56 protein-coding genes and 1 pseudogene (2 of these 57 only partly in view) are annotated in these 56135 nt (G+C 59.8%); 35 read left to right on the top strand and 22 right to left on the bottom strand.

Features of this window, described 5'->3' with window-relative positions:
• Both V0R60_RS16100 and V0R60_RS16095 read left to right on the top strand, forming a co-directional pair.
• On the top strand, positions 1 to 1286 hold the final stretch of the coding sequence (locus V0R60_RS16100; RefSeq protein ID WP_136478339.1) for a hybrid sensor histidine kinase/response regulator. 1486 nt of this gene lie to the left of the window's left edge; only the last 1286 of its 2772 coding nucleotides appear in the window; its start codon lies beyond the left edge, outside the window; its stop codon occupies positions 1284 to 1286.
• A gap of 56 nt (positions 1287 to 1342) precedes the next feature.
• A complete protein-coding gene (locus V0R60_RS16095; protein WP_136478340.1) occupies positions 1343 to 1939 on the top strand; it encodes a MarC family protein in 597 nt (198 codons plus the stop codon).
• Here the strand turns inward: V0R60_RS16095 and V0R60_RS16090 are convergent.
• The 7 genes from V0R60_RS16090 to cobG all read right to left on the bottom strand — a co-directional run bounded on the left by V0R60_RS16090 (position 1936) and on the right by cobG (position 8474).
• Complete coding sequence (locus V0R60_RS16090) at positions 1936 to 2559, bottom strand: hypothetical protein (protein WP_330080741.1); 624 nt, start codon at positions 2557 to 2559, stop codon at positions 1936 to 1938. The genes V0R60_RS16095 and V0R60_RS16090 overlap by 4 nt on opposite strands.
• Positions 2552 to 3244 (bottom strand): hypothetical protein, encoded by a 693-nt coding sequence (locus V0R60_RS16085; protein WP_330080742.1) that lies wholly within the window; start codon positions 3242 to 3244, stop codon positions 2552 to 2554. The genes V0R60_RS16090 and V0R60_RS16085 overlap by 8 nt, the downstream gene beginning before the upstream one ends.
• Positions 3245 to 3295: 51 nt before the next feature.
• Positions 3296 to 3985, bottom strand: a complete 690-nt coding sequence (locus V0R60_RS16080; RefSeq protein ID WP_136478343.1) for a hypothetical protein — start codon at positions 3983 to 3985, stop codon at positions 3296 to 3298.
• Between the two features lie 101 nt (positions 3986 to 4086).
• Positions 4087 to 5787, bottom strand: a complete 1701-nt coding sequence (gene cobJ / locus V0R60_RS16075; protein ID WP_330080743.1) for a precorrin-3B C(17)-methyltransferase — start codon at positions 5785 to 5787, stop codon at positions 4087 to 4089.
• On the bottom strand, positions 5787 to 6521 hold the full coding sequence (locus V0R60_RS16070) for a precorrin-2 C(20)-methyltransferase (protein WP_371922235.1): 735 nt from the start codon (positions 6519 to 6521) through the stop codon (positions 5787 to 5789). The genes cobJ and V0R60_RS16070 overlap by 1 nt, the downstream gene beginning before the upstream one ends.
• On the bottom strand, positions 6518 to 7144 hold the full coding sequence (locus V0R60_RS16065; RefSeq protein WP_330080744.1) for a precorrin-8X methylmutase: 627 nt from the start codon (positions 7142 to 7144) through the stop codon (positions 6518 to 6520). The genes V0R60_RS16070 and V0R60_RS16065 overlap by 4 nt, the downstream gene beginning before the upstream one ends.
• Positions 7137 to 8474, bottom strand: a complete 1338-nt coding sequence (cobG, locus tag V0R60_RS16060) for a precorrin-3B synthase (RefSeq protein WP_136478346.1) — start codon at positions 8472 to 8474, stop codon at positions 7137 to 7139. The genes V0R60_RS16065 and cobG overlap by 8 nt, the downstream gene beginning before the upstream one ends.
• A 117-nt stretch (positions 8475 to 8591) precedes the next feature.
• Between cobG and cbiE the strand changes: the two genes are divergently transcribed.
• The 23 genes from cbiE to V0R60_RS15945 all read left to right on the top strand — a co-directional run bounded on the left by cbiE (position 8592) and on the right by V0R60_RS15945 (position 29976).
• Positions 8592 to 9803 (top strand): precorrin-6y C5,15-methyltransferase (decarboxylating) subunit CbiE, encoded by a 1212-nt coding sequence (gene cbiE, locus V0R60_RS16055; RefSeq protein WP_136478347.1) that lies wholly within the window; start codon positions 8592 to 8594, stop codon positions 9801 to 9803.
• Complete coding sequence (locus tag V0R60_RS16050; protein ID WP_330080745.1) at positions 9796 to 10893, top strand: cobalt-precorrin-5B (C(1))-methyltransferase; 1098 nt, start codon at positions 9796 to 9798, stop codon at positions 10891 to 10893. Before cbiE ends, V0R60_RS16050 begins: the two co-directional genes overlap by 8 nt.
• A complete protein-coding gene (locus tag V0R60_RS16045; protein ID WP_136478349.1) occupies positions 10890 to 11621 on the top strand; it encodes a cobalt-precorrin-6A reductase in 732 nt (243 codons plus the stop codon). The genes V0R60_RS16050 and V0R60_RS16045 overlap by 4 nt, the downstream gene beginning before the upstream one ends.
• A gap of 59 nt (positions 11622 to 11680) precedes the next feature.
• Positions 11681 to 11911: a type II toxin-antitoxin system VapB family antitoxin gene (gene vapB / locus V0R60_RS16040; protein WP_136478350.1), complete on the top strand. Its 231-nt coding sequence runs from the start codon at positions 11681 to 11683 to the stop codon at positions 11909 to 11911.
• Positions 11911 to 12321 carry a type II toxin-antitoxin system tRNA(fMet)-specific endonuclease VapC gene (gene vapC, locus V0R60_RS16035; RefSeq protein ID WP_136478351.1) on the top strand — a complete coding sequence of 137 codons (411 nt, stop codon included), beginning with the start codon at positions 11911 to 11913 and terminating at the stop codon, positions 12319 to 12321. Before vapB ends, vapC begins: the two co-directional genes overlap by 1 nt.
• 102 nt (positions 12322 to 12423) lie before the next feature.
• The gene (locus tag V0R60_RS16030; protein WP_330080746.1) at positions 12424 to 12861 is read left to right on the top strand and encodes an NfeD family protein; all 438 of its coding nucleotides are present in this window, start codon (positions 12424 to 12426) and stop codon (positions 12859 to 12861) included.
• A 23-nt stretch (positions 12862 to 12884) separates the two neighbouring features.
• Complete coding sequence (locus V0R60_RS16025) at positions 12885 to 13742, top strand: SPFH domain-containing protein (protein ID WP_136478353.1); 858 nt, start codon at positions 12885 to 12887, stop codon at positions 13740 to 13742.
• 119 nt (positions 13743 to 13861) lie between these two features.
• Positions 13862 to 14248, top strand: coding sequence for a DUF2946 domain-containing protein (locus tag V0R60_RS16020; RefSeq protein WP_330080747.1), 387 nt, complete (start codon positions 13862 to 13864; stop codon positions 14246 to 14248).
• A 46-nt stretch (positions 14249 to 14294) separates the two neighbouring features.
• Complete coding sequence (locus V0R60_RS16015; protein ID WP_330080748.1) at positions 14295 to 14765, top strand: copper chaperone PCu(A)C; 471 nt, start codon at positions 14295 to 14297, stop codon at positions 14763 to 14765.
• Positions 14766 to 14784: 19 nt separating this feature from the next.
• A complete protein-coding gene (locus V0R60_RS16010; protein ID WP_136478356.1) occupies positions 14785 to 15189 on the top strand; it encodes a DUF2946 domain-containing protein in 405 nt (134 codons plus the stop codon).
• An 80-nt stretch (positions 15190 to 15269) separates the two neighbouring features.
• Positions 15270 to 17336, top strand: a complete 2067-nt coding sequence (locus tag V0R60_RS16005; protein ID WP_330080749.1) for a TonB-dependent copper receptor — start codon at positions 15270 to 15272, stop codon at positions 17334 to 17336.
• Between the two features lie 57 nt (positions 17337 to 17393).
• Positions 17394 to 18761, top strand: coding sequence for a PepSY-associated TM helix domain-containing protein (locus V0R60_RS16000; RefSeq protein ID WP_330080750.1), 1368 nt, complete (start codon positions 17394 to 17396; stop codon positions 18759 to 18761).
• Between the two features lie 126 nt (positions 18762 to 18887).
• On the top strand, positions 18888 to 19676 hold the full coding sequence (locus tag V0R60_RS15995; RefSeq protein WP_136478359.1) for an ABC transporter ATP-binding protein: 789 nt from the start codon (positions 18888 to 18890) through the stop codon (positions 19674 to 19676).
• Entirely contained in the window at positions 19673 to 20620 is a 948-nt protein-coding gene (locus V0R60_RS15990; RefSeq protein ID WP_136478360.1) for an ABC transporter substrate-binding protein, read from the top strand. The genes V0R60_RS15995 and V0R60_RS15990 overlap by 4 nt, the downstream gene beginning before the upstream one ends.
• Positions 20617 to 21627, top strand: a complete 1011-nt coding sequence (locus V0R60_RS15985; RefSeq protein ID WP_136478361.1) for a FecCD family ABC transporter permease — start codon at positions 20617 to 20619, stop codon at positions 21625 to 21627. The genes V0R60_RS15990 and V0R60_RS15985 overlap by 4 nt, the downstream gene beginning before the upstream one ends.
• A 109-nt stretch (positions 21628 to 21736) precedes the next feature.
• On the top strand, positions 21737 to 23152 hold the full coding sequence (gene cycA / locus V0R60_RS15980) for a D-serine/D-alanine/glycine transporter (protein WP_330080751.1): 1416 nt from the start codon (positions 21737 to 21739) through the stop codon (positions 23150 to 23152).
• Positions 23153 to 23356: 204 nt separating this feature from the next.
• The gene (gene urtA / locus V0R60_RS15975) at positions 23357 to 24622 is read left to right on the top strand and encodes an urea ABC transporter substrate-binding protein (protein ID WP_330080752.1); all 1266 of its coding nucleotides are present in this window, start codon (positions 23357 to 23359) and stop codon (positions 24620 to 24622) included.
• Positions 24623 to 24718: 96 nt separating this feature from the next.
• Complete coding sequence (gene urtB / locus V0R60_RS15970; protein ID WP_136478364.1) at positions 24719 to 26215, top strand: urea ABC transporter permease subunit UrtB; 1497 nt, start codon at positions 24719 to 24721, stop codon at positions 26213 to 26215.
• On the top strand, positions 26215 to 27294 hold the full coding sequence (gene urtC, locus V0R60_RS15965) for an urea ABC transporter permease subunit UrtC (protein ID WP_136478365.1): 1080 nt from the start codon (positions 26215 to 26217) through the stop codon (positions 27292 to 27294). Before urtB ends, urtC begins: the two co-directional genes overlap by 1 nt.
• Positions 27291 to 28151, top strand: a complete 861-nt coding sequence (urtD, locus tag V0R60_RS15960) for an urea ABC transporter ATP-binding protein UrtD (protein ID WP_375547297.1) — start codon at positions 27291 to 27293, stop codon at positions 28149 to 28151. Before urtC ends, urtD begins: the two co-directional genes overlap by 4 nt.
• 31 nt (positions 28152 to 28182) lie before the next feature.
• Positions 28183 to 28881 (top strand): urea ABC transporter ATP-binding subunit UrtE, encoded by a 699-nt coding sequence (gene urtE / locus V0R60_RS15955; protein WP_136478366.1) that lies wholly within the window; start codon positions 28183 to 28185, stop codon positions 28879 to 28881.
• A gap of 36 nt (positions 28882 to 28917) precedes the next feature.
• The gene (locus V0R60_RS15950) at positions 28918 to 29448 is read left to right on the top strand and encodes a GNAT family N-acetyltransferase (RefSeq protein ID WP_330080753.1); all 531 of its coding nucleotides are present in this window, start codon (positions 28918 to 28920) and stop codon (positions 29446 to 29448) included.
• A 6-nt stretch (positions 29449 to 29454) separates the two neighbouring features.
• Complete coding sequence (locus tag V0R60_RS15945) at positions 29455 to 29976, top strand: GNAT family N-acetyltransferase (RefSeq protein ID WP_330080754.1); 522 nt, start codon at positions 29455 to 29457, stop codon at positions 29974 to 29976.
• 46 nt (positions 29977 to 30022) lie between these two features.
• Here the strand turns inward: V0R60_RS15945 and V0R60_RS15940 are convergent, their stop codons facing one another.
• Positions 30023 to 30328, bottom strand: a complete 306-nt coding sequence (locus V0R60_RS15940) for a chaperone modulator CbpM (RefSeq protein ID WP_136478369.1) — start codon at positions 30326 to 30328, stop codon at positions 30023 to 30025.
• Between the two features lie 2 nt (positions 30329 to 30330).
• Entirely contained in the window at positions 30331 to 31278 is a 948-nt protein-coding gene (gene cbpA / locus V0R60_RS15935) for a curved DNA-binding protein (protein WP_330080755.1), read from the bottom strand.
• 159 nt (positions 31279 to 31437) lie between these two features.
• Here cbpA and V0R60_RS15930 point away from each other — a divergent pair, with 159 nt between their 5' ends.
• Positions 31438 to 32703 (top strand): Hsp70 family protein, encoded by a 1266-nt coding sequence (locus tag V0R60_RS15930; protein ID WP_136478371.1) that lies wholly within the window; start codon positions 31438 to 31440, stop codon positions 32701 to 32703.
• Between the two features lie 69 nt (positions 32704 to 32772).
• On the opposite strand, the gene V0R60_RS15925 is transcribed toward V0R60_RS15930, so the two are convergent.
• Positions 32773 to 33780 carry an AI-2E family transporter gene (locus V0R60_RS15925; protein WP_330080756.1) on the bottom strand — a complete coding sequence of 336 codons (1008 nt, stop codon included), beginning with the start codon at positions 33778 to 33780 and terminating at the stop codon, positions 32773 to 32775.
• Positions 33781 to 33826: 46 nt separating this feature from the next.
• Positions 33827 to 34627 (bottom strand): AraC family transcriptional regulator, encoded by an 801-nt coding sequence (locus tag V0R60_RS15920; RefSeq protein WP_330080757.1) that lies wholly within the window; start codon positions 34625 to 34627, stop codon positions 33827 to 33829.
• Positions 34628 to 34725: 98 nt separating this feature from the next.
• On the opposite strand from V0R60_RS15920, the gene V0R60_RS15915 reads away from it, so the two are divergent.
• Positions 34726 to 35622 (top strand): DMT family transporter, encoded by an 897-nt coding sequence (locus tag V0R60_RS15915; RefSeq protein WP_330080758.1) that lies wholly within the window; start codon positions 34726 to 34728, stop codon positions 35620 to 35622.
• Here the strand turns inward: V0R60_RS15915 and V0R60_RS15910 are convergent.
• Positions 35603 to 36493, bottom strand: a complete 891-nt coding sequence (locus V0R60_RS15910; RefSeq protein ID WP_136478375.1) for a lipase family alpha/beta hydrolase — start codon at positions 36491 to 36493, stop codon at positions 35603 to 35605. The genes V0R60_RS15915 and V0R60_RS15910 overlap by 20 nt on opposite strands.
• A gap of 123 nt (positions 36494 to 36616) precedes the next feature.
• Between V0R60_RS15910 and osmE the strand changes: the two genes are divergently transcribed.
• Positions 36617 to 36970, top strand: coding sequence for an osmotically-inducible lipoprotein OsmE (gene osmE / locus V0R60_RS15905; protein ID WP_136478376.1), 354 nt, complete (start codon positions 36617 to 36619; stop codon positions 36968 to 36970).
• A gap of 87 nt (positions 36971 to 37057) precedes the next feature.
• Positions 37058 to 37588 carry a ferritin-like domain-containing protein gene (locus V0R60_RS15900; RefSeq protein WP_136478377.1) on the top strand — a complete coding sequence of 177 codons (531 nt, stop codon included), beginning with the start codon at positions 37058 to 37060 and terminating at the stop codon, positions 37586 to 37588.
• A gap of 79 nt (positions 37589 to 37667) precedes the next feature.
• Here V0R60_RS15900 and V0R60_RS15895 read toward each other — a convergent pair whose 3' ends face one another.
• Positions 37668 to 39728, bottom strand: coding sequence for an AsmA family protein (locus V0R60_RS15895; protein WP_136478378.1), 2061 nt, complete (start codon positions 39726 to 39728; stop codon positions 37668 to 37670).
• 328 nt (positions 39729 to 40056) lie between these two features.
• Between V0R60_RS15895 and V0R60_RS15890 the strand changes: the two are divergent.
• From V0R60_RS15890 to V0R60_RS15880, 3 genes and pseudogenes are all read left to right on the top strand, one after another.
• Positions 40057 to 40377: pseudogene (locus V0R60_RS15890) on the top strand (hypothetical protein); the annotation flags it as partial.
• Positions 40378 to 40513: 136 nt separating this feature from the next.
• Positions 40514 to 41146 (top strand): TetR family transcriptional regulator, encoded by a 633-nt coding sequence (locus V0R60_RS15885; protein ID WP_136478380.1) that lies wholly within the window; start codon positions 40514 to 40516, stop codon positions 41144 to 41146.
• 55 nt (positions 41147 to 41201) lie between these two features.
• Positions 41202 to 42311, top strand: a complete 1110-nt coding sequence (locus V0R60_RS15880; RefSeq protein ID WP_330080760.1) for an AGE family epimerase/isomerase — start codon at positions 41202 to 41204, stop codon at positions 42309 to 42311.
• Between the two features lie 33 nt (positions 42312 to 42344).
• On the opposite strand, the gene V0R60_RS15875 is transcribed toward V0R60_RS15880, so the two are convergent.
• The 6 genes from V0R60_RS15875 to V0R60_RS15850 all read right to left on the bottom strand — a co-directional run bounded on the left by V0R60_RS15875 (position 42345) and on the right by V0R60_RS15850 (position 48862).
• The gene (locus V0R60_RS15875; RefSeq protein WP_136478382.1) at positions 42345 to 43112 is read right to left on the bottom strand and encodes an SDR family oxidoreductase; all 768 of its coding nucleotides are present in this window, start codon (positions 43110 to 43112) and stop codon (positions 42345 to 42347) included.
• 669 nt (positions 43113 to 43781) lie between these two features.
• Positions 43782 to 44498, bottom strand: a complete 717-nt coding sequence (locus V0R60_RS15870; RefSeq protein ID WP_136478383.1) for an ABC transporter ATP-binding protein — start codon at positions 44496 to 44498, stop codon at positions 43782 to 43784.
• Complete coding sequence (locus V0R60_RS15865; RefSeq protein ID WP_330080761.1) at positions 44495 to 45370, bottom strand: ABC transporter ATP-binding protein; 876 nt, start codon at positions 45368 to 45370, stop codon at positions 44495 to 44497. The genes V0R60_RS15870 and V0R60_RS15865 overlap by 4 nt, the downstream gene beginning before the upstream one ends.
• Positions 45367 to 46650 carry a high-affinity branched-chain amino acid ABC transporter permease LivM gene (livM, locus tag V0R60_RS15860; RefSeq protein WP_330080762.1) on the bottom strand — a complete coding sequence of 428 codons (1284 nt, stop codon included), beginning with the start codon at positions 46648 to 46650 and terminating at the stop codon, positions 45367 to 45369. The genes V0R60_RS15865 and livM overlap by 4 nt, the downstream gene beginning before the upstream one ends.
• 2 nt (positions 46651 to 46652) lie before the next feature.
• Positions 46653 to 47567 carry an ABC transporter permease subunit gene (locus V0R60_RS15855; protein ID WP_203478814.1) on the bottom strand — a complete coding sequence of 305 codons (915 nt, stop codon included), beginning with the start codon at positions 47565 to 47567 and terminating at the stop codon, positions 46653 to 46655.
• A gap of 158 nt (positions 47568 to 47725) precedes the next feature.
• Positions 47726 to 48862, bottom strand: coding sequence for a branched-chain amino acid ABC transporter substrate-binding protein (locus tag V0R60_RS15850; RefSeq protein WP_136478387.1), 1137 nt, complete (start codon positions 48860 to 48862; stop codon positions 47726 to 47728).
• Between the two features lie 469 nt (positions 48863 to 49331).
• Here V0R60_RS15850 and pncB point away from each other — a divergent pair, with 469 nt between their 5' ends.
• Together pncB and nadE are read left to right on the top strand one after the other, a co-directional pair.
• Entirely contained in the window at positions 49332 to 50534 is a 1203-nt protein-coding gene (gene pncB / locus V0R60_RS15845) for a nicotinate phosphoribosyltransferase (protein WP_136478388.1), read from the top strand.
• A gap of 3 nt (positions 50535 to 50537) precedes the next feature.
• Complete coding sequence (nadE, locus tag V0R60_RS15840; protein WP_136478389.1) at positions 50538 to 51365, top strand: ammonia-dependent NAD(+) synthetase; 828 nt, start codon at positions 50538 to 50540, stop codon at positions 51363 to 51365.
• A 79-nt stretch (positions 51366 to 51444) separates the two neighbouring features.
• Here nadE and azu read toward each other — a convergent pair whose 3' ends face one another.
• Positions 51445 to 51891, bottom strand: coding sequence for an azurin (azu, locus tag V0R60_RS15835; RefSeq protein ID WP_136478390.1), 447 nt, complete (start codon positions 51889 to 51891; stop codon positions 51445 to 51447).
• Between the two features lie 350 nt (positions 51892 to 52241).
• Between azu and V0R60_RS15830 the strand changes: the two genes are divergently transcribed.
• Positions 52242 to 52829, top strand: a complete 588-nt coding sequence (locus V0R60_RS15830) for an LOG family protein (RefSeq protein WP_136478391.1) — start codon at positions 52242 to 52244, stop codon at positions 52827 to 52829.
• Here the strand turns inward: V0R60_RS15830 and V0R60_RS15825 are convergent.
• Positions 52826 to 53728 (bottom strand): transglutaminase family protein, encoded by a 903-nt coding sequence (locus V0R60_RS15825; RefSeq protein WP_330080763.1) that lies wholly within the window; start codon positions 53726 to 53728, stop codon positions 52826 to 52828. The two genes, V0R60_RS15830 and V0R60_RS15825, sit on opposite strands and share 4 nt — an antisense overlap.
• Positions 53728 to 56135, bottom strand: partial view of a circularly permuted type 2 ATP-grasp protein gene (locus V0R60_RS15820; RefSeq protein ID WP_330080764.1) — the 3' portion only. Its footprint extends 79 nt past the window's final position; only the last 2408 of its 2487 coding nucleotides appear in the window; the start codon falls outside the window, past its right edge; its stop codon occupies positions 53728 to 53730. Before V0R60_RS15820 ends, V0R60_RS15825 begins: the two co-directional genes overlap by 1 nt.

The following is a 56135-nucleotide window of genomic DNA, read 5'->3' as shown; positions in this document are numbered from 1 at the left end:
TCAGTTTCACCCAGCCACAAGTGCCAAGGGTCATCAGTGGCGACCCGACACGCCTGCGCCAGGCGCTGCTGAGCCTTTTGGAAAACGCCCTGAAAAAGACCGAGCAGGGCGAAATCCTCCTGGTTGTGGCACTCGATCAACGCGGCAGCTCACCGCGCCTGCGCATCGCTGTGCAGGACAGCGGCGAGGCCATGGCACCCGGCGAGCGTGAGGCACTGCTGCAGGCCGAACTGCACAGCAAGAATTTCCTTTCCAGCAATAAACTGGGCGGGCATCTGGGCCTGGTCATTGCCAAGCAACTGATAGCCCTGATGCAGGGCGAATTCGGTATCAAGGCCAACCATGGCCTGGGCAACACCTTGTGGCTGACCTTGCCGCTGGACCCGCAACGTCTCGAACAGCCTGCCGCCGACCTCGATGGCCCGCTGCGCGGCGCCCGGGTACTGGTGGTGGATGACAACGACACCTGTCGCAAGGTCCTGGTGCAGCAGTGCAGTGCCTGGGGCATGAACGTCAGCGCCGTGCCTTCCGGCAAGGAAGCCCTGGCCATGTTGCGCACCAAGGCACACCTGCGCGACTACTTCGATGCCGTGCTGCTTGACCAGAACATGCCAGGCATGACCGGCATGCAATTGGCCGCCAAGATCAAAGAAGACCCGAGCCTGAACCACGACATTCTGCTGATCATGCTCACTGGCATCAGCAATGCACCAAGCAAGGTGATTGCACGCAATGCGGGGGTCAAACGAATCCTGGCCAAACCGGTCGCGGGCTACACCCTCAAGACCACCCTGGCGGAGGAGCTGTCGCAGCGCAGCAAAGACCAGCCGATCATCCCGGCTCCGGTAAACCTCGGCACGCCGCTGCATCTGCCCAGTGATTTCCGCATTCTGGTGGCTGAAGACAACAGTATTTCCACCAAGGTCATCCGCGGCATGCTTGGCAAACTCAGCCTGGAGCCCGATACCGCCAGCAACGGTGAAGAAGCGCTGCAATTGATGAAGGCCCACCGCTATGACCTGGTGTTGATGGATTGCGAAATGCCCGTGCTCGACGGCTTCTCCGCTACGCAGCAATTACGCATCTGGGAAATCAGCACTCAGCGCAAGCGCACGCCCGTGGTGGCCCTGACTGCGCACATCCTGGCCGAGCACAAGGAGCGCGCACGACTGGCCGGCATGGATGGCCACATGGCCAAGCCGGTAGAACTGTCACAGTTGCGTGCATTGATCGAGCATTGGGTTGCACACCGAGAAGCGGAAACCAATGAGATACCAACCTCTTGAGCGCGACAGGCGCTGATACACTTGCTTGACTGTCCCTTCTGCCGCGAGCCACCACTATGCTCCATGAGTTGTTCAGCGTTTACATGAAAATGCTTGTGCTCTACAGCCCATTCTTCGTGCTCTCGTGCTTCATCAGCCTGACCCGCGGCCACTCCACCAAAGAGCGTAAGCAATTGGCCTGGCGCGTGGCATTTGCGGCGCTGATCGCAAGCGTGGTGCTGTATTTGTTTGGCAGGGCCATCTTTGGCGTATTCGGCATTACCGCCGACGCCTTTCGCATTGGTGCTGGCAGTGTGCTGTTCATTTCCGCATTGGGAATGGCACAAGGTAAATCCACGGTGCAAACCGACAATGTGCAGCAGGACGTTACCATTGTCCCGCTGACCATTCCCTTGACCGTTGGTCCGGGTACGATCGGCGCCTTGCTGGTGATGGGCGTCGGCCATCCGGAATGGGAAGACAAGCTGCTCGCCATCATCAGCATCGCCCTGGCCAGCTTCACCGTCGGCCTGGTGCTGTACCTTTCGCACCGCATCGAACGGATCCTGGGTGACCAGGGCCTGCAGATTGTCAGCCGCTTGATGGGGCTGTTTGTTTGCGCGCTGGCCGCGCAGATTATCTTTACCGGGATCAAGGGCTATCTGGTGCCCTAGATCTGCAGCTCGATAATCTCGCGCAGAGCAACAGCCTCAAGGCTTTTTTCCACTTTGGCGCGGAACTGCTGTTCAAACAGACGCACATTGAAACGTACCAGTTCGGCCTTGACCCGCTGGTGTGTGCGCTCGCGAAACAGAAAGCCTGCACAGAGCTGAGATTGCTCGAGCGCTTCGTGGTAGACCACCATATCCACGCAGCCATTACGGGCCGGAGCACAGGGTAACAACTGAAAAACACCCTGCTCACGGGTTCGCTGCTCGAACTGCAGCCTGGCCGTGGTATTTAAATTAAGCCCATGCATGGCCAGTTGCATCCCTCTAGCGTATTGGCTGCCGGCCACAGCCGAAATAGCCAACAGCGCCTTATCGACGATCTCGGATCGCTCATTGTCTGGCCAATGCACCTCACTCGCGGACAACGCATCCCAGCCATAAAACTTCAGTTTGTTCTTGTAGAAACCGTACCAGTCCGTGATCAGACCATGCTCAAAGGCAAAGCGGGTTTCCTGTTCGGCTTGCAGTAATGCCAACTTCACCGAACTTCTTTGGGCCAAGGACACATCAGCCATGAACGATACAAGACCTGCCCCGATTACTGCAGCTTGTGGCTTATTCATGGTTGCCTCCTTGCTTCTTGCCCAGTTCCAACAGGTAGCATCGTTCCTGTTGTTTACGCTCGATCAACCTGCGCAACTCTTCGCGGCGCGGTTCAAACAGTGCACAGTCCAGTTGCGCAGACTGCCCCTTGATGAGTACATCGCCTTGAATCGTATTGGCGTACAGCGGCTGCTCGATCGTCACTTGCTCCAGTAGCAAGGAAGTCTGCAATGCGATGCTGCACATATCGATAATCGGTCCCTTGTGGACCAAACCTATTTCCAGCGCAATTCGAGTACCGCTGGCATCGCCTTCAAAGGCAAATGGACGAAAAATGTCCAGGCCACCCTGCGTGCTCCCGAGCGCTTGCAAACCCTGCTCGACGACACTCGAAGCCCCTGCGTGTCGGCCTTCCAACCACAAAGCCAGGGGCTGGATGGGCGCCACCATCGATGCTCGACCACTTGGCGTGTGTGTATCCTGGAACAGCTGGGTCAAGATCCAGTCGCGCGCGGACAATCCGTGGCGGTAGCGGCTGTACCATTGGGGGTAATCAGCGAATCGCGAGCCTACGGCTTTATTGGCCACCAGTTGCGCATACAGCAGCGAGTCGAGCACCGCCTGGCGTTCACTGAGCGATACCTCAGGTGCAATCAACAGCAAGGTGCCAGCGGCCATCCATACCGAATAGTTGTCTGTTCTCATGTCCCTTCCTTGTGCAGATCAGATGACTCGCGCACGAGCCATCCCGAGTGATCAGATTTCGTAATCCAGGACGTTGGCCATGGAACGCTCGCCCAACTTGTCTTCGATGGCGCTGCGTACACGCTCATAGAGGGATTTGTTGAATGACAATGCTGCAGTGCCCGTATAGAACTCCTCGGCGGTGCTGTTCCACTCGAGTACAAACAGATCCAGATCGTGCTTTGAGGTATTGGTGTGGACACAGCCCATCGCAAGTACCACTTCACCTTCGCTGGTCTCGATGCAGGAAGCCAGGCCAATATTGGCGGTGTTTCTGTTTTTGACGTTGCGATCGAAAAGCTTCTGGGCCTCGCTGACCAGACCAAGTTTTTTCATGGCATCCCCAGCAAGCTTGCTCAACAGCTCACCAGGCGCGCCCCCCAGAACAGCGGTTCCCATGGCGCCGATGGCCTTGGAAGTGATGGCCGCGATTGTCAGCGCCTGGGAAGAGGCGCTTTCCCGCTCGTAGCTCCGGCGAGCGGTGACCCAGCCACAGTCCTGCATGACTTTGAGAAACTGCTTGAACCAGGCCTCGCCCTGACCTTCCTGGTCATAAAGTTTGCTGGCGACCAACGAGGCGAAGTGGTAGGCGTTCTTCACATCGGTGCGGCTTTGCAGCGACATGCCGGCGCCAAAAGCCATCAACGATTGCTCAACGACGGCAGCGGTGTTGGTGCTCAGGATTTCTGTGTTTTCGCTCATTTCGAATAGTCCTTTTCATGAAGCCCCGGTCGCAATCGCCGGGGCCCCACACTATTCGAGACAGCTGTTTGGATCAGGATCGAAGGCTTTCCCCTGCAACCTCAGTCCTGTGCTGGATACCAGCGCGGGGTGTACACCCACTGTCCACCATCAGCACGGTCGAAGCCGCAGGTGGTCGACGAACCGACCAGCACCATGGTGCGCATGTCGACCATTTCCGGCTGCAGTTCGCCGAGGGTGACGACCTTCAATGTCTGCCCTGGCCTGCCAATGTCTCGACCAAGTACCACAGGGGTATCTGCGGTACGATGCTGGCGAACGATCTCCAGGGCCCGGCCCAATTGCCAAGGCCGTGAGCGCGAGATCGGATTGTAGAACGCCAATGCCAGGTCGGCCTGGCAAGCCAGGTCCAGACGTTTCTCGATAATCGACCAGGGTTTCAGATTGTCCGAAAGCGACAATACGCAGAAGTCATGACCCAAGGGAGCGCCAGCCTGAGCGGCGGTTGCCAGGGAAGCAGAAACACCTGGCAGCATTTGCAGGTCGACAGCGTGCCACTGCGGATCGCTCGATTCGTGCAACGCTTCCAGCACCGCAGCGGCCATGGCGAACACGCCAGGGTCACCTGAAGACACCACTACCACCGAACGGCCCTGTGCGGCCAGCTCGAAGGCGTGCCGGGCACGCTGCATCTCTTCACGGTTGTCAGTGCAGTGCATGACCTGATCGGCGCGGAAAGGGCCAGCCATGCGCACATAGGTTTCATAACCAAGGATGTCGTTGGCTCGGGCCAGCTCGGCCTTGACTGCTGGGACCATGAACTCGGCCGCGCCAGGCCCCAAACCGATCACTGCCAGTCGTCCGCGAGCACGGCCAATTTGCGCTGGATCGATCGGCTGATTGGCAACCAGAATGGCCAAACCATCGGTAACCGGTTGCGGTGGCAGCAATTGCGGCATGACCTGCTCTGCCAGCGCACTGGCGCTCTGGGCGGTGGGTGCAAAGCGTACCGGTATATTCAACGCTGTTGCTGCCGCGTGCAGCGACGCATCGGCCATCAATGCATCGCTCGCCAACAGACAGGCAAGTGCTGGCTCGGCAATGCGTAGCTCGCGCAGCGCATCACGCACTACGGTTGCCAGCGCCGGCACTGCAGCGTTCACCGCAATCAGCACGCAGCGTGGATAGATGACGAGTTCCTGAGCCGAAACTTCCCGCGCGTCACAGCCCACATGAATAGCCAGTTGTGCCTGCTCGCTTTGCGGCAATTGTGCTTGCGCCAACCAGGGCGCATGCCCCTCGATGCGCACCGACTCGCCCGCGAGTAAATCGGAAACAAAGCGTTTGCCCAGTTCCAGGTCGGCCAGGGCGTAGCCCGTTGGCGGATTGAGCAGGCAAGTACCGAAACGCAGCTCTCCGCTGGTAGTGATTGCCGGGGCGACGCCCAACCCGGCAGCGATTTCGCGCGCCATGACGTTGACGCCACCCAGCCCCCCGAGCAAAGGCACGACTGCACTGCCATCCTCAGCCACAGCCAGTACCGGCGGCTCGGCACCTTTTTCCAGCAACACGCCCGCCAGGGTGCGAATCACGATGCCAGCAGCGCACAGGGCGATGATTGGCGTGTCCCGTTGATAGAGCTGTCGCAGCGTAGCGCCGAACTCCGGGTAGCTGCAGTCAACGTCCTCGACCCGCCCTTGCAGTCCATGGATCACTGCATCGGGGTACATTTGCTGGATCTTGCGAGCAGTGCTCAGGCTGCCTTTGCCAAGAATGACAATCGCCGGTGCTTTACGAGTCATCAGCCCTGCCACCTTTCACCGGGAACAATAATCAACGAGAAATATGGCGAGGACTGCGGATCGACCTCATCCAGAGCGACGATCTTCTGGTTGGCCATGGTCGCTCGCTCCACATACAAAGCGCGATCTGCCATGCCCAACTCGGTCAGTACTTCGCGCACCTTGGGGAAGTTGCGTCCAAGCTTCATGATCACGGCTGCATCAGCATCGGCCAGACGGCGCTTGAGCTCGGCATGCGGCAGCACACCAGAAAGTACCGACAGGCTTTGATTGCGGTAAACCAGAGGGGCACCCAATACCGAAGCGCCGCCAAGCATCGAGCAGACCCCTGGAATCACCTGAGCCTCGTAACGTTCGGCAAGACGGTCGTGCAGGTACATGTAGGAGCCGTAGAAGAACGGATCGCCTTCGCAGATCACCGCGACATCACGCCCGGCGTCCAGATGCGCGGCGACTTCCAGGCTGGCAGCATCATAAAAATCGCTGATGACCTGTTCATAGGACAGCGGCGCTGGCAGTACCTCGGTGGTCACTGGATACACCAGCGGCAGAAGGGTCTGGGCTTGCTGCAAATGGCCTTCGATAATGCCGAAGGCGTTACCACGCTTGCCTTTGGCAACGAAGTACGCGACCACCGGCGATTCGCGCAGCAAGCGCAGGGCCTTTACGGTAATCAGTTCTGGATCGCCAGGCCCTACGCCCAAGCCCAGCAAACGTCCACGCGCCTGCATCATTCGACCTCCGTGGCCAGAGCATTGACTGCCGCAGCGGCCATGGCGCTGCCACCCAGGCGCCCCTGCATGATCACAAAAGGTACGCCGCGGCTATCGGCAGCGAGCATCGCCTTGGATTCGGCGGCGCCGACAAAGCCTACCGGGAAGCCAAGAATCAAGGCGGGTTTAGGTGCGCCGGCATCGAGCATCTCCAGCAGGTAGAACAAGGCGGTCGGCGCATTGCCGATCACCACCACGCTACCTTCCAGGTGCGGGCGCCAAAGCTCCAGGGCGACCGCCGACCGGGTGTTGCCCAGTTCACGGGCAAGCGCCGGTACTTGCTCGTCGCGCAGGGTGCAGATCACCTCGTTGTTCGCCGGAAGGCGAGCGCGGGTGATGCCCTCGGACACCATGCGTGCATCACAGAGAATCGGCGCGCCCTTGGCCAAGGCTTCGCGTCCGGCAGCACCCGCCCCCGGCGAGAACTGCAGGCCATCGATGGCGTCGACCATGCCACAGGCATGAATGACTCGAACCGCGAGCTTTTCCAGATCGGCAGGAATGCGATCGAGCCGAGCCTCCTGTCGAATGATCGCGAAGGAATTGCGATAGATCTCCTGACCATCGCGGATGTAATCAATCATCAAGGGTGCTCCGTGAGCGGGCGTCTAGCAGTGCGCCGGCTTCTTTCAGTGTGAGGTTGCGTGCGTGCAAGCTGCCGAAGCCCGGCAGGCCTGCGTCACGCAGATATAAGTCGTAGTGCCCCGGGCTTTGTGCCAACAGCGTCGCCGGGGCGACATGGGCCAGGGCACAGGAACGCGGGCAGGCGCTCAGGTGCACACTGGCCGGTGCGCCGCTGGCGAGCAATGTGGCCAGCAGACGCGCGTCGCCCTTGGTGTCGGCCTGAGCCTTGGCGCAGCCGTCCGAGCCGGTGCAGGCAACCAGGCGGGCGAGCGCTTCATCAGCCGAGCAAAGCAGGCCCAATTGGGCCAGCTCGGTAAGTACGGGGTCTACCTGGCACTGGGCAATATTGGGCAGCAGCAAGCTTTGCCAGGGCGTCACGCGCAAGGTGCCGTCGCCCCACGTGCGCGCAAGCCGTGCAGCGCCACGCAGCATGCTCGGGCTCAAACGGCCCAGTGGCGCGGCGCCGCCAACAGCGCTGATGCCCGCTTGTTGCTGTGGATAACGACCCAGGTAGTCGCAGCCTGCGGTAGTTTCACGCCGCCATTGCAGCACGCTCGAATCAGCACGGACGCTCAGGCCTAACCCTGCAACGACGTCTGCGGGTGACTGCTCGACCAGCAAGTGACGCATCCGCGTCTGCTCCGGCCGGGCCAGGTCGAGAAAGCGATTCAACACCGCCAGCACCAACTCATGCCCCTGGGCCAAAGGAACAGCGCCGAGCGGCGAGTCGTCTGCCGGGCACCCTGCCAGCCCGAACGCCAGCCAGATCTCGTCGTCCAGGTGCAACGGACTCAGCCACAGGTCGTGGTGGTGTTCAAGCATCGCCAACCCTTCGCCGCCATCGATCTGCACGGCAAACTTTGCCGACAACTCATGCAAGCGCGCAGTGGTTTCCAGCGACTCCAGCACCTGCGCGGCCAGCGGCCGAGTGTCGAACAGCATCAGCGGATCTACGCCTGCTGTAGGGCTGAGCATCAGGTTGCGCACATCATCACCGGCGGCTGCGCGCGGCCCGAGGCCGCTGGCCAGCAACATCTCGATCAACCCGGCGTGTGCGCTGCCGATACCCCGAATCTGCAAGTTGCCACGGTTGGTGGCCTCTATTTCCCCAGCCGAAAAGCATTCGGCGGCAGTGGCAACGGCGTCGGCTTGATCGGCCGTTATCGCGCCACCGGCCAGTTTGATCCGGCAGATTCCACCATCCTTGGCCTGGACAATGCGCAGCAACCCCGGACAACCCGAGGGACGTAACGGAGCAGGGGGCTGGTGGGCCGAAACAGGCTGGTTCAAAAGGTCACCCGAGAATCGTGAAAAGGCACTTCAGTGTAGAAGGCGCGGTATTATGCCTGCTTTGTCCAAAGGCATGAAAAGCCTGCCGGTCGGATTGCTGGGTATTGAGGAAAACACATGTCGCCCTGGCTGACAGTAGTAGGTATCGGTGAAGACGGTTTCAGTGGTTTGGGCAAACCTGCCCGACGCGCGCTGCTGGGCGCCACCAAGGTTTTTGGCGGCCAGCGCCAGCTGGATCTGCTACCACGCTGCATAAGCGGCGAACGCCTGCTGTGGCCCAGCCCCTTCTCCCTGGCTCCGTTGCTGGCACTGCGTGGGGAGCCAGTGTGCGTACTGGCCAGCGGCGATCCGATGTTCTTCGGGGTCGGTGCCAGCCTCGCCCGCCAACTTGTACCTGAAGAAATGCGCGTATTGTCGATGCCCTCCTCCTGCAGCCTGGCTGCAGCTCGGTTGGGCTGGCCACTACAGGAGGTGACGATACTGTCAGTGGTCGCCCGTCCGCTGGCGACGCTAAACGCCCATGTGTACAGCGGCGTACGCTTGCTGGTGTTGAGTAACGACGGCAGCAGCCCCGCAGCCATCGCCAGACTGTTGCGCGAGCGCGGCTTCGGTCCTAGCCGCTTGCATGTATTTGAGCACCTCGGCGGCGCTGGCGAAGACCACCTGCAAGGCACCGCCGAGCAGTGGTCGCATACCCGCGTCGCAGACCTCAATCTACTCGCCATCGAATGCCTGGCGTCCGCCGATGCCCCACGTCTCTCGCCACTGGCAGGGTTGCCAGACACGGCCTTCAAACATGACGGCCAGTTGACCAAGCGTGATGTACGCGCCATCACCCTCGCCCGCCTGGCACCCCAGCCGGGACAATTGCTTTGGGACGTGGGCGCGGGCAGTGGCTCGATCAGCATCGAGTGGATGCGCGCCCACCCCAGTTGTCGGGCGCTGGCCATTGAGTCCGATGAAGGGCGCCAGCTGTTGATCGAGCACAACCGCGATGCCCTTGGTGTTCCCGGCCTGCAGTTGATCCGCGGCCGAGCACCGCAAGCGCTGGCAGGCCTGGAGCGTCCCGATGCAATCTTTATCGGCGGTGGCGTAACTCGTGCAGGGGTTTTGCAAGGCTGCTGGGAGCAGCTGCGCCCGGGGGGGCGCCTGATAGCCAATGCAGTAACCCTGCAAAGCGAGCTGGCCCTGGTGAACTGGCGTGAGCAGAATGGCGGTGAGTTGACCCGCATCCACATCGCCCAGGCGCAGCCGCTGGGGGAGTTCGACACGTGGCGCCAGGCCCTGCCCATCACCCTGCTAGAAGCGATCAAACCTGCTGATGCGTGACGAAACTCAGGAACAACCCGCGCCATTACGCAGCGGTCTGACCACCGGCAGCTGCGCCACAGCCACCAGCCTTGCCGCGGCGCGCCTGCTGCTGAGTGGCGTCGAAAGCGATGCCGTGCAGATCACCCTGCCCAAAGGCAAGCACGTGCAGATGCGCCTGGAGTTCTGTCGTCTGTACGAGGATGGCGCGGAAGCCGGCACACTCAAGGATGCAGGTGATGACCCGGATGTGACCCACGGCGCCCTACTCTTCAGCCGCGTGCGACTGCTGCAGGAGCCGGGCGTGCGCTTTGTCGCCGGCACTGGTGTGGGCACGGTGACTCGTCCAGGCCTGGTCCTGGCAGTGGGAGAACCGGCCATCAACCCTGTGCCACGACGGATGATGACCGAACACCTGCAGCAACTGGCGGTTGAGTGCGCCTATCACGGCGGCTTCGAAGTGACGGTGAACGTCCAGAATGGTGAAAGCCTGGCACTGAAAACCATGAACCCGCGCCTGGGTATTCTTGGTGGTCTGTCGATTCTCGGCACCAGCGGTATCGTCCGGCCGTTTTCCTGCTCGGCCTACATCGCCTCGATCCACCAAGGCATCGACGTGGCCAAGACCAACGGTTACCTGCATATCGCTGCCTGCACCGGCAACGCCAGCGAAGACACCATGCGCCGGGTCTACAACCTACCGGAAATCGCGCTAATCGAAATGGGCGACTTTGTCGGTGCCGTGCTCAAGCATCTGCGCAAGGTGCCTGTGGATAAACTCAGCGTGTGCGGCGGCTTCGGCAAAATCAGCAAGCTTGCGGGCGGCCACATGGACCTGCACAGCCGCCACTCAAGCATCGACTTGCCGCAGCTGGCGCAATGGGCTGCCGACATCGGCGCCAGTCGCGATCTGCAAACCGCGATCTGCCAGGCCAACACCAGCCAGCAGGCATTGGCCATGGCCAGCGCTGCAGGCATCGCCCTCGGTGATGCGGTTTGCGCCCATGCCCTGGCGTTCGCTCGCAGCGTGGTGCCAGCGCATGTGCAGGTCGAAGTCTTCGCAATTGATCGTCAGGGCGGCATCGTCGGCCATGCCGGGAGCTTTGCATGAAACGTATTCTGTTGTTGGGCGGCATCACCGAAGCACTGGCCATCGCCCGAACCCTGGGGCCCGAGCATGTCTACAGCCTGGCCGGGATTGGTCGGGTACCCACCGACCTGAACTGCCAGGTGCGCGTTGGCGGCTTTGGTGGAGCTGAAGGTTTGGCGGCGTACCTGCTTGCCGAAAAAATCGACCTGTTGATCGACGCCACCCACCCCTATGCCGCACAAATCAGCGCCAATGCAGCCCGCGCCGCACAGCTCAGCAAGGTTGCCTGCTGGGGCCTGAGACGACCCGCCTGGCAAGCTCAGCCGGGTGATGACTGGCGTGAAGTCGCTGACTGGACTGAATTAATGCGCGCGCTCCAAGCATTCAGGCGGCCGTTGTTCACCCTGGGTCGCGAGCCCTTGCAACATCTGCATGAGATTCCCGCAACACACTTCTGGACCCTGCGCGCCCTCGAAGCCTGCCCCGCCAATGAGCGCTGCGAAGTGATCGGCGCACGCGGCCCGTTCCGCCTGGAAGACGAGCGCGCATTGTTCGAGCGCCGGCAGATCGATGTGCTCATCAGCAAGAACAGCGGCAGCGTTGCCACCGAGCCCAAGCTGGATGTGGCTCGGGAACGTGGCGTACCGGTGCTGGTGCTTAAGCGGCCGGAGTTGCCGCCAGTCGATCGAGCGTTTTTTGCTGTCGATGAGTTGCTTGCTGCGTTAGCGGCGGCGCGTATATCCCATTGACATATACCTTATTCAGCATAGACTTTGACATACATTCAGACTTTCCAAGGAGGCCCTCAATGGACCAAGGTGCCGTCTTCAAAAGCAACCGCAGTCAGGCCATCCGCTTGCCAAAGTCCGTCGCACTTCCGGAAGAAATTACCCGCGTGGATGTGGTCGCCATCGGCCGAACGCGGATCATTACACCTGCAGGCGAAGCTTGGGATAGCTGGTTCGAGGGCGAATGCGTCAGCGCGGATTTCATGGCTTCACGGGCGCAACCCGCTGATCAGGAGCGCGAAGGGTTCTGATGCTCAAGTACATGCTCGACACCAACATCTGCATATTCACCCTTAAGAACCGGCCTCAGGAAGTCCGGGAAGCGTTCAACCGCCATCACGGTCAGCTGTGCATCAGCACAATTACACTTATGGAATTGTTTTACGGTGCCGAAAAATCTGCCGCCCCTGAGCGTAATTTATCCGTGGTCGAAGGCTTTGCCGCACGCCTTGAAGTTCTCAGTTACGACAATCTTGCAGCGGCCCACAGTGGTCAGCTACGCGCGGAATTGGCCAAGGCTGGAACACCCGTCGGCCCCTACGATCAAATGATCGCAGGACATGCCCGTTCGCTGGGCCTTATTTTGGTAAGCAATAATCTACGCGAATTTCAGCGAGTTCCGGGATTGCGAGTGGAGGACTGGCTGAACCCAGCCAACTAAAAAACCCACCGTTTTTTACAGTGGCTTCAGAATTTTCTGAATGCCCGCCACTACCCTGCTGCCTTACACTACGCCCCTCCTCCCCTGGAAGAATTCGCCCATATGGAAATGCAATGGTGGATCTGGCTGGTGTTCGGTTTCGGGCTGATTGTGCTCGAACTCGCACTGCCGACGTTCTTCATTCTCTGGTTCGGCGTTGGTGCGGTGCTGGTTTCACTCATCGCCTATCTGCTGCCCAATCTGCAACTTGATATGCAGGTGTTGCTTTGGGTTGCGTTCTCGTCGATCACCACCCTGTTGTGGTTCAAGGTTTTGCGCAGGAAAAAGCCAGACACCCGCTGGACCGCTGACAATGTTATCGGTGAAGTCGGTCTGCTGACCGCACAGGTCTCTGAATTCCAGAAAGGCCGGGTGCGTTTTCAGAAGCCGGTCCTCGGTAACGAGGAATGGGTGTGCGTCGCAGATGCCCAGATCCCCTCCGGCGAGCGCGTTCGTATCTCTGCCATCGAAGGCAATATTGTCCGGGTCACCCGGGCCTGATCAGTAAAAGGAAGCATTGACTCATGACCAGTCTCATCGTCGCCGGTACTATCGCCGCGTTCGTCATCATTACCCTGTTCAAAGGGGTACGCATCGTGCCGCAAGGCGAAGAATGGATCGTCGAGCGCCTGGGGCGCTACCACAGCACCCTGAAGCCAGGCCTGAACATTCTCATTCCGTACATGGACGTGGTCGCCTATCGCCTGCCTACCAAGGACATGATCCTCGACGTGCAGCAGCAAGAAATCATCACCCGTGACAACGCGGTCATCGTTGCCAATGCCCTGTGTTTTGCCAAGGTCGTTGACCCGCAGAAAGCTGCCTACGGCGTGCAAGACTTCGCCTACGCAGTCACCAGCCTGACCATGACCTCGCTGCGTGCCATTGTCGGCGCCATGGACCTCGATGAAGCGCTGTCCAGCCGCGAACAAATCAAGGCCCGTCTGCGCGAAGCCATGTCGGAGCAAACCGAAGATTGGGGCGTCACCGTGCGCTCGGTCGAGATCCAGGACATCAAGCCCTCGGAAAATATGCAGGCCGCCATGGAGCGCCAGGCCGCTGCCGAACGTGAGCGTAAAGCCGACGTCACCCGCGCCGAGGGCGCCAAGCAGGCTGCCATTCTTGAAGCAGAAGCACGCTTGCAAGCAGCCAAGCTCGACGCCGAAGCACAGATCAACCTGGCGCAAGCCTCGGCTCAGGCGATCACCCTGGTGAAGGAAGCCGTAGGCAGTGAAATCACCCCAGCGATGTACCTGCTCGGCGAGCGCTACATCGGTGCCATGGAAAACCTGGCCAGCAGCAACAACGCCAAAGTCGTGGTGCTTCCCGCTGACCTGCAGGAAACCGTGCGCGGATTGATGGGGCGCAATAAAGCGGTTTGATACCCGGCTACAATCAAAACGCCGGGCCTCTGCGACACTTCATCGCACGCCTGGCTTTTTTACATATACTTTCAACTCTGGCTAAATAGCCACCATTCGATTCCTGACCGGATCTTTCCATGCACTCACATCGGCTTGCCCATGCCTGGATCGCCTGCTTTGCAGTGCTGTTCAACCTGCTGGCTATGCCGTTGTCTGCTGCCACGCCAAAAACTTCGAGCGAGCAATTGCTCTGGGGCGCGTTCTGTTCCACTGGCGGCACCAAGTTGATTGCCATTTCCCTGGGCCCCATCGATGGTGCCCAGCAAAACGATGATCACTCGACCATGCAGCATTGCTGGTGCTGCTCCGGTGCTGCGCCGTTGTTGGCGCTGCCTGGGCATCCACCGCGCTTTTTGCTGCCTGCGCAAGCGTTCGCGGGTCCACCTGTACTGCTCACTGCCAGCCAGCCGACGCCCCGCCAGCTATGGCCGGCCCTGAATCCCCGCGCCTCCCCTCTGGCCTGATTCACTACGCTAACTGTTGCGAACCTGAATCGACTGGAGAATCACCATGTTCAAGAATGCCCTGCTGCTGGCTGCCCTGGTGCTGCCGGCAACTTTTGCCAACGCCCACGAATACACCAAGGGCGATCTGCATATCGCTCATCCGTGGTCACAGGAACTGCCGCCCAACGCGCCTAACGTTGCCGCCTACTTTGTCGTCCATAACAACGGTTCGACGGCCGATACCTTGTTAAGCGTGAACAGCCCAATCAGCGACGACGCCCAGTTGCACGAACACGTGCACAAGGACGGCCTGATGAAGATGCAGCAGGTGCAACGCGTCGAGGTCCCTGCAGGCAAAGACCTGGTGTTCGCCCCTGGCGCCTACCATGTGATGTTGATGCAACCCAAGGATCGCAGCCTGCTAACCGACGGCAAGCGCTTCCCCTTGACCCTGCATTTCGAAAAAGCCGGCGATATAACCGTGGAGGTCGCGGTTCAAAAGCAGGCCCCCGAAGGTGAAGCACACAGTCACTGATCGCTGACGGCAGCTCGCCATGAGCATCGTCCGCAGCAGCCTCTCGCGCACCACGTACCCTGATATAAAAAGGGCACGCGGCAGCTGGCTGAGCCTGTTTGCAATGTTGATGATCTTTATCGGTCCACTGGTTTCCCAGTCGATGCCGATGGATCACCGTGGCATAGCCATGGACAACAGCGCTGCCTGCCACGGCGACAGTCATCACGACAGTAACCCTTCCTTGCATGTGATTTGGGAGAAGTGCGGCTACTGCAGCCTGTTCTTCCACTGCCCAGCCTTGCCGCAAGCGCTGAGCCTGCTCAATACCGAGGCAGCACCTGCCAGCAGCACCCTGATCGTTCAACCACGCCAAGGCCATGCCCGGCAAAGCGTATTTCCGGGAGCCCGGACCCGCGCGCCACCCTCCTTCCTCATCGTCTGAACACCCCTGTCGCGTTTGCTGGTCCGGCGTATTGCCGCTGACCCGTGGCGCCCTTATTTCTGATCGATGTTGGAATCACTATGTCCAGCTGCACTGCTGTCTTTCGTCTGTCCCTGCGCGGGACCCTCGCCGTGATCTGCGGCACCCTGCTCAGCCCCCTCGCCCTGGCGGCCAACCCGCCAGGCGAGGAACACAATCACGAGAATGCCGAGCTGAGTCCGACGGTGATCACCGCTGTTGCTCCAAGCTCGCCGTTGACCATCGTCACCAACCCCAAAGACCCACGCCAACCGGTACCGGCAAGCGATGGTGCGGACTACCTGAAAACCATCCCAGGTTTTTCCGCGATCCGCGCTGGCGGCACCAATGGCGACCCGGTACTGCGCGGCATGTTTGGCTCGCGCTTGAATATCCTCACCAATGGCGGAGTGATGCTCGGCGCCTGCCCGAATCGAATGGATGCACCCACCTCATACATCTCGCCGGAAACTTATGACCGCCTGACCGTGATCAAAGGCCCACAAAGCGTGATCTGGGGCCCCGGCGCATCGGCGGGGACCATTCTCTTTGACCGAGATCCGGAAAAATTCGGCGAGCTTGGCAGTCGCGTCAACGCAAGCCTGCTGGCCGGCTCCAACGGCCGTTTCGACAAGGTCCTCGACACCGCTGCGGGTAACCAGCTTGGCTACGTACGCTTTGTCGGCAACCAATCGCACTCCGACGACTACGCGGATGGCAATGGCGACACCGTGCCGTCACGTTGGGACAAATGGAACGGTGATGTGGCGTTGGGCTGGACGCCCGATACCGACACCCTGGTCGAGCTTACCGCCGGCAAGGGCGACGGCGAGGCGCGTTATGCCGGGCGCGGCATGGACGGTTCGCAATTCAAACGCGAAAGCCTCGGCCTGCGCGTTGAAAAGTCCAACATTGGCGAGGTCTGGGACAAGCTCGAAGCCCAGGTCTACTACAACTATGCCGACCACGTGATGGACAACTACAGCCTGCGCACACCTTCAGGCATGGGCATGATGGGCATGCCAATGGTCAGCAACGTCGACCGGCGCACCCTGGGCGGGCGCATCAAGGGCACCTGGCGCTGGAGCGAACTGCAACTGATCGCAGGCGTCGACGCTCAGACCAACGAGCATCGCCAGCGCGGCGGCATGGGCATCGATGTACACAAGGACATGGCCTGGACCAAAGATGCCGACTTCCACAACTACGGTGCCTTCGGCGAACTGACCTGGTACGCCGCCGACCAGGACCGGGTGATTAGCGGTGCTCGCCTGGACCGCGCGTCGGCCAAGGACTATCGGGCAACCAGCGCCACCTACGGCGATACCCGTGCAGATACCCTGCCCAGTGGTTTTGTTCGCTACGAGCATGACCTGACGGAAATTCCGGCCACCACCTACGTGGGCCTCGGGCACGCCCAACGCTTCCCGGACTACTGGGAGCTGTTTTCACCCAAGTCGGGCCCCGCAGGTTCGGTCAATGCCTTCGACAGCATCAAGCCGGAGAAGACCACCCAGCTGGACTTCGGTATCCAGTACCAGACTGACGACCTGCAGGCCTGGGCATCGGGCTACGTCGGGCAGATCCGCGACTACATTCTGTTCGACTACCGTACCAACATGATGGGCATGAGCAGCTCCCGTGCGCAGAACATCGACGCGCGGATCATGGGTGGCGAACTCGGTGCAGCGTATAGGTTGACCTCCAACTGGAAAGCTGACGCAACCCTGGCCTACGCTTGGGGCAAGAACAGCAGTGATGGCACGGCGCTCCCACAAATGCCGCCATTGGAGAGCCGCCTGGGCCTGACTTATACCCGTGACGACTGGAGCGCTGGCGCGCTCTGGCGCGTGGTGGCTGCGCAAAACCGTATCGAAGAGAACTACGGCAACGTGGTCGGCAAGGACTATGAAAAAAGTGCGGGCTTCGGCGTGTTTTCGCTCAATGGCAGCTACAAGGTCAGCAAGCACCTCAAGCTCAGCGCCGGGGTCGACAACCTGTTCGACAAGGCTTACGCAGAACACCTGAACCTGGCGGGCAATGCCGGCTTTGGCTATCCCGCAAGTGATCCACAGGCAATCAATGAGCCGGGGCGTACGCTCTGGACCAAGGTCGACCTGAGTTTTTGATCCTGTTCTAGGCGCGATCGTCGATCGCGCCTTCCCCTGCCAACATGGGAGCACACCATGAGCAAACCCCCGATAAGCTTTTACAACCTGGCCTGGCGTTGGCACTTTTATGCAGGACTTTTCGTCGCCCCGATCATGATCCTGCTGGCGATCACCGGAATCATCTACCTGTTCAAGCCACAACTTGACCCGCTGCTCTATCGCAACCTGATGGTGGTCGAGACCGGGCACCACAGACAAAGCGCCGACAGCTTGCTGCAGCACGTGCAACAGGCTTACCCCAAAGGTCAGGTGAGCCAGTATCTGCCGGCCATTGCTACCGACCGTAGCGCGCAGTTCGTGGTCAAGGACGGCGGGCGCGAACTGAATGTCTTCATCAATCCCTACGACGGCCAATTGCTCGGCGAGCAAGATGCCAAGAACAACCTGCAGGCGGTTGCGCGGGCCCTGCATGGCGAGTTGATGGTCGGCACCATCGGCGATCGCGTGGTGGAGCTGGCCGCAGGCTGGGGCATCGTGCTGGTGGTCTCCGGCTTGTACCTCTGGTGGCCGCGCGGCAAGCGCACCGGCGGCGTGCTTTGGCCACGCCTGAATGCCCGCGGGCGCCTGCTATGGCGCGACCTGCATGCCGTCACCGGCTTCTGGGGCTCGGCCCTGTTGCTGTTGATGCTGCTCAGCGGCATGACCTGGACCGGCTTTTGGGGCGCCAAGTATGCCGATGTGTGGAACACCTTCCCCGCGGCAATGTGGAACGATGTACCGAAATCCGACCAGCAGGCCCGTGAGCTCAACAGCGCCACGCGCCAGACAGTGCCGTGGGCTGTTGAAAACACGCCCATGCCGCAGTCCGGCGCGCATGCCGAGCATGCCGGTCACGCCATGGCGATGAGTGCGCCTGCTGCACCGCAAGTCAGCCTGGAGCAAATCCAGAACCTGGCCAGCACACGCTCTGTCGAACCGGGCTACAGCATCACCCTGCCCACCAGCGCCGATGGCGTATACACCATTGCCGTATTTGCCGACGATCCACGCAACGACGCCACCCTGCATGTCGACCAGTACACCGGCAAGGTGTTGGTGGATGTGCGCTGGCAGGACTACAACAATGTTGCCCGCGCCACGGAACTCGGTGTGATGTTGCATGAGGGGAAAATGTTCGGCCCGCTCAATCAGATCATCATACTGCTGGTGTGCCTGATGATCCTGCTCGGCTCCGTCAGCGGCCTGGTGATGTGGTGGAAACGGCGCCCCGAGGCTGGCCTTGGGGTGCCACCCTTGCGTCATGACCTGCCACGCTGGAAGACCGCCACCGTGATCATGCTGATACTGGGTGCGGTGTTCCCATTGGTTGGAGGATCGATGCTGCTGGTGTGGTTGCTCGATCGGATGTGGCTGGTGCGAAGCGTGCAAACAACTGCCCACTGAAACCGTTAATGCGCAGCGTCTGTGGGGCAGTGTCTTGAGTGGGCGCCAGCCTGTGGTCCGGATGGCATAACACCGGACCCGAGCTGTTAGCTGCTAACATGTGCGCCCGTTTACGACAGGATTGTCATGAGTACCCTGAGCATCAGCGACCTGCACTGGTCGCCGTTGGGCCACGGCCATTGCCATCATCAGTTCCAGCTTCGCGAGGTCAACCTGCGGGTCAACGCCGGTGAGTTCGTCGGTCTGATCGGCCCCAACGGCAGTGGCAAGACCAGCCTGTTGCGCTGTGCCTACCGCTTCAACAAACCCGAGCGCGGCCAGGTAAGGCTCGATGAGCACGATCTGTGGCGACAGTCGCCGCGATGGTGTGCCCAGCGCATCGCCGTGGTACTGCAGGAATTTCCCGATGCCTTCGGCCTGAACGTCGAAGAAGTGGTTGCCATGGGACGTACGCCGCACAAAGGCCTGTTCGATGGCGACAACGACGAAGATCGCCAGTTGGTGAAAACGGCGTTGCACGCCGTCGGCCTGGAAGGTTTTGACGACCACAGTTTTGCCAGCCTGTCGGGCGGCGAAAAGCAGCGCGTGATTCTGGCCCGGGCGTTGGTTCAGCAGCCACAGCTATTGATTCTCGATGAGCCAACCAACCATCTGGACCCTCGTTATCAGTTGGAGCTTTTGCAGCAAGTGCGCCGCCTGCGCATCGGTACCCTGGCGAGTATTCACGACCTGAACCTGGCCGCGGCTTTCTGTGACCGTCTGTATGTGCTCGACCACGGCCGAATCGTTGCCAGCGGCACGCCAAGCGAAGTGCTCACAACCGAACTACTGCACGAGGTCTTTGGTGTACAGGCCCTGATCGACCGCCACCCTCTCGCCGACCACCCACGCCTTACCTGGATAACCCAGCGATGATTCGAATCACCCTGCTCCTGCTGTTGGGCCTGCTGGCCAGCACCCGCGTTTTCGCCCAGGCCACCCAGTACCCGTTGACCGTGCAGAGCTGCAATCGCCAGGTCACCTTCAACAAGGCCCCTGAGCATGCCTTGAGCCATGACATCAATATGACGCAGATGATGCTCGCCCTCGGCCTGCGCCAACGCATGGTCGGTTACAGCGGTGTCAGTGGCTGGAAAGCCGTCACCCCTGAACTGCGCAAAGAGCTCGATGGATTGCCGGAGCTGGCCAGCAAGTATCCTTCGGTGGAGACCCTGCTCAACGCCAATGTCGATTTTCTCTTCGCCGGCTGGGACTACGGTATGCGTGTCGGTGGCGACCTCACCCCACAGACCCTGGCGCCCCTGGACATTGCGGTGTACGAACTGACGGAGTCCTGTGCCTTTGTCATGAAGCGCCCGCCAGCCAGCCTCGACGACACCTACACCGACTTGCGCAACCTGGGCAGAATCTTCGATGTGCAGGCGCGAGCCGAGCAGTTGATCGAGCAGATGCAGCAACGCATCGCCGTGGTGCAACAGCGCTTGCCCGCACAGCGCCCGCGCGTGTTTCTGTATGACAGTGGCGAAGACCGGGCCATGACCTCCGGGCGCCTGGGTATGCCCCAGGCACTGATCGAGGCTGCCGGTGGTCACAACGTGCTCGACGATATCGAAGCCAGCTGGACGCGGGTGAACTGGGAGAGCGTGGTCGAGCGCAACCCCGAAGTGATCGTCATCGTCGACTACGGCGAAATCAGTGCTGCACAGAAGCAGACCTTCCTCGAGCAGCACCCGGCATTGCAGTCGGTGCAGGCGATCCGCGACAAGCGCTTCGTGGTCATTCCCTATGTGGCGGCCACGCCCAGCCTGGAAAACGTCGAGGCCATCGAAGCCATTGCCGCAGGCCTGCACGGCGCATGAATCGCTATCGGTTGCTGTTGCTCGCCCTGGTTGGCCTGCTGCTGGTGTCCTGCGTGGTATCCCTGGGCTTTGGCGCAGCGCCGGTGCCCGTCGAGGTGGTGTGGCGCGTACTGGCATTCAAGGTCTTTGGTATCGCCCCCGAAGTACCTGCCTGGAGCACAGGTCAGGAGCATATTGTCTGGCTCATTCGCGTACCACGCATGCTCCTCGCCGCGCTGGTCGGCGGTGGGTTGGCCATGATCGGCGCCGTATTACAAGCGGTGACTCGCAACCCATTGGCCGATCCGCATCTGCTCGGCGTCACGTCCGGCGCCACCCTCGGTGCGGTACTGGTGGTACTGCACATCGGTGAAGTGCTGGGTATGCTGACGCTGCCACTTGCAGCGTTCATCGGCGCCCTCTGCAGCATGCTGCTGGTGCTGGCGATAGCCAGCCGCGGCGGCCGGCTCGACAGCGACCGCCTGCTGCTGTGCGGCGTGGCGGTCGCGTTCGTGATGATGGCTATCGCCAACCTGCTGCTGTTTCTCGGCGACCACCGCGCCAGCTCCGCGGTCATGTTCTGGATGCTCGGCGGCCTGGGCCTGGCTCGCTGGGAGCTGCTGCCGATACCGGCGATCAGCGTATTGCTCGGCCTCACCCTGTTGCTGGGCATGGCCCGGGCGCTCAATGCACTGATGGCCGGCGAACAGACAGCGGTGACCCTCGGTTTGAATGCCCGATCGGTCCGTCTGGCAGCGTTTCTGATCTGCTCGCTGTTGACCGGTGTACTGGTGGCGATCAGCGGTTCCATCGGCTTTGTCGGCCTGATGATCCCGCATATTGCCCGGCGCCTGGTCGGTGCCGAACACACGCGCCTGCTACCGGTGTGTCTGTTGCTCGGCAGCCTGTTCCTGATCTGGGTCGATGTCGCCGCGCGCACGCTGATCTCGCCCGAGGACCTTCCCATCGGCATTGCCACCGCAGCTACCGGCGGTCTGTTTTTCATCGCCATGATGCGCAAGCGTTGACCGGCGTCAACCGCGCTTTGGTCTTGAGGCATATTGTCGCGGTTGCGCCAGGAAGGCGCGTGTTAGCCTAACGCGCACAAGAAATTGCACTGAACGGAATGCCTAGCCTATGACCGCGAATCTGTCCCCGCAACACCCCTCGCCTGATGCACACGAACACCTCGAACGCAGTCTCTCCAACCGTCATATCCAGCTAATCGCCATCGGCGGCGCTATCGGCACCGGCCTGTTCATGGGCTCGGGCAAAACCATCAGTCTGGCTGGCCCGTCCATCATCTTCGTGTACATGATCATCGGCTTCATGCTGTTCTTCGTCATGCGCGCCATGGGCGAACTGCTGCTATCGAATCTGGAATACAAGTCGTTCATCGACTTCTCCGCCGACCTGCTCGGTCCCTGGGCGGGCTACTTCACCGGCTGGACCTACTGGTTCTGCTGGATCATTACCGGTATTGCCGACGTCATTGCCATCTCCGCCTACTCGCAGTTCTGGTTTCCCGATATTCCCCAGTGGGCGCCAGCGTTGGCCTGTGTCGGCCTGCTGCTGTCGCTGAACCTGATCACGGTGAAGATGTTCGGTGAAATCGAGTTCTGGTTCGCCATGATCAAGATCGTCGCCATCCTGGCCCTGGTCGGCACCGGTCTGTACATGGTGCTGGTGGGCTTCGAGTCGCCCGCCGGTCGCACCGCCGATCTGGCCAACCTGTGGAACGATGGTGGCATGTTTCCCCATGGCCTGATGGGTTTCTTCGCCGGCTTCCAGATTGCCGTGTTCGCCTTCGTCGGTATCGAACTGGTAGGCACCACTGCCGCCGAAGCGAAGAACCCGGAGCGCACGCTACCGCGCGCGATCAACTCGATTCCCGTGCGAATCATTATTTTCTACGTGCTCGCGCTGATCACCATCATGGTCGTTACCCCGTGGCGCGATGTGGTGCCGGGCAAGAGCCCGTTCGTAGAGTTGTTCGTTCTCGCGGGTCTGCCGGCGGCGGCGAGCATCATCAACTTTGTGGTTCTGACCTCAGCGGCTTCATCGGCCAACAGCGGTGTGTTCTCAACCAGCCGTATGCTCTTTGGCCTGGCTCAACAAGGCGACGCACCACGTAGCTTCGAACACCTCTCCAGCCGCAAGGTGCCGGCCAACGGCCTGTACTTCTCCTGCACCTGCCTGCTCCTGGGTGCGGCGCTGATGTACGTGATTCCCGACTTGATCGAAGCCTTCACCCTGGTGACCACGGTGTCCGCGATTCTGTTCATGTTCGTCTGGACCCTGATCCTGTTGTCGTACCTGAGCTACCGCAAGAATCGCATGGCGCTGCACCTGGCCTCGAAGTACAAGATGCCTGGCGGGCGTTTCATGTCCGTCGTGTGCCTGGTGTTCTTCGCGTTCATCCTGGTGTTGTTGAGCCTTGAAAACGACACCCGTCAGGCGTTGATCGTCACGCCGCTATGGTTCCTACTGTTGGCAGTGACCTATCAGTTCGTGCGACGTAGTCGTCAGCAGCTGGAATCCCAGCAGAACTGATCCTCAAGCCGATTGCGCACCAACGCGGCGCAATCGGCTGCACCGCCTGTCAGGTAAAGCCCCAGGCGGGTGCAGATTTTCTCCTTCCCATCTCCGGATGCCCGTGCCAGAGCCATTGCAGGTTCCGGCACAGCCCTTGCTAAAGCTCTCCCTCGAAGTCGCCATCTGTCTTACCGCACATTCGAACTCATCGGAGAGAGCACTATGAAGCGTCGCAGTCTGATCAAGGCATTCACCCTCAGCGCGTCCATCGTAGCGATGGGGTTGAGCTGGAGTATCCAGGCCGCCGAGACCATCAAGGTCGGCATCCTGCATTCGCTGTCCGGGACCATGGCGATCTCCGAGACTTCACTCAAGGACATGGCCTTGATGACCATCGAGCAGATCAACGCCAAGGGTGGCGTCAACGGCAAGATGCTCGAGGCGGTGGTGGTCGATCCGGCGTCGAACTGGCCGCTGTTTGCCGAGAAAGGCCGCCAGTTGCTGACTCAGGACAAGGTCGCGGTGGTCTTCGGTTGCTGGACCTCGGTGTCGCGCAAATCGGTACTGCCGGTGTTCGAGGAGCTCAACGGCCTGCTGTTCTACCCCGTGCAGTACGAGGGTGAAGAAATGTCGCCCAACGTGTTCTACACCGGTGCTGCGCCTAATCAGCAGGCGATCCCGGCAGTGGAATACCTGATGAGCGAAGACGGCGGCGCGGCCAAGCGCTACTTCCTGCTCGGCACCGACTATGTCTACCCGCGCACCACCAACAAAATCCTGCGCGCCTTCCTGCACAGCAAAGGCGTAGCAGACAAGGACATCGAAGAGGTCTACACCCCCTTCGGCCACAGCGATTACCAGACCATTGTTGCCAATATCAAAAAATTCTCTGCAGGCGGCAAGACCGCAGTGATTTCCACGGTCAACGGCGACTCCAACGTGCCGTTCTACAAAGAGTTGGCCAACCAGGGCCTGAAAGCCACCGACGTGCCAGTGGTGGCCTTCTCGGTAGGTGAGGAAGAGTTGCGCGGCATCGATACCAAACCGTTGGTCGGGCATCTGGCCGCGTGGAACTACTTCGAGTCAGTGGAAAACCCGGTCAACAGCCAATTCGTCAGTGACTGGAAGGCCTACGCCAAGGCCAAGAATCTGCCGGGCGCCGACAAAGCGGTAACCAACGACCCAATGGAAGCCACTTACGTCGGCATCCACATGTGGGCCCAAGCGGTGGAAAAGGCCAAGTCCACTGACGTCGACAAGGTCCGCGAAGCCCTGGCCGGGCAAAGCTTCAAGGCCCCGTCGGGCTACACCCTGACCATGGACAAGACCAACCACCACCTGCACAAACCGGTGATGATCGGCGAAATCCAGGACGACGGTCAGTTCAATGTGGTCTGGGAAACCGAGCAGCCGCTGCGTGCGCAACCCTGGAGCCCGTTCATTCCCGGCAATGACAAGCGACCGGACTATGCGGTGAAGGGTAACTGAGCCAATCGCTGAGCACACCCGCTGCCACCGCGAACGCCTGTGGCAGCGGGCTTGCCCCGCGATAGCGCCCCCCACCCACACCACAAGGACATTGTCATGCCCAAGGCTCTCTGGTGCCTTTTCTTCGGTCTCTTGCTGCTGCCCTTCAGCGCCCAGGCCAGCGATGCCGACTATTTCGTTGCTGCCAAAGCCAACGAGCAGGCTCGCTTGCTTCAGGACTGGGCAGCGCAACCGGACCCTGCCCGGCTTGAACTGCTCACTCAACTGCAGCAAGGCCGCCTGAGCGCCACCGACACGCGCAAGCTGCGCCTTAACAACCGACTGCGCGGGCTTGTGGATAACGCCCTGGCCAGCCACCAACTGCTCAGCAATGACGCCCAGGTACGCCTGGCTGCCGCCCAGCAGTTGCAGAAAAGTGCGCAACCCGCACAGGTAGCGTTCCTCGACCGGCGTTTCGCCAGCGAAGCAGACGCCGCCGTACATGCCGCCCTCGGGCTGGCGCTGGCCAATCTGCAACTGGTTGCCGCCGACCCTGCCGTTCGCCTTGCGGCCGTGCGCCTGCTCGGTGAAACCGGCGACCCCATGGCCCGTACACGGCTTGAAGCCTTGCTCGAAGCGGGCGTAGAAAGCGACAGCAAGGTGCGCACCGCTGCCGAAACCAGCCTGGCCCAGGTCAAGCGCAAGTTGTTGATTGGCGAGTTGCTCGGCCAGGCTTTCAGTGGCCTGTCACTGGGCTCGATTCTGCTGCTGGCTGCCTTGGGGCTGGCGATCACCTTCGGCCTGCTCGGGGTGATCAACATGGCCCACGGTGAAATGCTGATGCTTGGTGCCTATGCCACCTACGTGGTGCAGGTTGTGCTGCAACGCTACGCGCCGAGCGCCATCGAGTTCTACCCGCTGATCGCCTTGCCCGTGGCCTTCTGCGTCAGTGCCGGCGTGGGCATGTTGCTGGAACGCACGGTGATCCGCCATCTATATGGGCGACCTTTGGAAACCCTGTTGGCTACCTGGGGTATCAGCCTGATCCTGATCCAGGCCATACGCCTGTTGTTCGGCGCGCAAAACGTCGAAGTGGCCAATCCTGGCTGGCTCTCTGGCGGAATTCAGGTGCTGCCCAATCTTGTCCTGCCCTACAGCCGCTTGGTGATCATCGGCTTCGCCCTGTTCGTGGTGTTGCTGACCTGGCTGCTGCTCAACCGCACGCGCCTGGGCCTGAACGTGCGCGCCGTCACCCAGAACCGCAACATGGCGGCCTGCTGCGGCGTACCCACCGGGCGCGTGGACATGCTCGCGTTTGGCCTGGGATCCGGCATTGCCGGGCTTGGGGGGGTTGCCCTGAGCCAGGTTGGCAACGTCGGCCCGGACCTCGGCCAGAGCTACATCATCGACTCTTTCCTGGTGGTGGTACTTGGGGGCGTCGGCCAACTGGCAGGCAGCCTCTGGGCGGCATTCGGCCTGGGAATCGCCAACAAACTGCTGGAGCCGCAGATCGGTGCTGTGCTCGGCAAGATCCTCATCCTTGCGCTGATCATTCTGTTCATCCAGAAACGCCCGCAAGGTCTCTTCGCACTCAAGGGACGGGTAATCGACTGATGAACCAGCCTCTGCTTGTTATCGCCAGCCAGAAGGCCGGCGCGCGTTGGACCCTGGCGGTTGGCGCTATGGTCCTGTCGGTATTGCTGGCCTTGCCGTTGCTGTCGTTGCTGCCCGAGGGGCACAGCCTGCAGGTGTCGGCCTACACCCTGACGCTGGTCGGCAAGATCCTCTGCTACGCCATTGTTGCCCTGGCACTTGATCTGGTATGGGGCTATGCCGGCATGCTTTCACTGGGCCACGGCCTGTTCTTTGCCCTTGGCGGCTATGCGATGGGCATGTACCTGATGCGCGAAGCCGCGGGTGATGGCTTGCCAGCATTCATGACCTTCTTGTCCTGGACCGAACTGCCCTGGTATTGGGCGGGCACCCAGCACTTTGCCTGGGCCTTGTGCCTGGTGGTGCTGGCGCCTGGTTTGCTGGCGTTGGTGTTTGGCTTCTTCGCCTTCCGCTCGCGCATCAAGGGGGTGTACTTCTCGATCATGACCCAGGCCCTGACGTTCGCCGGGATGTTGCTGTTCTTTCGCAACGAAACCGGCTTCGGTGGCAACAATGGCTTCACCAACTTTCGCAGTATTCTCGGTTTTCAGATCACCGCGCAAAGCACCCGCGCGGTGCTGTTCCTGCTGACTGTCGCATTACTGGTACTGAGCCTTTACCTGGGCTGGCGCCTGGCGCGAAGCAAGTTCGGCCGGGTGCTGACCGCGCTACGCGATGCCGAAAACCGCTTGATGTTCTGTGGCTACGATCCACGGGGATTCAAGCTGTTTGTCTGGGTACTCAGCGCCGTGCTCTGTGGCTTGGCTGGGGCGCTGTATGTGCCGCAGGTAGGCATTATCAACCCCAGCGAGATGTCGCCGACCAACTCCATCGAGGCTGCGGTGTGGGTGGCCCTGGGCGGTCGCGGCACCCTGATCGGCCCGCTGCTGGGCGCAGGTCTGGTCAACGGCATGAAGAGCTGGTTCACCGTGGCGTTCCCCGAGTACTGGCTGTTCTGCCTGGGGGCGCTGTTCATTCTGGTCACCCTGTACCTGCCCAAAGGGGTGGTCGGGCTGTTGAAGAAACGAGGTGAACAATGAGAGCGATACCCCTGCCGCCAGTCCATCTGGAATTCATGCTCGAACCGGTCCTTGGTGCAGGTAGCGGGCGCGAGGCCATCGGTCTTGGGCAAGCGCGAGGCGAAGGTCTGGATACACGGCACGGCACCGTCCTGACCCTTGAGGACATCAGTGTCAGCTTCGACGGTTTCAAGGCACTCAACGCCCTGAATCTGTACATCGGCGTCGGTGAGTTGCGCTGCATCATTGGCCCCAACGGCGCCGGTAAAACCACGCTGATGGATGTGATTACCGGCAAGACCCGGCCAACAACAGGCATGGCCTGGTTTGGCGAAACCCTGGATCTGACCCGCATGAGCGAAGTGCAGATCGCCCAGGCCGGTATTGGCCGCAAGTTCCAGAAGCCCACGGTGTTCGAAGCCTTGAGTGTGTTCGAGAACCTGGAGCTGGCGCAGAAGGCTGACAAGTCGGTAATGGCGAGCCTGCTCGCACGCTTGAACGGCGAGCAGAAGGACCGTATCGACGAAGTCCTGCACACCATTCGCCTGCACACCCAAGCTCAGCGCCCGGCCGGCTTGCTCTCGCATGGCCAAAAGCAATTTCTGGAAATCGGCATGCTGTTGATGCAGGACCCGCAACTGCTGCTGCTCGACGAGCCAGTGGCGGGCATGACCGACGCCGAAACCGAGTTTACCGCCGAACTGTTCAAGGGCCTGGCGGGCAAGCATTCGCTGATGGTGGTGGAACACGACATGGGCTTTGTCGGCAGCATTGCCGACCATGTCACGGTGCTGCATCAAGGCAGCGTGCTGGCCGAAGGCTCGCTTGAGCAGGTGCAGGCAGATGATCGGGTGATCGAGGTTTATCTGGGGCGCTGATTTGACCCTATCGCGGGGCAAGGACAACTACATGCTGAAAATTGACTCTCTGCACCAATATTACGGTGGCAGCCATATTCTTCGCGGCCTGTCGTTCGAGGCCAAGGTGGGTGAGGTCACCTGCCTGCTGGGTCGCAACGGTGTTGGCAAGACCACGTTGCTGCGCTGCCTGATGGGCCTGCTGCCCACCCGCGAAGGCAGCGTGCACTGGGAAGGCAAGACCATCACCGCACTCAAGCCACACCAGCGCGTGCAGGCCGGGATTGCCTATGTACCTCAGGGCCGGGAGATTTTTCCGCGTTTGAGCGTTGAAGAAAACCTGCTGATGGGGCTGTCGCGCTTCGGCGCCAGTCAGGCCAAAAGCGTCCCGCCATTCATCTATGAGCTGTTCCCGGTCCTGCTGCAAATGAAGCACCGCCGTGGTGGGGACTTATCGGGTGGCCAGCAACAGCAACTGGCAATCGGCCGCGCCCTGGCCAGCAAGCCCCGTTTACTGATCCTCGATGAGCCTACAGAAGGTATCCAACCCTCGGTCATCAAGGAGATCGGTGCGGTTATCAGTAAGCTGGCCGCCCGAGGGGACATGGCCATCCTGCTGGTCGAGCAGTTCTACGACTTTGCCGCCGAGCTGGCTGACCAGTACCTGGTGATGTCCCGGGGCGAAATTGTTCAGGCCGGACGCGGCGAAAACATGGCGGCCGAAGGTGTACGCGGCCTGGTAACCATTTAACCTGAACACTATTTTGCAAACGTCCGAGAAGCTGCCATGACTTATCTGATTCGTGACGCCGGAACTTCCGATCTGCCGGGCATTCGCGACATCTACAACGACGCCGTGCTCAACACCACGGCGATCTGGAATGAACAACCCGTTGATCTAGCCAATCGCCAGGCCTGGTTCGATGCCCGCCAGGCCCAGCGCTACCCGATTCTGGTGGCGGCGGACAGCATCAGTGGTGAAGTGCTCGGCTATGCTTCATTCGGCGACTGGCGACCCTTTGAAGGCTTTCGCCATACGGTCGAACACTCGGTTTATATCCGCAACGATCAACGCGGCAACGGCCTGGGCCCCAAGCTGATGGTGGCACTGATCGAGCGCGCCCGAGCGTGCGACAAGCATGTGATGGTCGCTGCCATCGAGAGCGGTAACGCGGCCTCGATCCGTGTGCACGAGCGCCTGGGTTTTACCCTGAACGGGCAAATGCCACAGGTGGGCGTCAAGTTCGGGCGCTGGCTCGACCTGACCTTTATGCAGTTGATCCTCAACCCCGGCGCCTCCCCACGCGCATTGGAGTGAAGCTTTATGAATGCAGCGCACCTCAATCGTGTCACCCATGAAAGCTTTACTCACTACCGCAACGGTTTGGTGACGTTGTTGCTTGATGCCGTACGCCACGGCGCTTCGGTAGGCTTTCTGGAACACATTGATGCGCAGCAGGCCAACAGCTACCTCGATGAAGTCAAACAGCGCATGATCAGCGGTGAGCTTCTGCTTTGGGTTGTCAGCAACAACCAGGAAGTATTGGGCAGTGTGCAGTTGGGGTTGTGCCAGAAGCTCAACGGCCTGAACCGCGCCGAGGTGCAAAAGTTACTGGTGCATAACTCGGCCCGGCGCCGGGGGTTGGGGCAGCAGTTGATGCAGGCGCTGGAAGCCTCGGCACGGCAGAAGCAGCGCGGCTTGCTGTACCTCGATACCGAGGCTGGCTCGGGGGCCGAGGCCTTCTATCAGTCGCTTGGCTATACCAAAGCCGGGGAAATTCCCCAGTACGCCTGCAGCCCAGACGGCACCTATCGGCCCACAGCCCTGTATTACAAATTACTCTAAGGAATCACGGGGCAAATCCGCCCCCACCCAATGGTGAGATCGCCTTTCAGTCTTGTACAAACCTGCCCAGGCGCTGTTTGAGCATGCTGTTCTCACTGCGCAGTTGCTGAACCTCTTCCAGCAACTCCAGGGCCAGGGCCACCCCTTCCCACTCAAGCTCAAGCTCGCGCTGCAGTTTCGCCGCGCGTTTGGCCAACACCGCGGCCTGATCGTCAAACAACCACTCTTCCGGCGTTCGCCCGGAAGGTTCAACAATGCCGTGTTCGACGATTTCGATCACATAGGCCGCCGGTAGATCGGCTTCCCGACAAAGGGTCTGCATGTCCAGTTGAACGACCAGGGTACTGCGCATGATCAGTTACTCCATTGAGTCCTCGGATTGAACGCTGCCTTTTGCGCCAACTTGCTCCACAACTCGCGGGTTGCGTCGTCGCTCTGGCTAGGCATTACCACTTTCAACTGCGCGTAGAGATCACCACGCTCGCCCTGCTTGTTCGCCAGGCCCATGCCCTTGACGCGCAGGCGTTGGCCGCTCTGACTGTCCGGACGAATGGTCAGGTTGATCTTGCCGGTCAGCGTCGGTACCGCCACCTTGGTGCCAAGCGCGGCTTCCCAGGGTGCCAGAGGCACGGTGATGATCAGGTCATGACCTTCGACATCGAACAGCGGGTGCGGTGCCATGCGAACGGTCAGGAACAGGTCGCCGTTGGCGCCGCCGCCAATACCCGAAGCACCCTGGCCCTTGAGGCGAATTTTCTCGCCGTCGGTCACACCGGCCGGAATTTTCACGTTCAGGGTCTTGGTGGTGAAACCGGTACGCTGGCCATTGGCGTTGTACTGCGGAACCTGGAAGCTGATCTGCTTCGATTCTCCGGACAGGGTTTCCTCAAGGAAAATCGCCAGTTCCATTTCCACGTCTTGCCCTCGCCGACCGGCGCTACGTTGCTGGCCGCGGCCAAAAGGATTGCCGTTGCCGCCACGTGCACCGAAGATCGAGCTGAAGAAGTCGGAAAAGTCGCCCCCTTCGAATCCGCCCGAACTGCGGTTTTCCCAGCCCGGCGGCCCCTGAAACGGACGGCCATGCTGACCGTACTTGCGCAGCTCGTCGTACTCGGCGCGTTTTTCCGGGTTGCTCAAGGCCTCATAGGCCTCGTTGGCTTCCTTGAATTTTTCTTCGGCGTCGCGTTCTTTGCTGACGTCGGGGTGATACTTGCGCGCAAGCTTGCGGTAGGCTGTCTTGATCGCCTTGTCATCCGCAGTGGGCTCTACGCCAAGTATTTTGTAATAGTCTTTGAAGTCCATCTAAGGAATCACCATCAGTTGTTCAATGCTTCTGAAGATTGGGGTCAAGCATAGCCTTTCAAGGCACCCTTGGGTTTGCTGTAAAGCAGATAATCGGTCTTGATTCTGCTGGCCACTGGCATAAACTGCGCGGCCGTTTTTCCCCCGGAAGTACAACCCATGAGTGACGCATCCCCGGCCCGTGCCTGCGGCATCGACTTTGGCACCTCCAATTCCACCGTCGGCTGGCATCGCCCTGGCGAGGAATCGTTGATCGCCCTGGAAGACGGCAAGATCACCCTGCCGTCGGTAGTGTTCTTCAATATCGAGGAGCGCCGCCCGGCCTACGGCCGGCTTGCCCTGCACGAATACCTCGAAGGTTATGAAGGCCGTCTGATGCGCTCGCTCAAGAGCCTGCTGGGCTCCAAGCTGATCAAGCACGACACCAGCGTGCTTGGCACCGCACTGCCGTTCAAGGACCTGCTGGGCATGTTCATCGGCGAACTGAAGAAGCGCGCCGAAGCCAACGCTGGCCGAACTTTCGATGAAGTCGTGCTTGGCCGCCCGGTACATTTTGTCGATGACGACCAGGCTGCCGACCAAGAAGCCGAAGATACCCTCGCGGAAGTTGCGAAGAAAATCGGCTTCAAAGAAGTGTCATTCCAATATGAACCGATTGCCGCAGCGTTCGACTATGAGTCGAGCATTCAGGGTGAAGAGCTGGTATTGATCGTCGACATCGGCGGTGGTACCTCGGATTTCTCTCTGGTACGCCTGGCCCCTGAGCGCCATATGATCGATGACCGTCAAAGTGACATTCTAGCCACGGGCGGCGTACACATCGGCGGTACCGACTTCGATAAGCAACTGAGCCTGCAAGGCGTGATGCCGCTGTTCGGCTACGGCAGCCGGATGAAAAGCGGCGCGTTCATGCCCACCAGTCACCACATGAACCTGGCCACCTGGCACACGATCAACTCGGTCTATTCGCAAAAATCCCAGCTGGCGCTGGGCAGCATGCGCTATGACATCGAAGACACCAATGGTATCGACCGCCTGTTCAAACTGATCGAACAGCGTGCCGGCCACTGGCTGGCCATGGAAGTGGAAGAAACCAAGATCGAGCTGACCCATACCGACAGCCGCCTGGTAGACCTCAAGCGCGTCGAGGCCGGACTGAGCGTGGACCTGTCCCGCGCACTGTTCGAGGCCTCTATCGATAACCTGCTCGAGCGGGTTCGCGGCAGTGTCAGCGAGCTGCTGAGCAAGGCTGGCGTTGGTGTCGCCCAAGTGGATACGGTGTTCTTTACTGGCGGCTCCAGCGGCATTCCGGCGTTGCGCCAGAGTGTGGCGGCCATGCTGCCCAATGCACGCCATGTTGAAGGCAATATCTTTGGCAGCATCGGCAGCGGTCTGGCAATTGAGGCGCGTAAACGCTACGGCTGATGGTTTTTCGTACAAGCCCACTCCACCGGACTCTCCCGGCAGGAGCGGGCTTGCCCCGTGAGCAACGCCTTACACCAGCTCAGCCTGCCTCAGCTCACTCTTGAGGTAGGCATAGTAGATCGGCCCCGCCACCACTCCCGGCAACCCGAACGCCGCCTCACATACCAGCATCGCCAAGAGCAGTTCCCACGACTTGGCGCTGATCTGCCCACCGACAATCCGTGCGTTGAGAAAATACTCGACCTTGTGGATAACAATCAGATAGCCCAGCGCCGCCATGGCCACCCAGATCGACAGTGACAAGCCGACGATAGTAATCAAGGTGTTGGACATCAGATTGCCGATCACCGGCAACAGGCCCAGCAGGAATGTCAGCACAATCAGGGTTTTGGTCAGCGGCAGGTGCACATCGAACATCGGCAACACCAGCGCCAGGAAGATGCCGGTGAAAAAGGTGTTGAGCAGGGAAATCTTGATCTGTGCGAAAACGATGTTGCGAAACGCCTGCACCAGCAGCGCCAGGCGATTGAACAGCGCTGCAGCCAGCGGTTTGCGACGGGAGATATCAGGCAGACGCTGCAACGCCACGATTGCACCCAGGATCATGCCGATCAACAGGGTGACGAACATGTGCGCAGCGCCCTTGCCCACCAGTTGCAGCTCACCCAGGTGGGTCTTGAGCCATACACCGATAGCCACCTTGAACTCCGCTGCGCTGGCGGGCAAGTAGGCATCAACGAAGGGCGGCAACTGTCCGCGAGCCTGATCCACCAGCAGCATGAACTTGTCCAGCGATGCGCCAGGATTCTCGGCCTCGTGCAGCAAAAAGCTGATCGCGCCGGCAAACAGCAACGTCAGGGTGCTGACCACCAGGGTGCCGAGCAAGGCCACCGCCAACCAGCGCGCACGCTCTCCAGCAATCAAATGCTGCAACTTGGGGGTGAGCATATTGACCAGCTCGAACACCAGCAGGCCCGCCAACAGGCTGGGCAACAACTTGAGCGGAAGCACCAGCAGCAGGCCGGCGAAAACGATGATCCAACTGGCCATTTTGATCTGGCGCGGGGTAAAGGTCATACAACCTCAAAGGGCAACTGCAGGGAAAGGCGCAGTCTGCCAGCCTTCACCGGGCAGGCATAGTGGCAGTACGAGCCTGACGTCGATATTGCTCTGGCGTGCAGTTGGCATGACGCTGGAACATGGCGATAAACGCCGAGGGGCTGCTGTAGCCCAGGTCATAGGCAATCTGCTGGATCGGCAGGTTCTGCTCCAGCGCGTCGATCGCCCGGAGAAAACGCAGACGCAAACGCCACTCGCCAAAGCTGATGCCCAACTCACGCAAAAATTGACGCGCCAAGGTGCGTTCACTGACATGGACACTGGCGGCCCAATTGGCCAATGGCCGGTTGTCCGCAGGAGCAGCCTGTAACGCCTGGAGAATGCCATCCAGGCCGGCACTGCGAGCGAAGGGCAGAAAGCAGGTTTGGGTGGGTGCCTGGCGCAGTTGATCGACCAGCACCTGAGCCAGTCGCCGATCCGCGTCATCCTCGGGAATATTGACGTCACGCCGGGCAAAGTCGCCGAGGATGGCCTTGAGGATCTCGCTGATGACCAGTGTGCACGGCTGCGCCGGCAATGCCTGACACAGCGCACGATCCAGGTACACCGAGCGGTAGACGATGGCCTGGGGGTTGTAGCAACTGTGTTCAGTGCCTGGTGGCACCCAGACTGCATAGTGCGGCGGCGAGACAAAACGCTGCCCGTCTATTTCCAGGTGCATGATGCCGTGGGCGGTGTAATTGAGTTGCCCCCAGTCATGACGATGCGCAGGGCCATGAGTATCGGCGCCGAACTCGTCGTAGCGGAAATAGACCGGTGCCGGTAAGGCGGCGAATGTAGGGATATTGACGTATTTGCGCGACATGTTGTCTGGATCAATGGGCCGGTTGTCTGGATACAAGTATAAGCAACAGAACAGACACGTGGATAATAGTGTCCTGTACCCATACGAGTTTCTGCGACATGAATTATGCGTTTCCGCTGTTGGCTATCCTGATCTGGGCCGGCAACACCGTGATCACCAAAATGTCGGCCGGGGCCATTTTTCCCGCCGAAATCGGTTTCTATCGCTGGCTGCTGGCCGGGCTGTTGTTCACGCCCTTCCTGCTGAGGCCGATGCTGCGCAACTGGGCGCACATCCGCCCGAACCTGGGCAAGATCTTCATTCTCGGCGTGCTGGGTATGGCGGTGTACCAGAGCCTGGCCTATTTCGCCGCCGCCGTAACCAGTGCGACCAACATGGGCATCATCCTCTCGTTGATGCCGCTGATGTCCCTGGCAATGGCCATCATCAGTCTGGGCCTGCGCTTGACCTTCGGCGCCTTGATCGGGGCGCTGGTGTCTTTTATCGGCGTGTTGGTCGTGGTGTCAGGCGGCGACCTGGGATTGCTCCTGCAACATGGCCTCAACGGCGGCGATGCGCTGATGTTGATCGCCACGCTGGCTTACGCGCTGTACAGCACCTTGCTGAAAAAATGGCAGCTACGGCTCCCGCCACTGCTGTTGCTGTATTTGCAGGTGCTGGTGGCGATCATTGTGCTGTTCCCGCTGTTTCTGTTCTCGGAAAAGACCGGTCTGGGCACCGGCAACATAGGGTTGGTGCTGTACGCCTGCGTGCTCGCCTCGATGGTTGCACCACTGGCCTGGATGCAAGCCGTTACCCGCCTGGGGCCAAGCCGCACCACGCTGTTTTTCAACCTGCTGCCGGCAATCACGGCGGTGATCGCGGCCTTGGTATTGAATGAACAGCTAGCGCTGTATCACCTGGTCGGCGGCCTGATGACCCTGGCCGGCGTAATCCTTGCCGAACGCTGGAAAACCCCAGTGCGTCCGGTTCCCGCTACAACCCGGCAGCCTTGAGTCGCGCCGCATGCTCGGTGAACAGCCTTAGCGGATCGGCGCCCTTGCCTACCGCGCCCAATGACTGATTGACGATATCCAGGTGGTCGAGCGGGTAGTCATCGCCGATCACCTGGCCCAGGTGCGAGCTGTAGCGCCCGACCATGCCATCGCACTGTCCGGACTCGCGCACGAAGGTGCGCGCAAACAAGCGACAGAATCGGTTGCTGCCATCCAGGCGGTTCAAGCCCTTGTCAGTCAAACCGGGCTGCAACGTCCCGGACCAGGAGTAATAACGCACGCCGTTGACTTCGGCCGCCCCCTCTGCGCCCCACGTGCTGGGCAAACCCTGTGGATAAGACTGATTGAACACGGCAACGCCAGCGCAGGTCAGGGCATGGTGCGAAGCGCGCACATCGATGGGCAACCGGGGGCCGCGCCAGCCGGTTTCGAGCCAGCCCATCAGGATCCCGAGTGCATGCAGCAAGGCCTTGAGCAAACGCCCTCGGGCGCTGTCGGCGGGGTAATGTTCCAACACATAGTCAGCCAGCTCCGAGCCGTGGTTGGGGCCGGCAATGGAGGTCACCGAAGCCACCCATTGCGGTCGTTTGGCCGCCGCATAGCGGGCGGTAAGTGCGCCCTGACTGTGGCCGAGCAAATTGACCTTGTCGGCCCCCGTACGGCGCCGAATGTCTTCAATGATCTGCAGCAACTGCTCACCGCGCACCTCGGTGGAATTGAGCGGTGATACCTGAATAGCGAAGACCTTGGCGCCGCCCCGGCGCAGCGCTGAAACGATACCGAACCAGTAGGGGTACAGCAGCAGTCGAACAAAGCCGAGCATGCCCGGTACCAGCACCAGTGGATAACGCGTGGCGAGCCCTTGGGCCATGACTGCAATCCCCGTTCCGTGGAAAGTCGCCCAACACTACAGGCACTTCAATGGCAATCGCAATCGAACTCCAGACGCTCGCTGTGGTTCCAACCCTGTAGACCTTCAGCAAGGAGCATGACCATGTACAAACAGACCCTGGCAATCCTTCTGGCCACCACAGCCCTGACTGCGTGCGGCAGCCGTCCGGAAAATCCCGTCGACTACGTCACCTACCGTGACGCACCCCTGGTGAAACAAGTGCAGGACGGCATGACCATGCAACGGGTCATTGCCATTGGCGGCAGCCCTTCCACGGTGATCGACCTGCCTCATGGTGGCACCTGCAACAACTACATCCTCAACCATGAAGGCAAGCAACAGGCCTACTACGTGCGCTTTGATGCCACCGGGCATGTCGACGACAAGGGTTTCAAGACCTGCGAACAACGTCAGCAAGATGACGACGCCGTCGAGAAGGCCAAAGCCAAGGTATAAAACTCTCAACGCATTGCTTGCTCTAACCTTGCGCAGGCAATGCGCCTACAGAGCGTGAAGCAATCCGTTTTCAGCCTGGAGATGACAATGAGCACCGTTGAACTGACCGATGTGAAAACCTTGCGCGAACGTGCGCGCCAGCATGTCGAACAAGGCGCCGTGACCGAAGGCTACAGCGCCGACCGAGAAAAAATCCTGCGCCTGCTCAATGAGTCGCTGGCCACCGAGTGGGTCTGCGCATTGCGCTACAAACGGCACTACTACATGGCCAGCGGGATCAAGGCCAGCGTAGCCGCTGACGAGTTTCTCGAACACGCCACCCAGGAACTCGAGCATGCCGACAAGCTAGCTGAACGCATCGTGCAGTTGGGCGGCGAGCCGGACCTCAACCCCGACAACTTGAGTAAAAACTCCCATGCCCAATACGTTGCCGGCAGCAATCTCAAGGAAATGGTCCTCGAAGACCTGATTGCCGAACGGATCGCCATCGACAGCTACCGCGAAATCATCCAGTACATTGGGGAATCCGACCCAACGACCCGACGCATCTTCGAAGACATCCTGGCGCAGGAAGAAGAACACGCCGACGACATGGCGGACCTGCTCAAAGGGCTTTGAACCTTACCCGCTCCCAGCAAGCAGGGCTTGCTCCATCGCTGAGCAAGCCCTCCCCCATCGGCGACACCTCCTGGACTTTTTAACCCGCTTTGACCGATCGCGGTGCCTTGCCCGACTTCATTTGCTCCAGCAACGGCGTGCACTGATTGGGCACATCGCCACCCGGCGCCACCAACGCCAGCAAGCCCGCCGCCGGGCCGACCGCCAGCCCCAGCGCTACCATACCCGCGCCGCGCAAGGCCAACGGCACCGCCTGTACACCTGCGCTTGGTTTGGCAAAAGGCCCGCGCACATACAGGGGCGAGCGCAATGAAAACAGCCGCAAGCCCTTGGACTCGGGATTGATTTTCAGATCCAGCTGTTCACTGGCAAAGTTGGCCGTTCCGTCGATATAGATGATCGCGTTCTCAGTATCGAATACGAACAGCCGAGTGGTCGCCAAGCCGTCCTTGATCCCGAAGTCGGCTGCCGCGCAGTTGATCTTCACTTCCTTGTCACCGAACAATTGCCCCACCACATAGTTGCCAACATTAAGCCCGGCAATTTCCATCAAGCCGCGGCTGATCGCACCATCGTTGATGAGCATCTTCAGCTCACCATTTGAGGTTGCCAGCAACTTCGCCACCGAGTTGCCCCGTCCGCTCAAGTCCGCATCGCCATTGAGCTGGCCGAAGCTGGTCTTCATCGGCTCGAAAGTCGGGAACAACTGCTTGAGCTTGAAGCCTCTGGCACTGAGTTTGGCCCGCCCCTGCAAAGGAACTGCACGTCCATCGAGACGTATCTGCGCATCGAGCTTGCCGCCTGCCACACCAAAGCGCAGCGGCTCCAGGCGCAGCACGCCATCGTCAAGTACAAAGTGACTGGAGAGATCAGTGAAGGGCAAATCCTCGCTGTGAACGATCCGTTTGCCGCTGAAGGTCACGTCGGCATCCATGGTCCGCCAACGCTCGGTACGAAATTCCTCGACCGGCAGCACCTTGCCCGCAGGTTGTTTGCTGGCCCCGCCCCGCGCCTTTTGCTCAGCGTTGGAGTCTGCACCGATCAGCGGTGCAAGGTCCTTGAACAGCAATTGATTGGAAACAAGGTTGCCACTGAGTTTGGGCCGTGGCTGTCTGGAGGCGAAGGTGAGGTCGCCGTGAATATCACTGTCACCGATCTTGCCGTTGAAGCCTTGGTAGCGAAACAGCGCCCCCCCAGGCTCATGTAGTTTGGCCGTCAGATGCCCATCAGTGGAATAAGGCGGCGAATCCGGCAGGGTTACACCGGTAAGCGGATAGAGATTACCCAGGCTGGCACCCGAAAGGCGCAGACGCAGGTCCAGCCCGCCGAGGTTACGCGGATCCGTCAGGGTACCGGCAAGGGCTACCCGGGTATCGGCGATCTGTATGTCGGCCTGCAAAGGGAACGGCTGACTGGCGTCCTGCAACGCCAGCAGCCCGCCAATCTTGCCAGAGCCGGAAAGCGCCTGGCCCTTGTAACGTCCCTTGGCCTTGAGACCGAATGCATAGTCCTGGGCATTGCCAGCTTTCTGCGCCGAGGCCTTACCAACAATATCGCTGAAAGGTATGGGCTTGCCGAGCGGATCAATCTGCACATCCAGGGTCGTTTTCAGCGTTTGGTCATCAAGGCTTACTTGGCCCTTGTCGAAACCAATGGCGCCGATATCCAGCACCCACGGCGACGGTTCGGCATTCTCATCCTTGGGGCCGAAGTCGAAGGTCCAGTTGGCGCGCCCATCTGCCAGGCGTTTCAGGCTGGCTGTGGGTTGGTTCAAATCGATACGCGGAATCACGATACGCTGGAACAGCAACGGCAGGGGTGACAAGCGAAACTCGACACGTTTGAGACCCACCATTTGCGGCTCCTTGAGCCACTGCGGGTTACCCAACGTCAAGTCGTCCGCGATGAAGCGCGGCCACGGTACCCAAGCTCGCCACCCCCCCTCCTCAGGCTCGCGCTGCCAACGTACAGCGAGGTTGCCGTTAATGGCGAAGGGCCTGTGCAGTGCCTCCGAGACCTTGGCATTGAGGGTCGGCTTGATCCGGTTCCAGTCGAATGTGGCAATGACGATCACCACAAGTGCGAGAACCAGTAGCAAGCTGGCGAGGGTCCAGGTAAGGATTTTCACGGGGCGCGTCATTGCATGATTCTCCTGACGACCACCAGATAAAAGGTGGGCGTTTTGATGGCACTTAAACTATGGGACTGATGAAAACCCCAGGGGTTTAAATTGACGACGAAAAAACAGGTTTTTCCCTCGGTCACTCATCAATGAACGCCGCAATCAATCTCGCCAGCAGCACCTGCGAACTCTCTCGATAGCCCTGTAAATACTGTGCTAGAGCCATCGCTGCAAAACATCAATTCGGTTGATTGTTACCATTATCTTTATGAACTTTTATCTGCCGCCCCCGGGCGTAGCATTGGCTCCGTACTCACTTTCCAGCCCCACCTAGGAGCACCGAACAATGAAACGCCAATTGCTGCTGAGCCTTTCCCTGTCCATCCTGGCTGCCAATGCTTTCGCCATCCCAGCCAGCGAACAAAGCCTGACCGCTGAATCACGTAGCAGTACTACGGTCATCTCGCAACCGCTGAACACCCTGGCCGAAGGCGGTTCCGATCGTCTGTTGGAACGCAACAATCGCGTCGCCGAAGGTGGCTCGGATCGTCTCCTGGAGCGCAATAACCGCGTCGCCGAAGGTGGCTCGGATCGTCTGCTGGAGCGCAACGTGCGTGTTGCTGAAGGTGGCTCTGATCGCCTGATCGAAAAAAACCAACGCGTGAGCTAACGCCCATGCCAGAAAACAAGAGTTACCAGCCTTGCAACGGTTCCCCTCCCAGCCCGGTCAACTGACCGGGCTTTGTTTTCCTGGCGCAGGCTATTAGAGTGCAGGGCTGTTTCACTGCCAGCCGATACTCGCCATGCTGCCGCGCGCCGAACAAAAACTACAGACCCGCCAAGCCCTACTGGATGCCGCCCGCCAACTGATGGAAAGTGGCCGGGGTTTCGGCAGTATCAGCCTGCGTGAAGTGAGCAAGTGCGCGGGTATCGTGCCAACAGGCTTCTACCGCCACTTTACCGACATGGACCAGCTCGGCCTGGCCCTGGTAAACGAAGTCGGCGAAACCTTTCGCCAGACCATCCGCCTGGTGCGCCACAATGAGATCGAACTCGGTGGTATCACCGACGCCTCGGTGCGGATCTTCCTCGATGTGGTGGCCGCTAACCGTGCACAGTTTCTATTCCTGGCGCGCGAGCAATACGGCGGCTCACAGCCTGTGCGCCAGGCGATCGCCACGTTGCGCGACGGCATCAGCTCGGACCTGGCCACTGACCTTGCCCGCATGCCGCGCTGGCAACACCTGGATAACGACGCCCTTTCGGTCATAGCCGACCTGGTGGTGAAAACCGTGTTTGCGACCTTGCCAGAGCTGATCGACGAGCCCGCCGACGGCAGCGCACAGTCGCTGAGCGCCCAGGACAAGATCACCCAACAGTTGCGCTTCATCTTTGTCGGTGCCAAGCATTGGCAAGGGCTCGGCACGCCAATCTGATGGCCGTTTCCTGCTAACATGCGCGCAAACGCACTGATCGCGACGACACTTCTCCATGCCCGACCTTCGTACTGCCCAGCCTGAACTGCCTGCCCTGTTTGAACAGGTGCAAACGCACTTTACCCAGCGCATTGTGCCGCTCTGGCAAGGTCCGGGCTGGAATGCAGAAATGGCGCTGCCTTTCGAAGCCCTCGATCCCCAGCATCAGCCCCTGCCAGTGCAGCGATACCGGGCCATGGCCTGTGCGCGCCAGCTGTACCTGTTCAGCAGCCGGATCGAACAGCCTGGTGCCCGCGAGCGTGCTGGCGCGCTGTTTCGCTCGCTGCAACGGCACTTCCACGATGCCGAGCATGGCGGCTGGTTCTACAGCATCGATGCCCAGGGTAAACCGCTGGATCGGCGCAAAGACCTTTATACCCACGCCTTCATCATTTTTGCCTGCGCTCATTACTGGGGACAGGTTCGTGAACAATTGGTCGAGTCCACGCTCAATGCTGCCCTGAGCATCGTCGCTGAGCGTTTCGGCCGTGATGATGGGCTGTATGAAGCCAGTCTTGATGAGGACTGGTCAGATCTGCATAGCGGCCCGCTTCAGAACCCACTGATGCACCTGGCCGAAGCGTTTCTTGCCACATTGGCCGTGCGCGACGATGCGGCGGTGCAGAGCGCGTTGCAAAACCTGGCGGCTGCCATGCAAACGCACTTCGTCGATCCTGATCATGGGGTGATGTTGGAAAAGCCTCGCGGCGCTGTGGACAACTGGTTCGAGCCAGGGCACCAGTTCGAATGGTTCTATCTACTCGAGTCTTCGCCACTATTGCGTGGTGGCGAGCTGCACGCGTCCCTCGACCGCGCATTTGCCTACGCCGAACAATACGGGGTGAAAGGTACGGCGGTCTTGTCCATGCTCGGCAGCGAGGGCCAGCTCCGCGATGCCACCCAGCGCATCTGGGCTCAAGCCGAGTACCTGCGGGCCTTGGCCCTGCGCTGTAACAGTGCCGACAAGGTGCTCACCCAGCTCCTAGCGCTACAACGCGACTTCTTGCATGCCGGTGGCTGGTACGAGTGCCGCGATGCCAATGGTGCTGTCAGCCGCAGCGATATGCCGTCGACCACGCCTTACCATCTGGCCACCTGCCTGCAGGGGCTTGAGCAGCAAATCTGATGCTATCGCGGGACGCGTCCCGCGATACCTTCCTCAGGCCTTCCCCGACCTGTCGATTGCAAACCCGGCCAAAGTCTGACGCACCGGCATCAGCTCAATGCTGTTGATGTTGATGTGCGCCGGCTGATTGAGAATCCAGAAGATAGTCTCGGCAATATCCTGCGGCTGGATCGCTTCGATGCCAGCGTAAGTGGCGTCATAGCGCGCCTGGTCGCCGCCGAAACGCACCAATGAGAATTCGCTTTCGCACATTCCCGGCTCAATGTTGCTCACGCGCACGCCCGTGCCTTGCAGGTCACAGCGCAGGCTCGAGGAAAACTGAGCGACAAAGGCCTTGGTACCGCCGTAGACATGGCTGCCAGGGTACGGATAAGTGCCCGCCACCGACCCCACGTTCAAAATGGTGGCGCCACGGCCATGCGCGATCAAACGTGGCAGCAACAAGCGGGTGCTGTACATCAAGCCCTTGATATTGGTGTCGACCATGGTGTCCCAGTCGTCCAGGTCGCACTTGGGAGCAGGTTCGGCCCCCAGCGCCAGGCCTGCGTTGTTGATCAGCCCGCGTAGTTTGGCGAACGATGGCGGCAAATTGGCAATCGCCTCCTCCATGGCCCCACGGTCCCGTACATCCAGGACCAGGCCATGCACTTCAGTCTTTTTCGCAAGCTCTTCACATAGCGCGTCCAGGCGCTCCTGACGGCGACCAGTCAACACCAGCGACCAACCTGCTTCGGCGAATCGACGGGCACAGGCTTCGCCGAAACCTGAGGTCGCGCCAGTGATGAATAGAGTGGAAGTCATCGGTTACTCCTTGCAAAGTCAGTATCACGGAGCGGCAGAATGCCCGGCGGCAACCTTGCCAGCAAGCGCACATCTTCTGTACAAAAAACAACCAAAAACATCAACACCTTGATCTACAAGGGCTGTAGCAAGCTTTACTCACCTTATCCACAGTCTCTTGCACAAAATCCGGGGGCAACTTTTCCTCGGCATTGCTGGCCTGATGGATAACTCAAAAGTATTTTCCTTGACCGCAACCTGTCGAATTGACCTCAGTCCATCCGCGACCGTCATGACGGCATTTTCGATGATGGCTCAAGGCCTATCAACACGCTGCTTACAGCGTTCTTTCCAATGCTTGCCCACAGACTTATCCACAGGCACGCAGAGGGGTTTTGCGCCAAAGCAGAGTACCTATAAAAGACTTGACAAAGGCTGGCAAAAATCTTTATCGAACACTTGATCAAAAAACGATCATAGCGCTGAAAGCCTTATAGATAAAGGCTTACAGCAAGGTGCTACCAAGTTACCCACAGCCGCTTCCACACCAATGGTGGACAACTCAAAACCTCGACAAAACATCCGCTTGCAGCGACTTTGTGTCGCGGCGCAAAGGAAGTACTCGTAAGGTTTTCCACAAAGCTGTGGACAAAAAAAGCCCCGCATCGCAGGGCTGTTTTTCCGATCGAATCAATGCCCGCCGAGATAGGCGTTTCGTACTTCCTCGTTGACCAGCAGTTCTTGCCCGGTGCCGGTAAGGCGGATCTGTCCGTTGACCATCACGTAGGCACGATCAGACAGCTTCAGGGCGTGGTTGGCGTTTTGCTCGACCAGGAAGATGGTCATGCCGGTCTTGGCCAGTTCTCTGAGCGTGGCGAAGATCTGTTTGACCACGATCGGCGCCAGGCCCAGCGACGGCTCATCGAGCAGCAATAACTTAGGCCGACTCATCAACGCCCGGGCGATGGCCAACATCTGCTGCTCACCACCCGACATGGTCATGGCCCGCTGATTGCGCCGCTCCTTGAGCCGCGGGAACAACTCGAACATGCGTTGCATGTCTTCACTGGCATGTTTATCGCCGATAGGAATGGTGCCCATCATCAGGTTTTCTTCTACCGACATGTCCGGGAACACCCGGCGCCCTTCAGGCGACTGGGCGATGCCGTTCGAGGCAATGTAGTGCGAAGACTTGTGGGTGATGTCAGTACCGCGATAGACAATCTGCCCGCCAGCCGCCCGCGGTTGGCCGAAGATTGACATCAGCAGGGTCGACTTGCCGGCACCGTTGGAGCCGATCAGGCTCACGGTTTCGCCTTCGTCGATGTGCATCGAGACTTTTTTCAGGGCCTGGATCGGACCATAGAACACATCCAGGTCCTTGAGTTCGAGAATGGGGGCAGTCATACCAGCTCCTCTTCGTCGGCACCCAGGTAGGCGGCGATTACCGTCGGGTTGTTGCGAATATCCTGTGGCGCGCCTTCGGCGATCAGCTTGCCATGGTCAAGCACCACGATGTGGTCGGAAATGCTCATGACCATACCCATGTCATGCTCGATGAGCACGACGGTCAGGTCATGCTCATCGCGCAGCACTCGAATCATCCTGCTCAGCGCTTCGGTTTCCTGCGGGTTCAGTCCCGCTGCCGGTTCGTCCAGACAGATGATCTGAGGCCGTGTGCACATGGCGCGGGCGATTTCCAGTCGGCGCTGCTGTCCGTAGGACAGCTCACCGGCCAAGCGGTTGGCGCAGTCCACCAGGTCGACCACTTCCAACCAGTAGAAGGCGTGATCGAGGGCATCGCTTTCGGCTTTTCGGTAGCCCTTGGTATTGAGCACACCGGCCAGCAGACTGCGGTTTACCCACATGTGCTGGGCCACCAGCAGGTTCTCCACCACCGACATTTCCTTGAACAGGCGAATGTTCTGGAAAGTCCGCGCCAGCCCCGCCCGGTTGACCAAATGGGTACCGCCAAACATTTTGTAGTGCAGTCGGTTGATGAAGCGTTTGGGCGAAACGAAATCACCCAACCGAAAGCGCTCGCCAAGCAGTTGGATAACGTTGGTACGCGTGCCGCGCATGTTCAGTTCGATCTTGCCGCCACTGGCTTTGTAGAAACCGGTCAGGCAGTTGAACACCGTGGTTTTTCCCGCACCGTTCGGGCCGATCAAGGCGAAGATGGAGTTGCGCTTGACCTTGAGACTGACATCGCTGAGCGCCTTGATCCCGCCAAAGTGCATCATCAGGTTGTCGACCGAAAGAATCACGTCGTCGCTCATGGCGCTACTCCTTTACGCGGAACTACACCGGTGCGGCTGATACGAATCAGGCCACGCGGTCTCCAGATCATCATCAACACCATGAGCACCCCGAATAGCAGCACTCGGTATTCGGAGAAGCTACGCAGCAGTTCCGGGGCAACAGTCAGAACGAAGGCAGCGATCACCACACCGACCGTGGAGCCCATGCCACCCAGTACCACGATGGCCAGGATCAACGCCGACTCGAAGAAGGTGAACGAAGACGGGTTTACAAAGCCCTGGTAGCTGGCGAAGAACACTCCGGCCAAGCCGGCGGTAGAGGCACCGAGGGTGAACGCAGAAAGTTTTACCAATACATGGTTCAGGCCCATTGAGCGGCAGGCAATTTCGTCTTCACGCAAGGCTTCCCAGGCGCGCCCCACCGGCATACGGGTCAACCGGTGCTTGATGTACAACACCGCCATCACCACCAGGAACAGCACGATGTAGATGAACAGGAATTTCACGTTGGGGTTGTAGTCGATGCCAAAGAACTCATGGAACGGGATCCCGCCGTCCTTGGCTCGACGTCCAAACTCGATGCCCAGAAACGTTGGCGAAGGCACCGGCATGCCATTGGGGCCGCCGGTGAGCGACAGCCAGTTGTTGAGCACCAGGCGAATGATTTCACCAAAGCCCAGGGTCACAATGGCCAGGTAGTCACCGTGCATCCTCAGCACCGGGAAACCCAATATGCACCCAGCCAGCGCCGCTGCAATCGCTGCCAGTGGCAATACGGTCCAGAAGCCCAGGCCAAGGTACTGATAGCCCAGCGCCAGGCCATAGGCACCGATGGCGTAGAACGCCACGTAACCCAGGTCGAGCAGCCCAGCCAGCCCGACCACAATGTTCAGGCCCAGCCCAAGCAGCACGTAGATCAGGCCAAGGATGACGACCGTGAGCAGGTACTTGTTGGCAAAGAAGGGGAAGACAATGGCGATCACCACCAGCGCCGGAATAATCCAGCGCAGGCGTGATTTGTAGTCCGGCGCCAACACGTGCACGCCCGAACCGCTGCCTTCGAAACCTTGCAGGATCGACTGGCCTTTAGGAGTTTGCAGAAACAGGCTGAGCAGGAAACGCCCGGCCATCACGCCGGCTACCAGCCAGGCGACACGGGTGGGCTCCATGTTGAAGCTGTAACCATCGAGCACGACGCCGACGATGGGTCCGAAGACAATCAGGGAAATCAGCCCGGCGAGAATCGCGTCGATCAGGCTGCGCTTGATATCGAATGAGTTGGTTTTGGCAGCAGACATACTTATACCTTCGCCACGAGAGGGCGACCCAGCAGGCCTTGGGGACGGAAGATCAGAATCAGCACCAGGAGGGAGAAACTGAACACGTCTTTGTAGTCGGAGTTGATCATCCCGGAGAACAGCGACTCGGAAATACCAAGGATGATCCCGCCGAGCATGGCCCCCGGCAGTGAGCCAATCCCACCCAACACCGCAGCGGTGAAAGCCTTGATGCCGATGATGAAGCCGGCATAGAAGTCGAAGGTGCCGTAGTTCATGGTGATCAGTACGCCCGCCAGCGCAGCCATTACGGCACCGATGACGAACACATAGGAAATCACCCGGTCAGTGTTGATGCCCAAGATCGAAGCCATCTTGCGATCCTGCTGGGTAGCACGGCACATGCGCCCCAACTTGGTGAACTTGATGATGTAGGTAAGCGCGGCCATACCGACAAAAGCGGCGACCAGAATGAATATCTTGGTGTAGGTCAGTTGCACGAAGCCGGTGCCCACTTCCAGGCGCCAGGCGCCTTCGAGCAGGGTCGGTACGCCTTGCTGGCGTGCGCCCTGGCTGATCTGTGCGTAGTTTTGCAGGATGAGCGAAATACCGATGGCACTGATCAAGGGTGCCAGGCGGGTGGAGTTTCGCAGGGGCTTGTAGGCGATGCGTTCAATGGTCCAGCCATAGACGCCTGTTACCACAATGGTGAAGATCAGCGTCCCGAGCATCAGCAACGGGAAGGATTCGATACCGAAGTAAGCCAGCAATGCCAGACTGATCGCCGCCAGGTAGGCGGAAATCATATAAACCTCGCCGTGCGCGAAGTTGATCATGCCGATAATGCCATAGACCATTGTGTAGCCGATGGCGATCAGACCATAGACAGACCCCAGGGTCAGCCCATTGATCAGTTGCTGCAGGAAAATACCATCCATAACGCAATCTCACGTATTTGAGATTGCACAGCGCCGACTACGGTGAGGCCCGGATCAAGCGGCCCTCGCAGCGCAGGGTTGTGCAGATCTACGAGAAAAGACAGGTACTGCGCAAACCGGGTAGCGACCCGGGCAGGCGCCCGGGTCGAATACCGTTGTTATTTTTGTTTTTCCAGTTGGTGGTACTTGCCTTGGGCATCCCACTGGTAGACCACGTAGTCGGACACCGTCAGGTCACCTTTGGAGTCCCATTTTTTCTCGCCCATCACGGTTTTCACCGGGTTGGCCTTGAGCCATTTGGCGGCGTCTTCGCCCTTGTTCGACTTGGCGCCGTTGAAGGCAGCGGCCAGCGCCTGGACCGAGGCGTAGGCATACAGGGTGTAGCCTTCAGGTTCGGTGCCAGCCTTGCGGAACTCCTCCACCACCGCCTTGCTGTCTGGCAGCAGACGTGGGTCGGCGCCAAAGGTCATGTACACGCCATCGACGTATTGCGCGCCGCCGGCGGTGGTGACCAGTTCATCGGTGACAATTCCGTCGTCGGACATGAACTTGACGTCCTTGAGGCCTTGCTCACGAAGCTGGCGAACCAGTGGGCCGGCTTCCGGGTGCAGGCCGCCGAAGTACACAACGTCGGCACCCGCGGCACGGATCTTGGTCACCACGGCACTGAAGTCTTTCTCGCCCCGCGTCAGGCCTTCATACAGCACCGGGGTCACGCCACGCTTGGCCAACTGAGCCTTGGTGGCATCAGCCAGACCCTGGCCATAGGTATCCTTGTCGTGCAGCACCACGACCTTCTTGCCCTTGAGCACATCAACGATGTAATCACCGGCGACGATGCCCTGCTGGTCGTCACGCCCGCACATACGGAACATGGCGCTCAGGCCGCGCTCGGTAACCTGTGGGTTGGTCGAGCCTGGGGTGATTGCGATGACCCCGGCTTCGTCGTACACCTCGGAAGCAGGAATGGTGTTGGACGAGCAGAAGTGCCCGACCACGCCCGCCACCTTGTCCTGATCCACCAGGCGGTTGGCCACCGCAACAGCCTGCTTCGGCTCACAGGCGTCATCGCCTTTGACCAGAACGATCTTCTCGCCGTTAACCCCTCCCGCGGCATTGACGGCATCGGCCGCTGCCTGGGCACCTTTCATGTACTGCTCACCAAACGCTGCGTTGGCACCGGTCATCGGGCCTGCTACGCCGATCTTGATGTCGGCCTGAACATACGAAGAAACACCCAGCGCCGTAGCTACGGCGAGGGCCAAAAAGCCTTTCTTGTAAAACGTCTGCGACATGAGGTGGTGCTCCTTGGAATTTTTTTGGTTGGCACTACAACGTTCAGCAATTGCTCTGAGCAAGGGCCGTGCCATTGGTTTTTTATTCTGGAAAAACTCGTGAAGAAGTTGTCGGGGCTTGAACCGCGTCCTTTTTTTATTGGCCGTGCAACCGTCTGCTTCACGCAAAGCGCCACCGCCTGCAAACAGAAAGAGCAACCGCCTAGTGCCATCATTGCAACCCCGGCAAGTGTTTACGTGCAACCAGCCTGTAACAGGATGCGTAACCGAACTGCACATCCTTGGTGCGCGACTGCTACAGCGGGCACCATTACAGGCTAGCTGGTGTCCTGTAAAAGCGCTGCCACAGTTGCCTGCTACCGATGTACCCCTGGCGTACCCGCCCGCCGACAGAAAAAGGCTGGCACAATGACAAGGTCTGCGTGTCGTTGCTGACAAATGATGGCGCGCGCCCCTTACGGAGCCCCTTATGAGCGAGAGCGCCTTCGCCGATCGCATTGTGCAGAACCTGCTCGACACTGACTTCTACAAACTGAGCATGATGCAGGCGGTGCTGCACAACTATCCCAACGTCGAGGTGGAGTGGGAGTTTCGCTGCCGCAACGGCGAAGACCTGCGCCCTTATCTGGCGCAGATCCGTGAGCAGATTGACCAGTTGTGCGAGCTGAGCCTGGCCAATGGTCAACTGGGATTTCTTGAGCAGATCAACTTCATCAAGCCGGACTTCCTGCGTTTCCTTGGCCTGTTTCGCTTCAATTTGCGTTATCTGCACCTGGGCATCGAGAACGACCAGTTGTACCTGCGCATCCGCGGCCCCTGGCTGCATGTAATCCTCTTCGAAGTGCCCTTGCTGGCGATCATCAGTGAAGTGCGCAACCGTCAGCGTCACCCGTTGGTCAAGCTGAGCGAAGCGCGCGACCAGCTGTACCGCAAATTCGACTGGCTCAGGGCCCATGCCAGCAGCGATGAACTGGCCGAGTTGCAGGTAGCCGACTTCGGCACCCGCCGACGCTTCTCCTACAAGGTTCAGGAAGAAGTGGTAAGGGTGCTGAAGGAAGACTTCCCTGCGCGTTTCGTTGGCACCAGTAACGTTCACCTGGCACGAAAACTGGATATCAAGCCCCTGGGGACCATGGCCCATGAATGGATCATGGCCCATCAGCAACTGGGGCCTCGACTGATCGACAGCCAGATCGCCGCCCTCGACTGCTGGGTGCGTGAGTACCGCGGCCTGCTTGGCATCGCCCTGACCGACTGCATCACCATGGATGCTTTTTTGGGCGACTTCGATCTGTTCTTCGCCAAGCTGTTCGACGGTCTGCGCCATGACTCGGGCGACCCGGTGCTTTGGGCGGAAAAGGCCATCGCTCACTACCGCAAGCTGGGTATCGACCCGATGACCAAGACCCTGGTGTTTTCCGATGGCCTGAACCTGACCAAGTCACTGGAAATCTTCCGTGCCCTGCGCGGTCGGATCAATGTCAGCTTTGGCATTGGTACCAACCTGACCTGTGACATTCCAGGGGTGGCGCCGATGAGCATCGTGCTTAAAATGACCGACTGCAACGGCCAGCCTGTCGCCAAGATTTCCGACGAGGCAGCCAAGACCCAATGCCGCGACGAAAATTTCGTCGCTTACCTGCGCCATGTCTTCAAAGTGCCCAAGGAGTAATTCATGCAAGCCGTCCAGCGAGAGATCGCGCAAGCGCTCAAGGTCCAGCCGCCATTCGCCGACCGCGCCGCGCTCGATGCCGAAGTGGCCCGGCGCGTGGCATTCATCAAGCAATGCTTGAACAACGCACGGATGAAGACCCTGGTCCTGGGCATCAGTGGTGGTGTCGACTCGCTGACTGCAGCACTGTTGGCGCAACGGGCCATCAATGAGCTGCGCAGCGAAACCGGCGACCCGGCCTATTGCTTCATCGCTGTGCGGCTGCCCTACCACGTGCAGCAGGATGAACACGACGCCCAGGCTTGCCTGGATGTGATCAAGCCGGACGAGCTGCACACGGTGAACATCGCCCCAGCGGTACAGGCGCTGGCCAAAGAGGTGCAGGCGCTGGAAAACGGCAAGCCGGCGATGGTCGACTTCGTGGTTGGCAACACCAAGGCACGCATGCGTATGGTCGCTCAGTACACCATCGCCGGCGCTCGCCAGGGCCTGGTGATCGGCACCGACCATGCCGCCGAAGCGGTGATGGGCTTCTTTACCAAGTTTGGCGATGGATCCTGCGACCTGGCCCCGTTGAGCGGCCTGGTAAAAAACCAGGTACGGGCAATCGCCCGCAGCTTTGGCGCTCCGGAGTCACTGGTAGAGAAAGTGCCCACTGCTGATTTGGAAGACCTGGCCCCGGGTAAACCGGACGAAGCTTCTCATGGTGTTACCTATGAGCAGATTGATGCGTTTCTGCACGGAGAACCCGTGAGCGAAGAAGCCTTCGAGATTATCAAGGGCACCTACGAGAAGACCCAGCACAAGCGCGAGATGCCATTCGCGCCTTGATGAAAGCATCGCGGGGCAAGCACGCTCCTACAGTTTGTCTGTAGGAGCATGATTGCCCAGCGATTTCAAAGGTAACGCGTTACTTCAGAGTAACGGTGCCTTTCATCATCGAGATGTGGCCTGGGAACGAGCAGAAGAAGCCGTACTTCTCACCCGCTGCCAGTTTCGACACGTCGAAAGTAACCGAGTCTTTCTCGCCCGCACCAATGACTTTGGTGTGAGCGATAACACGTGCATCACCGTCTTTCAGGTATTGCTTGTCGATACCAGCCGACAGGCCATCGGTAGCAATTGGCTGCATGTCAGCTTCTTTGCTGATCACCAGGTTGTGGCCCATGACGTTCTTCGGCAGCGAGCCGGAGTGAGTCAGTTCAACGGTGAAAGTCTTGCAGCTTTTGTCGATGGCGATGTCTTTGGTGTTGAAGGACATCTGGTCGGTGGAGTCGACGGTAACCTTACACTCAGCGGCAAACACCTGAGTGCTGGCCAGAGTCAGCAAAGATACAGCTACAACTTTGGCAAACATCGTGAATCTCCTTGGCAGGGTTTTGATCAGTTTGCAGACTGCCTGAATCACTTCATCCCTTCCCTGATATGAATCAAGAGGCCGGAGAAGCGCCGGACAGTAGATTTGTTCTATGGATTGTATACAGCCAATCAAAGTGCACATCATGCGCCATTCCGGGAGGATGAAACAACCTCTCATTCAGGAGTAGAAGCCATGTCCCTCAACAGCTTGATGAACAGCTTGCTCGCCGCTTATGCCTGCGGTGCCAGTGGCGCCACTTGCGAGTTCTGTCGTTCCGAATAAGATCCGCCCTTGGAAGCGGCGGGTATGCGCCTTACTCTCTGTGTGCTTGTTATCGGAGAGATGAAATGCCTGTACGTTCCATTTGCGTATTCTGTGGCGCCAGCACCGGCGTCAACCCTGCCTACCGCGATGCAGCCATCGCCCTTGGCCAGACCATCGCCCAGCGTGGCCTCACCCTGGTTTACGGCGGCGGTGCCGTCGGCCTGATGGGGATCGTGGCTGACGCGGCCATGGCCGCTGGCGGTGAAGTTATCGGGATAATCCCGCAGGCTCTGAAAAGCGCCGAGATCGGCCATACCGGGTTGACCCGCCTGGAAGTCGTCGACGGTATGCATGCGCGCAAGGCACGCATGGCTGAACTGAGCGACGCATTCGTCGCCCTGCCCGGCGGCCTGGGCACCCTGGAAGAGTTGTTTGAAGTCTGGACCTGGGGCCAACTGGGTTACCACGCCAAGCCCCTGGGGCTGCTCGATGTCAACGGTTTCTACAGCAAACTTGGCAGCTTCCTCGACCATGTGGTGGAAGAAGGCTTTGTGCGCCCACAACATCGGGCCATGCTGCAACTTGCCGACGCCCCTGGCGAACTACTCGACGCCATGGAAAACTTCCAGGCGCCGGTCGCCCCTAAATGGGTAGACAAAAAGCCTGACTAAGCCTGGGCGCCTTCCAATGGCATCACCGTAACCTGCACCTGCGGATCATGCGTGCCGCCGCCGAGAATCACGCCACGCAGCGGTGACACATCAAAGAAGTCCCGGCCCCAGGCCAAGGTGATGTGCTCCAGCGCAGGCAGCAGGTTGTTGGTTGGGTCAAAGTCGACCCAGCCCTGGATTGGACAAAATACCGAGACCCACGCGTGCGAGGCGTCAGCCCCCACCAGGCGCGGTTGCCCAGGCGGCGGTCGAGTCAGCAGATAGCCACTGACATAGCGCGCCGCCAGCCCCCTTGAACGCAGGCAGGCAAGCATCAGGTGAGCAAAGTCCTGGCAAACGCCCCGCCTGCGCTCAAGCACTTGCTCCAACGGCGTAGCGACCTCGGTCGCGCCGGCCTCGAAGGTGAACTCGCTGAAGATTTTTTCCATTAATGCCTGGGAGCCCGCGAGCAAAGGTCGGCCTGGGGCAAAGCACGATGCGCTGAAAGCAACGAAACGCTGCTTCAGACGCACGTAGGGCGATTCAAAACGGTAGCGACAAGCCTGCAGATGCTCGCTCGACAGCGGCTTGCTGGTATAGCTCAGTGCATCACGAACCTGCTCCCACGCCGGTGAAACACTCAATTGTGGAGCGCTTCGCGGCAACACCTCGACATGCAAGCGCGCGACCACACGCAACTGCTCATGCTGGCGTTCAAAGGCCAGGCGCGTAAGCGGATTTCCGAACACATCCCATTCGTCCCGTCGCTGGGTCGGCTCGGGGCTGATCTGGAGCACCTGCTCCGTACAACGCTGCCAGGCACAAGGCCGTGGCCATAGGTGAGCCAACTGCTGGGCAAGGGACACCGGACTGTCATAGCGATAATGGGTGTCGTGAACAACATGATAACGCGCACTCATCAGACCGACACCGTTTGCTGACTGACATCGTCGACATGAGCGAAGTGGCGCAGGGCCAAGCGCTCGGAAATACCGCTGCTGGCTGCAGCGACCGATTGCAACAGGTCGGCCAATCCAGTCAACACCGCATGAACACTCGCGCTGCCAAACAACGAGGTCTCGAGGTTGCGCAAGTCGAACTGTTTGAGCTGCTGAGCCAGCAACGCCAGGCCCGGATCAACGGGGCTGGCGAACGCTTCGCACAAGCGTCGGTAGGTACGCACCAGTAGGTTGAGCTGGAACATCACGGCGTGCGGGTTCTGTTCATCCAGCAGCAAAAGGTCGAGCACTGGAATCAGTTGAGCTACCGCCAGATAACGCGAGCGATAAGTAATGCTGCTGTTGCCCAACTCCAGCAGCCACTCAAGTCCAGCCTGATCGTATACCGCCGGCCCGCGCAGGAAGGCTGCCAGGCTGCTGCACAGTGACTGCAAACGCTCGATGCGCCGACCAATCATCAAAAAGCGCCAGCCTTCGTCGCGGGTCATGTCATCCAGGGCAAAGCCCGACAGCGCCGCCATCGACATGACCAGGCGGTTGAGAAAATCCACCTGCTCCCCAAGACCCGCGCTGTCATCGGCAAGGCTCTGCGCCTCCCGTTGCAACTCCACCAACGCCTGCCAGTTTTCCCGCGAAAGTTTGCCGCGCACCTGTGACGCTGCCCAGTGCAAGCGCTGCAGGTTATTGCTGAGGCTGAAGGCCCAGTCCTGGCCGGCCAAAGCGGCGCGCAAACGCTCGAGCAGCCTGCCCTCGGGCGGCAGCAACGAACGTTCACCCGCCAGCGTCACCGCGGCCTGCAGGGCCAGAGGATCGTCGCCATCGAGATAACGGGTAAGGATGATCCGCAGCAAACGCGCACTGGCATCGCAGCGCTCGCAATACCGTCCGAACCAGAACAGGTTCTCGACCAGGCGCGACGGCAAGTACGGATCCTGCCGCACCAGGTCAGCCACGCCAAGCGTGTGCAAGCTTCGCCACGGCTCATCGACAGGCGCTGTGTCCCCCAGCACCCAGACATCTTTGCTGGCGCCTCCGCGCTGCATCGACACCACTTCAGCGTCCGCCAGCGCAGCCACCCGGGTAAGGCCACCGGGCAAGACCCGGTATCCTTCAGCCGTTGCCACCGCATACACCCGCATACCAATGGCCCGCGACTGCAATTGACCTTGGTCCTGCTGCCATACCGGCGCTTGTGACAATTGCGCCAGTTGCTGAGCTACATAGGCATAAGGGCGCGCCTGAATCCGCTGGCAAAGCGCCTGGCGCTCGGCCTCGTTCAGCGCACGACCCAATACTGGATTGAAGCGCTGTGAAGGAAAGGCAGGTTTTACCAACAACTGCGGGAGCTGCTCCAGTGCTTGCGCCATCACCGCAGGTTCGCCGCACCACCACGTGGCTATCGACGGCAAGCTGAGTTCCTCGGCAAACAGATGTTGGTTGATGGCTGGTAAAAAGCCCAGCAAACCAGGCGATTCCAACACCCCGGTACCCAGTGCGTTGGCTACCAGAACACGACCCTGACGCACCGCATCGAGCAATCCGGGAACGCCGAGTGCCGAGTCAGTACGCAGCTCCAGCGGATCGCAAAAATCATCGTCCAGACGACGCATGATTGCGTGAACCCGGCGTAAACCGCTGAGCGTCTTGAGAAAGACCGTGGCGTTGCGCACGGTCAAGTCTGCACCCTCTACCAGCGGGTAGCCCAATTGGCGGGCAAGGTACAAATGCTCAAAATAGCTTTCGTTGAAACGGCCCGGCGTTAGCAAGACGACCAGTGGCACCTCCTTCTCGCTGGGTGCCAGGCGCACCAGCGTGTGCTGCAATGCAGCGAAAAAGCCTGCCAGATGCTGAACCCGCAGGTCGCGATACAACTCAGGCAGCGCGCGGGAAACGATGGTCCGATTTTCCAGTGCATAACCCGCGCCGGAAGGTGCTTGGGTACGGTCAGCCGTCACCCACCAACGACCATCCGGTGCCCTCGCCAGATCCACCGCGTAGACATGCAGAAAGGTCCCACCGGGCGGGCTGATTCCTTGGCAGGGCCAGAGGAAATTGTTGTGCCCATAGATCAGCTCGCTTGGCAGCAACCCGTTACGGATCAGCTGTTGCTGACCATAAACGTCGGCCAGAACCGCATTGAGCAGACGTGCGCGCTGGGCGATGCCCGAGGCCAACGCCTGCCACTCGGCGGCAGGAATCAGGTGCGGCAACAAATCCAGTTCCCAAGGACGGTCGGCGCCTTTGGGATCGGCATAAATACTGTGAGTGACGCCGTTTTCGCGGAGTTGGCGAGTCAGTGACGCTTGTCGCTGGGTCAACTGTGCCGGGCCGCTCCGCTGCAGATAATCACACACTGGCTGCCAGTGAC

This window comes from Pseudomonas auratipiscis (assembly GCF_036324085.1).
GTDB classification, from domain to species: Bacteria; Pseudomonadota; Gammaproteobacteria; order Pseudomonadales; family Pseudomonadaceae; genus Aquipseudomonas; species Aquipseudomonas auratipiscis.
Note: the sequence above shows the minus strand (reverse complement) of the source record. Positions and strands in the feature narration are given on the sequence as shown.

Bases quoted from the DNA above. Each gene is read 5' to 3' on its own strand.
- cobJ (WP_330080743.1), bottom strand. From the start codon at position 5,787: ATGACTCGTAAAGCACCGGCGATTGTCATTCTTGGCAAAGGCAGCCTG.
- V0R60_RS15930 (WP_136478371.1), top strand. From the start codon at position 31,438: ATGAGTGACGCATCCCCGGCCCGTGCCTGCGGCATCGACTTTGGCACC.
- V0R60_RS16065 (WP_330080744.1), bottom strand. From the start codon at position 7,144: ATGATTGATTACATCCGCGATGGTCAGGAGATCTATCGCAATTCCTTC.
- V0R60_RS15870 (WP_136478383.1), bottom strand. From the start codon at position 44,498: ATGACTGCCCCCATTCTCGAACTCAAGGACCTGGATGTGTTCTATGGT.
- V0R60_RS15825 (WP_330080763.1), bottom strand. From the start codon at position 53,728: ATGAGTGCGCGTTATCATGTTGTTCACGACACCCATTATCGCTATGAC.
- cbiE (WP_136478347.1), top strand. From the start codon at position 8,592: ATGTCGCCCTGGCTGACAGTAGTAGGTATCGGTGAAGACGGTTTCAGT.
- V0R60_RS16005 (WP_330080749.1), top strand. From the start codon at position 15,270: ATGTCCAGCTGCACTGCTGTCTTTCGTCTGTCCCTGCGCGGGACCCTC.
- V0R60_RS15830 (WP_136478391.1), top strand. From the start codon at position 52,242: ATGCCTGTACGTTCCATTTGCGTATTCTGTGGCGCCAGCACCGGCGTC.
- V0R60_RS16045 (WP_136478349.1), top strand. From the start codon at position 10,890: ATGAAACGTATTCTGTTGTTGGGCGGCATCACCGAAGCACTGGCCATC.
- vapC (WP_136478351.1), top strand. From the start codon at position 11,911: ATGCTCAAGTACATGCTCGACACCAACATCTGCATATTCACCCTTAAG.
- V0R60_RS15990 (WP_136478360.1), top strand. From the start codon at position 19,673: ATGATTCGAATCACCCTGCTCCTGCTGTTGGGCCTGCTGGCCAGCACC.
- V0R60_RS16080 (WP_136478343.1), bottom strand. From the start codon at position 3,985: ATGAGCGAAAACACAGAAATCCTGAGCACCAACACCGCTGCCGTCGTT.
- urtB (WP_136478364.1), top strand. From the start codon at position 24,719: ATGCCCAAGGCTCTCTGGTGCCTTTTCTTCGGTCTCTTGCTGCTGCCC.
- V0R60_RS15985 (WP_136478361.1), top strand. From the start codon at position 20,617: ATGAATCGCTATCGGTTGCTGTTGCTCGCCCTGGTTGGCCTGCTGCTG.
- cbpA (WP_330080755.1), bottom strand. From the start codon at position 31,278: ATGGACTTCAAAGACTATTACAAAATACTTGGCGTAGAGCCCACTGCG.
- V0R60_RS15995 (WP_136478359.1), top strand. From the start codon at position 18,888: ATGAGTACCCTGAGCATCAGCGACCTGCACTGGTCGCCGTTGGGCCAC.
- V0R60_RS15885 (WP_136478380.1), top strand. From the start codon at position 40,514: ATGCTGCCGCGCGCCGAACAAAAACTACAGACCCGCCAAGCCCTACTG.
- V0R60_RS16095 (WP_136478340.1), top strand. From the start codon at position 1,343: ATGCTCCATGAGTTGTTCAGCGTTTACATGAAAATGCTTGTGCTCTAC.
- V0R60_RS16015 (WP_330080748.1), top strand. From the start codon at position 14,295: ATGTTCAAGAATGCCCTGCTGCTGGCTGCCCTGGTGCTGCCGGCAACT.
- V0R60_RS15895 (WP_136478378.1), bottom strand. From the start codon at position 39,728: ATGACGCGCCCCGTGAAAATCCTTACCTGGACCCTCGCCAGCTTGCTA.
- V0R60_RS15850 (WP_136478387.1), bottom strand. From the start codon at position 48,862: ATGTCGCAGACGTTTTACAAGAAAGGCTTTTTGGCCCTCGCCGTAGCT.
- V0R60_RS15910 (WP_136478375.1), bottom strand. From the start codon at position 36,493: ATGGCCCAAGGGCTCGCCACGCGTTATCCACTGGTGCTGGTACCGGGC.
- pncB (WP_136478388.1), top strand. From the start codon at position 49,332: ATGAGCGAGAGCGCCTTCGCCGATCGCATTGTGCAGAACCTGCTCGAC.
- V0R60_RS15900 (WP_136478377.1), top strand. From the start codon at position 37,058: ATGAGCACCGTTGAACTGACCGATGTGAAAACCTTGCGCGAACGTGCG.
- V0R60_RS16000 (WP_330080750.1), top strand. From the start codon at position 17,394: ATGAGCAAACCCCCGATAAGCTTTTACAACCTGGCCTGGCGTTGGCAC.
- V0R60_RS16085 (WP_330080742.1), bottom strand. From the start codon at position 3,244: ATGAGAACAGACAACTATTCGGTATGGATGGCCGCTGGCACCTTGCTG.
- urtE (WP_136478366.1), top strand. From the start codon at position 28,183: ATGCTGAAAATTGACTCTCTGCACCAATATTACGGTGGCAGCCATATT.
- V0R60_RS16010 (WP_136478356.1), top strand. From the start codon at position 14,785: ATGAGCATCGTCCGCAGCAGCCTCTCGCGCACCACGTACCCTGATATA.
- cycA (WP_330080751.1), top strand. From the start codon at position 21,737: ATGACCGCGAATCTGTCCCCGCAACACCCCTCGCCTGATGCACACGAA.
- V0R60_RS16020 (WP_330080747.1), top strand. From the start codon at position 13,862: ATGCACTCACATCGGCTTGCCCATGCCTGGATCGCCTGCTTTGCAGTG.
- V0R60_RS15925 (WP_330080756.1), bottom strand. From the start codon at position 33,780: ATGACCTTTACCCCGCGCCAGATCAAAATGGCCAGTTGGATCATCGTT.
- V0R60_RS15920 (WP_330080757.1), bottom strand. From the start codon at position 34,627: ATGTCGCGCAAATACGTCAATATCCCTACATTCGCCGCCTTACCGGCA.
- V0R60_RS16025 (WP_136478353.1), top strand. From the start codon at position 12,885: ATGACCAGTCTCATCGTCGCCGGTACTATCGCCGCGTTCGTCATCATT.
- urtD (WP_375547297.1), top strand. From the start codon at position 27,291: ATGAGAGCGATACCCCTGCCGCCAGTCCATCTGGAATTCATGCTCGAA.
- livM (WP_330080762.1), bottom strand. From the start codon at position 46,650: ATGTCTGCTGCCAAAACCAACTCATTCGATATCAAGCGCAGCCTGATC.
- vapB (WP_136478350.1), top strand. From the start codon at position 11,681: ATGGACCAAGGTGCCGTCTTCAAAAGCAACCGCAGTCAGGCCATCCGC.
- V0R60_RS16070 (WP_371922235.1), bottom strand. From the start codon at position 6,521: ATGATGCAGGCGCGTGGACGTTTGCTGGGCTTGGGCGTAGGGCCTGGC.
- V0R60_RS15880 (WP_330080760.1), top strand. From the start codon at position 41,202: ATGCCCGACCTTCGTACTGCCCAGCCTGAACTGCCTGCCCTGTTTGAA.
- urtC (WP_136478365.1), top strand. From the start codon at position 26,215: ATGAACCAGCCTCTGCTTGTTATCGCCAGCCAGAAGGCCGGCGCGCGT.
- azu (WP_136478390.1), bottom strand. From the start codon at position 51,891: ATGTTTGCCAAAGTTGTAGCTGTATCTTTGCTGACTCTGGCCAGCACT.
- osmE (WP_136478376.1), top strand. From the start codon at position 36,617: ATGTACAAACAGACCCTGGCAATCCTTCTGGCCACCACAGCCCTGACT.
- V0R60_RS15950 (WP_330080753.1), top strand. From the start codon at position 28,918: ATGACTTATCTGATTCGTGACGCCGGAACTTCCGATCTGCCGGGCATT.
- V0R60_RS15940 (WP_136478369.1), bottom strand. From the start codon at position 30,328: ATGCGCAGTACCCTGGTCGTTCAACTGGACATGCAGACCCTTTGTCGG.
- V0R60_RS16030 (WP_330080746.1), top strand. From the start codon at position 12,424: ATGGAAATGCAATGGTGGATCTGGCTGGTGTTCGGTTTCGGGCTGATT.
- V0R60_RS15855 (WP_203478814.1), bottom strand. From the start codon at position 47,567: ATGGATGGTATTTTCCTGCAGCAACTGATCAATGGGCTGACCCTGGGG.
- V0R60_RS15865 (WP_330080761.1), bottom strand. From the start codon at position 45,370: ATGAGCGACGACGTGATTCTTTCGGTCGACAACCTGATGATGCACTTT.
- V0R60_RS15915 (WP_330080758.1), top strand. From the start codon at position 34,726: ATGAATTATGCGTTTCCGCTGTTGGCTATCCTGATCTGGGCCGGCAAC.
- V0R60_RS15875 (WP_136478382.1), bottom strand. From the start codon at position 43,112: ATGACTTCCACTCTATTCATCACTGGCGCGACCTCAGGTTTCGGCGAA.
- urtA (WP_330080752.1), top strand. From the start codon at position 23,357: ATGAAGCGTCGCAGTCTGATCAAGGCATTCACCCTCAGCGCGTCCATC.
- V0R60_RS16050 (WP_330080745.1), top strand. From the start codon at position 9,796: ATGCGTGACGAAACTCAGGAACAACCCGCGCCATTACGCAGCGGTCTG.
- V0R60_RS16090 (WP_330080741.1), bottom strand. From the start codon at position 2,559: ATGAATAAGCCACAAGCTGCAGTAATCGGGGCAGGTCTTGTATCGTTC.
- V0R60_RS15945 (WP_330080754.1), top strand. From the start codon at position 29,455: ATGAATGCAGCGCACCTCAATCGTGTCACCCATGAAAGCTTTACTCAC.
- nadE (WP_136478389.1), top strand. From the start codon at position 50,538: ATGCAAGCCGTCCAGCGAGAGATCGCGCAAGCGCTCAAGGTCCAGCCG.